Here is a 42,659-nt window from a genome sequence, read left to right on the forward strand (position 1 = left end):
GCCCCTCCCTCGCCCCGCTGGGCGATGGCGGGGAGCTTCATTTGGCCGCGTGGGCTGGGCCCGCGTGCAAACATGACGGCCGCTTGACTCCGCCATGACGCGCTGCGCGTGTCATGGCTCGCCGCATTCAGTGTTTGGTATTTGTCTTTGTTTCCCCACCCGTCGGGCTGGGCCGAGGAGCGCAGGCAAAAGCGGATCAGGGCTGGCGTTGTTTGAGCCGCAGGCGAGTTTAGCCAGACCCCGCTTTTGCTGAGCACCGGAGGTTGCCCCTGAGCGCAGCGCAGGGGACCCAGACCATCGGGTCGCCTTTTCTTTTGCTTACTTTTCTTTTGGCGACGCAAAAGAAAAGTGAGTTGCCGCCGGGCAACCCCCGGCTTGTTGGCAAACCACCATGCGAGATCAAAGAGCCTCAGCCGCCTTGTCCCAGCCCGCGCGAGTCCATAGAAAATAGCCCGTCAGCCCAATAACCACGCTCGCAAGCAGCTATCAAACAGATAGCAACTACGACCCCGTCACTCGACCCGGGTAATGCCCGTCGGCTTGAAGCCCAGGTCGGCCGCCTTGCCTTTGCGCCCGCGAGCGGCTCTGGCATTGTTCAGGCTGCGGATCTCCAGCGTTTCCTCGCGCTCCTTGCCGCCACGGCCTATGCCCTCGATCTTCACGCTGCGGGTATACGCCGCCGCGCCGGCCAGCGTATCCTTGGCATCCAGGTCAATCAGCATCAGGCCGCGGCCGCCGGCGGCCTGGGTCTTGAGCTCGCTGATCTCGAAAGTCAGGATGCGCCCACCGGTGGAGGCGCAGGCCACGTGGGTCGCCGGGCTCAGAGGTGCGGCGCCGCCCGCCACCGGCGAGGGCTTGCAGATGGTCTCGCCTTCACCGCAGCTGATGAAGGCCTTGCCGGCCTTCAGGCGCGATGTCATGTTTTCCACCGTGGCCAGGAAACCGTAGCCGCCGCTGCTGCTGAGCAGCAAGGTGGCGCTGGCCGGTGCGGCGAAATAGTGCGCCGGCTGCGTGCCGGCTTCGAGCTCGATCAGCGTGGTCACCGGCTGGCCATCGCCGCGCGCACCAGGCAACATGGCCACCGGAATCGAATACACCCGGCCCGTGCCTTTGGTGGCCGTGCCGAACACCAGCAGGGTATCGACGGTGCGGCATTCAAAGGTGCCGTACAGGCCGTCACCCGACTTGAAGGCGAAGCTGGCCGCATCGTGGCCATGGCCGCTGCGCGCGCGCACCCAGCCCTTGGCGCTGACCACCACGGTCACCGGCTCGTCCAGCACCTTGACTTCGAGCACGGCTTTTTTCTCGGCCTGGATCAGGGTGCGGCGCGGGTCGGCAAACTGCTTGGCATCGGCCTCGATTTCCTTGATCATCAGGCGGCGCAGGGCCGCCGGGCTGCCGAGGATTTCCTCCAGCTTGCCCTGCTCTTCGCGCAGGCCTTTCAGCTCCTGCTCGATCTTGATGGCTTCCAGCCTGGCCAGCTGGCGCAGGCGGATTTCAAGAATGTCTTCGGCCTGCCGCTCGCTCAGATTAAAACGCGCAATCAGCGCCGCCTTGGGCTCATCGGACTGGCGGATGATGGCGATGACTTCATCGATGTTGAGCAGCACCAGCTGCCGGCCCTCGAGGATGTGGATGCGGTCCAGCACCTTGTTCAGGCGGTGCTGCGAACGCCGCTCTATCGTGGTCTGACGAAAGGAGATCCACTCCTGCAACATTTGCCGCAGCGTTTTCTGCGTCGGCCGGCCGTCCAGCCCGATCATGGTCAGGTTGATGCTCGACGAGCTTTCCAGGCTGGTGTGCGCCAGCAAGGTGGTGATCAGTTCGGACTGCTCGATGCGGCTGGTCTTGGGTTCGAACACCAGGCGCACGGCCGCGTCCTTGCTCGACTCGTCGCGCACCACATCAAGCACGGCCAGCACGGTCTGCTTGAGCTGGACCTGGTCCAGGCTCAGCGCTTTTTTGCCGGCCTTGATTTTCGGGTTGGTGATCTCTTCGATTTCTTCCAGCACCCGCTGGGTACTGACGCCGGGCGGCAGCTCCTGCACCACCAGCTGCCACTGGCCGCGCGCCAGGTCTTCGATCTTCCAGCGCGCGCGCACCTTGAGCGAGCCGCGGCCCGTGCTGTAGGCGGCGGCGATGTCGGCCGCCGTCGAGATGATCTGGCCGCCGCCCGGGTAGTCGGGACCGGCGATCAGCGTGTACAGCTCGTCGTCGCCGAGCTTGGGGGTCTTGATCAGCGCGATGCAGGCATCGGCGATCTCGCGCAGGTTGTGGCTCGGAATCTCGGTCGCCAGGCCGACGGCAATGCCGCTGGCACCGTTGAGCAGCGTGAAAGGCAGGCGCGCCGGCAGCTGGCGCGGCTCCTCGAAAGAGCCGTCGTAGTTCGGCACGAAGTCGACCGTGCCTTCGTCGAGCTCGTCGAGCAGCAGGGTGGTGATTTTCGCCAGCCGCGCCTCGGTGTAACGCATCGCTGCCGCGCCGTCGCCGTCTCTCGAGCCGAAGTTGCCCTGGCCGTCGATCAGCGGGTAACGCTGGCTGAAGTCCTGGGCCATGCGCACCATCGCGTCGTAGGCCGCCTGGTCGCCGTGCGGGTGGTATTTGCCGAGCACGTCACCGACCACACGCGCGCTTTTGACCGGCTTGGCGCCGCCGGCGCCGGAAAAGCCCAGCCCCATGCGCGCCATGGCGAACATGATGCGCCGCTGCACCGGTTTCTGGCCGTCGCAGACATCGGGCAAGGCCCGGCCCTTGACGACGCTCAGCGCGTATTCAAGGTAGGCACGCTGGGCATAAGCGGCCAGCGATTCCTGGTCAGGGACGTCGGGCGAGGAAGGCGGGGCAGGCGTAAAAAGATCGTCCATCGGGGTTCAAACAGCAAAAAGAAAGGAAAGAGGTCAAAAGAGGTGGCCGGACCGAGGGGCCGGCTGGCTGCCGCAGGCGATTATGGCCTCACGCGAAACTGCAGTTCCACGTCAGGACTCCACATCGGGACACTAGTCGCGCTCGACCCGGAATTCCGGTGCAACCAGGCTTTGTACGACCAGGGTCGGCAGCTGGTTGCCGCGCCCGGTGGCGCCGCCAGCGGACGGGCTGGAAGAAATCTTGCTGCCGCCCATCATTTCCATCCTGACGCGGCCCGAGCGGCGTGTTTCACCCATCATGCTCGGCGGCTTGAGGTGGCTGTAGAGCTGCATCACGGTCTTGACGTAATTTTTGGTCTCGGGATAGTTCGGAATCTTGTTGCCGTAGCGCTGGACCGCACCTTCACCGGCGTTGTAGGCCGCCACTGCCAGCTCCAGCTGGCCGGGAAACAGGTCGATCAGGTAACGCAGGTAACGCGAGCCGGCCCCGATGTTGGTTCTCGGGTCGGTCAGTTTTTTCTCGATCGGGGAATTTTTGTCGGCCCGCACGCCGTAACGTTGGGCCGTGGGCGGCATCAGTTGCATCAGGCCCACCGCACCCTTGGGCGACACCGCGTGGGTGTTGAAGCCCGACTCGGTGGCAATCAGCGCCTGCAGCAGTTCGTAGTCGATGTCATTGGCCACCGACGCTTCGCGCAGCAAATGTTTGACGGCCTTGTAATTGGGTGAAACGTCGAAAAAGGCCAGCAGCTTGGGCGGTGCCCCAGGCATGCCGTTGCCGTAGGCGCCCGCCGAAGCGCGCCCGCCGCGGCTGGTGTCAAAACTCTCGCCGCCGCGGAAAAACAGCTGGTAACGCTCGTCGAGCCGCTCGGCCGAAAAATGCGCCACCCCCTGGCCGTCCACATACCCCCAGACGTCGGCACGGGCTGATGCGCCGGCCAGCAGCAGGGCGGCAGCGGCTATCAAAAATGATAGCTGCTTGCGCACTAACCACAAGGGCTGAAGCCATTTTTGACGTAAAAAATGGCTCATGCCGTGCAGATCCGCAGGTTGCGCATGGGGAGTCCTTTAAATATCGATCTCCACGGCATCGCCGTGCAGTTCCATCAGTTCGCGCCGCGCCGCGGCTTCGCCCTTGCCCATCAACTTGGTCACCAGACTTTCGGTCTGGGCAAAGTCAAAATTGCCGAGTTGCACCGGCAACAGCCGGCGCGTATCAGGATTGAGTGTGGTTTCCCACAATTGTTCCGCATTCATTTCGCCCAGGCCCTTGAAGCGGCTGATCGCCCAGGCCCCTTCACGCACGCCTTCCTTGCGCAATTTGTCGAGAATGGCCGTCAACTCGCCTTCATCAAGCGCATACGCCTTGGATGCAGGCTTCTTCCCGCGGGCCGGGGCGTCCACCCGAAAAAGCGGTGGCCGCGCCACAAAGATGTGCCCTGTGGCAATAAGTTGGGGGAAATGCCGGAAAAACAAGGTCAGCAGCAGCACCTGGATGTGGGAGCCGTCCACGTCGGCATCACTGAGGATGCAGATCTTGCCGTAACGCAGGCCGCTGAGGTCCGGGGTATCGTTGGGGCCGTGCGGGTCCACACCAATGGCCACCGCGATGTCGTGGATCTCGGTGTTGGCAAACAGCCGGTCGCGCTCGACCTCCCAGGTGTTGAGCACCTTGCCGCGCAGCGGCAGGATGGCCTGGCTCTCCTTGTCGCGCCCCATCTTGGCGCTGCCGCCGGCGGAGTCGCCCTCGACCAGAAACACCTCGTTGTGCGCCAGGTCCTTGCTTTCACAGTCGGTCAGCTTGCCCGGCAGCACGGCCACGCCCGAGCCCTTGCGTTTTTCCACCTTCTGGCCGGCCTTCTGGCGGGTTTGCGCGGCCTTGATCGCCAGTTCAGCCAGTTTTTTGCCGTAGTCGACGTGCTGGTTAAGCCACAGTTCCAGCGTCGGTCGCACAAAACTCGACACCAGGCGCACCGCATCGCGTGAATTGAGCCGCTCCTTGATCTGCCCCTGGAATTGCGGGTCCAGCACCTTGGCCGAAAGCACATAACTGGCGCGGGCAAACACGTCCTCGGGCAGCAGCTTGACGCCTTTGGGCAGCAGCGAATGCAGCTCGATGAAACTCTTGACGGCCTGGAACACGCCATCGCGCAGGCCGCTTTCATGCGTACCGCCGGCGCTGGTCGGGATCAGGTTGACATAACTCTCACGCATCGGCTGGCCGTCCTCGGTGAAGGCCAGGCACCACTGGGCGCCCTCGCCCTCGGCAAAACTGTCGTGCGCCGCATCGGCAAAACCCTCGCCCTCAAACAGCGGAATCACCGGATCGGCGTTGAGGGTCTGCATCAGGTAGTCGCGCAGACCGCCCTTGTAGACCCAGGTCTGCACCTCTTTGGTCTTCTCGACCACCAGCGTCACGGTGACGCCAGGCATCAGCACGGCCTTGCTGCGCAGCAGGTGGGTCAGCTCGGCCATGGGCAGGGCCGACGCCTCGAAATATTTGGCGTCCGGCCAGGCCCGCACGGTGGTGCCGCACTTGCGGTCGCCCTCGGCCGCCTTGCGCAGCTCCAGCGGCTCGGTGACGTCACCCGCCTCGAACACCAGCCGGGCCACCATGCCGTCGCGGTAGGAGGTAGCTTCCAGGCGCTTGGACAGCGCATTGGTCACGCTGACGCCGACGCCGTGCAGGCCACCGGAAAAGCTGTAGGCCCCGCCCTTGCCCTTGTCGAACTTCCCGCCGGCATGCAGCCGGGTGAAGACGAGTTCGATCACCGGCGCCTTTTCCTCCGGGTGCAGGCCATAGGGAATGCCGCGGCCGTCGTCTTCGATGCTGACGGAACCATCGGTGTGCAGCGTGACCTTGATCTTCTTGCCATGGCCGGCGAGCGCCTCGTCGGCCGAGTTGTCCAGCACTTCCTGGATGATGTGCAGCGGATTGTCGGTGCGCGTGTACATGCCGGGCCGCTGCTTGACGGGCTCCAGGCCCTTGAGCACTCGGATCGAGGCTTCGGAATAATCGTTGGGTAGTTTGGTCGCCATGGGGGGTGAATTGTAGTCCCGGATGATTTTAAGACTGGATAAATATACAGCTTTCATCCAACCCACTCCGAAACCCATGTCTGGCGCTCATCAATGGCCCCAAAAACTTTCAAAAGCAGAACGCAGCGCCATTGGGTACATTCTCCGGATGCAATCCTCAAGTAGAAATCTTTCCATGGCCCAGGTGCTCATCTGCGGCGCCGCCATCGTCACCCTGTCCATGGGCATACGCCACGGCTTCGGCCTGTGGCTGCAGCCGATCACCCAGGCCCAGGGCTGGACACGCGAAACCTTTGCCTTTGCCCTGGCCGTGCAAAACCTGTCCTGGGGCGTGTTCGGCATTTTTGCCGGCATGCTGGCCGACCGCTTTGGCGCCTTTCGCGTCATTGCGGGCGGCGCCGTGCTGTATGCGCTGGGGCTGGTCGGCATGGCGCTGTCGCCGACCGGCCTGCTGTTCACGCTGACGGCCGGCGTGCTGATAGGCGCGGCGCAGGCAGGCACCACCTATGCCGTGATCTATGGCGTGATCGGCCGCAACATTTCGGCCGACAAACGATCCTGGGCCATGGGTGTGGCGGCGGCGGCAGGCTCTTTCGGGCAGTTCCTGATGGTGCCGGTCGAAGGTTTCCTGATCAGCGGCCTGGGCTGGAAAGAGGCGCTGCTGGTGCTGGGCGCCGCAGTGCTGCTGATCGCCCCGCTGGCCTTTGGCCTGCGCGAGACCCGCTTCGGCCCCGGCCAGGCGCCGCCGCGTGAACAGACCATCCTGCAGGCGCTCAAGGAAGCCTTCAAGTACCCGAGCTTCCAGCTGCTGATGGCCGGTTACTTCGTCTGCGGCTTCCAGGTGGTGTTCATCGGCGTGCACATGCCCAGCTACCTCAAGGACAAGGGGCTGTCGCCACAGGTGGCCAGCTACGCGCTGGCACTGATCGGCCTGTTCAATGTGTTCGGCACTTATGCGGCGGGCGCCCTCGGCCAGCGGCTGGCCAAAAAGAACATCCTGGCCTTTATCTATCTCGCGCGGGCCGTCGTGATTGCCGTGTTCCTCGCCGCGCCGCTGAGCCCGGCCAGCGTCTACATCTTTGCCAGCCTGATGGGCCTGCTGTGGCTGTCCACCATTCCGCCGACCAATGCGGTGGTCGCGCAGATTTTCGGCATCCAGCATCTGTCCATGCTCAGCGGTTTTGTGTTTTTCAGCCACCAGATCGGCTCCTTCATGGGGGTCTGGCTGGGCGGGTACCTGTACGACCGCACCGGCAGCTACGACATCGTCTGGTACATCGCGATCGGGCTGGGCGTGTTCGCCGCTCTGGTGAATCTGCCGGTACGTGAAACCGCCATCCACCGGCCGGCGGCGGGCCGCCTGCCCCAAGGCGCCTGACATGGCACACAAGCTCGCCTTGTATCTACTGGCCATCGCGGCCACGCTGGGCGTGTTTGCGCTGTACCTGCGGCCCGATTTTTTGCTGACGCTGGCCGACCAGCTCTGGGCCTGCTTCTAGCCCCGCTTATTCCTCGTCGCGTACCCGGTACTGTCCGGCCAGTTGCTGCTGCACCGCCGGCGGCACGACCTCGTAGTGGCTGAAGGCCAGCGTGTAAGCCCCCTGCCCGCCGGTCAGCGCGTTGAGCCGCGACTGGTAGGCGGCCAGTTCGGACAGCGGCACCTGGCCCAGCACGGCCAGCGTGCCTGCCTGCAGCCCGCGCGTGCCGCTGACCTGACCGCGCCGCGCCGACAGGTCGCCGGTGATGTCGCCCATGACGGCCTCGGGCGCCGTGATCTCGACATTGACCACGGGTTCGAGCACCACCGGCGACGCGGCGCGCACGGCTTCGATCACCGCCTTGCGTCCGGCCGTCGCGAAGGCAATGTCCTTGCTGTCCACACTGTGGTGCTTGCCGTCGTACACCACCACCCGCACATCGCTGACCGGAAAACCCGCAACCACCCCGCCGTCGAGCGCCTGGCGCACGCCTTTTTCGACGGCTGGCATGTACTGGCCGGGAATCGTGCCGCCCCTGACCTGGTCGACAAACTCGATGCCGGCGCCGCGCGCCAGCGGCTCGATGCGCAGGAAGACCTCGCCGAACTGGCCGGCGCCGCCGCTTTGCTTTTTGTGGCGGTGATGGCCGGCGGCCGGCGCGGTGACCGTCTCGCGGTAGGCGATACGCGGCGGCCGCGTGTTCACCTCGCACTTGTAGACCTCGGTCAGCCGCTCGATCAGCGTGCGCAGGTGCAGCTCGCCGAGGCCGTACACCACGGTTTCATTGGTCTGCGCCACATGTTCCAGCCGCAGACAGGGATCTTCATCGACCAGCCGTTGCACCAGGTCCCACATGCGCTGCTCGTCGCCGCGGCGTCGGGGTTCGATGGCCAGCCCGTGCACCGGCACCGGAAAGTCCAGCGGCTGCAGATGGATGTGTTCGTCCTCCGCCGCATCGTGCAGCACGGCGTCGAAATGGATCTCGTCGACCTTGGCCACGGCACACAGCTCACCCGGCCCGGCGCTGGCGATTTCCATGTGGTCCTTGCCCTGCAGCCGGAACAGGTGGCCGACCTTGAAGGGGCGCCTGCCGTCGCCGATGTAGAGCTGGCTGCCCGGGGTCACCGTGCCCTGGTGCACCCGGAAGATACCCATCTTGCCGACATAGGGGTCCACGCTGACCTTGAAAACATGCGCCAGCACATGTTTGGCCGGGTCGGGCTCGGCCCGCATCGGGACGGCGCTTGCACCCTCGCCGCGCAGGAACTTCGGCGGGTTGCCCTCGGCTGGATTCGGCAGCAGTTTGACCATCACGTCCAGCAGTTCGGCCACCCCGGCACCGTTGCGTGCCGACACAAAACACACCGGAATCAAATGCCCCTCGCGCAAGGCCTGCTCCAGCGGCGCATGCAGCTCCTGGGGATCCACGTCGCCTTCGTCGAGGTAACGTTCGACAAAGGCCGGATCGACCTCGACCACCTGCTCGACCAGCGCGCGGTGCGCCAGCGCCACGCTGGAAAAATCGGATTCCCCGGCCGGATTGAAAAAGCAGTCCACCACCCGGGTGCCCCCGGCGGCGGGCAGGTTCAGCGGCAGGCATTCCTTGCCGAAGGCAGCCTGGATGGCGGCCAGCAGTCCGGGAAGGTCAGTGCCCAGCGCGTCGATCTTGTTGATGATCACCATGCGGCACAAGCCGCGGCCGGCGGCCCAGTCCATCATGCGGCCGCTCATGAGCTCCAGCCCGCTGGCGGCGCTGACGACCAGGGCGGCGGTTTCCACCGCCTCCAGCGCCGGCAGCGACTGCCCGAGAAAGTCCGGCGCACCGGGCGTGTCGATGAGGTGAATGCGCGTGTCCTGGTGCTGCAGGTGGACCAGCGCGGAATGCAGCGAATGCTGGGCGCGGCGCTCCAGCGGATCGAAATCGCTGACCGTCGTGCCGCGCTCCAGGCTGCCCGGGGCGCCGATGGCGCCCGCCTGGTGCAGCAAGGCCTCGACCAGGGTGGTTTTGCCGCTGGCCGCTGCGCCCACCAGCGCCAGCGTGCGCAGGTTGGGGACGGCCGAAGGAACCGGATGCGTGGAAGAGGACATGGCGCGCTCCTGGGTGCCGGGCGCGGCGTCTGCGCCCGATGGGTTGGCCTGAGGCATGAATCAGATGCACAGCGTAAGGGATAGCCCGCACCGGGGCAAGGGGCCGGTGCAGACGTCAAACGGTGGTAGTCTTTCGCCTCCACACTCGCAGGGGGACAGCAGGGCCATGAAAACCATCGTCATCACCGGGGCGTCCGACGGCATAGGCGCGGAAATGGCGCGTCAGCTGGCACAGCGCCATGGCGCGGCAGTGGCGTTGGTGCTGGCCGCGCGCAACGAAGCCGCGCTTGACGCCGTCGCCGTCCAGTGCCGGGCCGGCGGGGCCGCGGCGCTGGTGGTCCCCACCGATGTCTCCGAGCCGGCCCAGTGCCGCGCGCTGATCACCACGGCCGTCCAGGCCTTCGGCCAGATCGACGCCCTGATCAACAACGCCGGCATGTCGGCACAGGCGCTGTTTGAAGATGTCCAAACCGACGACCTCGGCTGGTACGAGGACCTGATGCGCATCAACCTCTGGGGCAGCGTGTGGTGCACCCATGCCGTCCTGCCCCACCTGAAACAAAGTCGCGGCAGCCTGGTGGCGGTCTCCAGCCTGGCCGGGTTGGTGGGTGTGCCCGGGCGCACCGCCTACAGCGCCAGCAAATTCGCCATGACCGGTTTTTTTGAAGCCCTGCGCACCGAACTGAAAACCGCCGGCATCAGCGTCACCACCGCTTACCCCGGCGTGGTCGCCACGCAGATCCGCCACCGGGGCTTCAACGCCGCGGGCACACCGGCCGGTGCCAGCGGCCTCAGGGAAGACAATGCCATGAGCGTCGAGACCTGCGCCCGGCTGATTCTTGACGGCATGGACCAACGCGCACGTGAAGTCGTGATGACGCCCAAAGGCAAACTCGGGCGCTGGCTCAAGCTGCTGGCACCCGGGGCCGTCGAATCCATGGCGCTGGCCGCCCTCAAGGACGAGGTCAAGCCGCATTGAAGAATATGGCCCCCACGCTTGTCACTTCGTGTACTGCGCGAGGCCTTGCAGGCCGCCGCTCGCCAGAGGCTTCGCTTCTGTCGCCTGTCCAAACCTGCTCAAGCAGGTTTGGAGCCGCAGGCTTCAGCCCCTCGGGGGCGCTGCGCCTGCGGCCCGGCGAAGCCGGTTCCGCGGCCCCGGTTGGTGAAGAGGCAGTTCCCACGCCCGTCGCGGCGCAGTCAAACTCCGATTGGGCAAGCTGATGCACGGAAGCGAAACCCCGTCGGCTTGGGTCCGGCGCTGGTCCCACCTGGTGCCGGCCCAGGGCCGCGTGCTTGACGTCGCCTGCGGCCATGGCCGGCACGCCTGGTGGTTTCACCAGAGAAATCATCCCCTGACCCTCGTGGACCGGTCGCAGGAAGCTATCGAATCCATAGCAATTCCGGCGCCCTCCTGCGAAGCCGTGGTGGCCGACATTGAAAACGCCCCCTGGCCTTTTGCGGGCCGCCAGTTCGACGCCGTCGTCGTCACCAACTACCTGTGGCGCCCCCTGCTGCCAACGCTGCTGGCCAGCCTGGCGCCGGGCGGCGTGCTGATTTACGAAACCTTTGCCCAGGGCAACCAAACCGTGGGCAAACCCTCGCGGCCCGATTTCCTGCTGCGCACCGGCGAGCTGCTCGAGGTGTGCCGTGGCCTGCGGGTGGTCGCGTTTGAGGACGGATTCCAGCAAGCCCCCGACCGCTTTACACAGCGGATTGCAGCCGTCCGGGAACTGGTGTCGCCAGGGACGGTCCCACGCTATTTGATCGACCAGCGCACTGGGTAGAATGCTGAATTGGCTTTACCGCAGCATTGGCCCCGGCCAGCGCTCCACCCCTGACACAAAGACATGAAAACCATTACCGGCAGCATCGTTGCACTGGCGACCCCCCTGCATGAAGACGGCAGCGTTGACTACCCGACCCTGCGCAAGCTGGTGGACTGGCACATTGCCGAGGGCACCGACTGCATTGGCGTGGTCGGCACCACCGGCGAGTCGCCCACCGTCAGCGTTGAAGAACACTGCGAGATCATCCGCGTCTCGGTGGAGCAAGCCAAGGGCCGGGTGCCGGTCATGGCTGGCTGCGGCGCCAACTCCACCGCCGAAGCCATCGAGCTGGCACGCTTTGCAAAAACCGTCGGTGCCGACTGCCAGTTGCAGGTCGTGCCCTACTACAACAAGCCGACGCAGGAAGGCCAGTATCGGCACTTCACCGCGATTGCCGAAGCAGTGGATCTGCCCATGGTGCTGTACAACGTCCCCGGCCGCACCGTGGCCGACATGCTGCATGCCACCGTGCTGCGGCTGGCGCAGGTGCCCGGTATCGTGGGCATCAAGGAGGCGACCGGCAACATCGAACGCGCGCAGTGGCTGATCAAGGAAGTGCCGGCCGGCTTTGCCGTCTATTCCGGCGACGACCCGACCGCCGTGGCGCTGATGCTGTGCGGCGGCCAGGGCAACATCAGTGTGACGGCCAATGTGGCACCGCGCCTGATGCACGAGCTCTGCGTCGCGGCGATCGCTGGCGACGCGCGCAGCGCGATGAACATCCAGTTCCAGTTGCTGCCGCTGCACAAACATCTGTTCGTGGAAGCCAACCCGATTCCGGTCAAATGGGCCATGGCCCGCATGGGGCTGTGCAGCGGAACCCTGCGCCTGCCCATGACACCGCTTGAAACGGCCAACGAGGCCACGGTCGAAAACGCCCTGCGTGTTTGCGGCCTGCTCTGATTTTTAAGGAAACCCCAGTGATGACATTGCACACGCCCAGCGCTTCCGGATCTGTATCTGCACCACGGCTTGCCGCTGCCCCGCTACTGGCGCTCGTCGCCGCGCTCCTCCTCTCGGGTTGCTCCTCGTTGAGCGAGTCCATGCAGGGCGACAAGGTCGATTACAAAAGCGCCGGCAAGGCGCCCTCGCTGGAGGTTCCTCCCGACCTGACGCAGCTGTCGCGCGATACACGTTACCTCGTGCCCGGCAGTTCCGTGACGGCCAGCGGCTTCCAGGTCGGCCAGACTACCCAGTCCGTGCCGACGGCGGCCTTGACGGTCGGCGACGTGCGCATCGAGCGCGCGGGCACGCAACGCTGGCTGGTGGTTAACCGCCCGGCCGACAAGCTGTGGGGTCCGGTGCGCGAGTTCTGGCAGGAAAACGGTTTTCTGATCGCCACCGAGCAGGAAAACCTGGGCATCATGGAAACCGACTACGCGGAAAACCGCGCCAAGCTTCCACAGGACTTCATCCGCGCCACCCTGGGCAAGCTGCTCGACAGCCTGTACTCCACCGGCGAACGCGACAAGTTCCGCACCCGCCTGGAGCGCACGCCGACCGGCGGCACCGAGATCTACATCAGCCACCGCGGCATGGTGGAGGTGCTGACGGGCACGGTCAGGACACCGCAGAAAAGCGATGGCACGGTGTGGCAGCCACGCCCGGCCGATCCGGAACTGGAAGCAGAATTCCTGCGCCGCCTGATGGTCAAGCTCGGTGTCAGCCAGGAGCAGTCCAAGGCGCTGATCGCCACCGGCCCGGCGCGGCAGAGCGCGCGTGTCGCCAATGTCAACAACATGCCCGTGGTTCAGATCGACGAAGGTTTTGAGCGCGCCTGGCGCCGGGTCGGCCTGGCCCTGGACCGCACCGGTTTCACCGTTGAAGACCGTGACCGTGCACAAGGCACTTATTTTGTGCGCTACGTCGAGCCTACCGGCGACAAGAAGGAACCCGGCTTCTTCAGCAAGCTCTTCAGCAGCTCCTCGGCGGGCCCGGCCCCCCTCAAATACCGGATCGCCGTGCGCAGCCAGGGCGAAGCGACCACCGTGTCCGTGCTCAACGCCCAGGGCAATCCCGAAGCATCGGCCAATGCCCAGCGCATCGTGCAGGTCATTGCCGACGACCTGAAATAAGGCGTCGCGTGGAGCCTGGCCGGTGCTGAGGTTCAAAAGCCTGGGCAGCGGCAGCACAGGCAATGCCACGCTGGTAGAGGCGGCCGGGCTGCGGCCCAGGCGGCTGCTGGTCGATTGCGGGCTGGGATTGCGGCAGCTTTCTTTGCGGCTGGCCGAGGCTGGCTTGGCCGATGGCGACATCGACGCCATCTTCATCACCCACGAACACAGCGACCACATCGGCTGCGCGCGCCAGTTCGCGCGGCGCCACCGGGTCCCGGTCTGGATGAGCCGCGGCACCCAGGAAGGCATCGGCCTGCCCGACTTCGACGGGCTGCTTCACACCGCACGCGATGGGGAGGCAATTGACCTCGGCGAACTGCAGCTCATGCCGTTCACGGTTCCGCATGACGCGCGTGAGCCCTTGCAGCTCACCTGCACGGACGGCGCGTCCAAACTGGGGCTGCTGACCGACCTCGGTCACGCCACCGCCCACCTGCTGGCCCACCTCGCACACTGCGACGCCCTGTTACTCGAGTGCAACCATGACAGTGAGTTACTGGCCCAGTCGACCTACCCGCCTTTTCTCAAGCGGCGGGTAGGCGGCATGTATGGCCACCTGTCCAATGCTGCCGCGGGCGAGATTGCCCGCTCGGTCGCGCATGGCGGCCTCAGGCAGCTGGTGGCGGCCCATTTGAGCCAGCAGAACAATCGGCCGGAGCTGGCCCGGCAAGCCATGCAGGAGGCGCTGGGAAGCGCCACGGAAATCATGGTTGCAGACGCCGGAGCGGGAACGCACTGGCTGGACGTTTGATCCGCGCCCCCTGCGCACAGGACAGGCGTAAAAAAGCCGCCCGCAGGCGGCTTTCAGGCAAGCAGCAGGAATTACTTCGCGGCGCTGGCAGGAGTCTGGGCTTCAGCAGGAACCGGTGCAGGCGTGACAGCTGCAGGTGCGGAAGCTGCCTCGGCAGGTGCGGGAGCAGGTGCTGGCGTGACAACGACAGGAGCAGGTGCAGCCGCTTCTTCTTTTTTACCGCAGGCAGCCAGAGCAACCGCAGCGACGATGGCGGCCAAAACGAGGGACTTGTTCATATCGAGATCCTTGATGAATGAGAGAGAGACAACTTATAAATCCGTCAAAAAAAAACCCAAACCTGACGATTCGAGTTTTCCGACGGGAGGGCGAGTGACGCGAGCTCAAACTGCCCTGAGAGCGAGTATATGCGGGTTTTCACCGCCGTAAAAACCCTCAATTCACAAAAAAGCAGCGAAAGACCGTAGCAAAACCGCCACTTTCGCCAGCATGGCACCCTGCGGTATCGCCCCGCGGCATCAAATCCCCAAAGTGGTCGCCGGGAAGGCCGGACTGCTGCGCAGCAGCTTTTCCGTCAGCCTTTCCCTCAGTGCCACGCGCCGCGCAGCTTCGGATCCCGCCACACCGGTGCTGCGAACCAGGTCCAGCCGCTCGAACACCCAGCCCGGGCTCCAGAAGGCACTGGGCAGGTCGCTGGCCGCCACCTGACCGCTGCCGCGACATTCAACAATGTGCGACCAGGTTCGGCGCCAGGTCACAAACCGCGCGTGCCGGCGCGTCACTTCGTCATAGTTCTGGGCCAGCATGGTCAGTGTCCGGCCCGATGTTGACCACTCGTTGAGGGATTGCGCGACACTGCGCTCGCCCAGCGGCCAGTCCTCAAACGTGGCGTCGCAAAGAATGATTTCACGCCAGCCCTGCGCGGCCGCTGTTGCGAAGGCTTGCCGGACCAGCTCGGCGAATGCCGAGCGGCCCTCGAAGCGACCCTGCAGCAGTGCGGGCGAAGAAGTTGCGGGCGAAGGATGGGGATCGTTCATCATCGGCTCCTTGAAGGCATGAAACTGCAGGTCTGGCGCGTGGTTCAGCAACCTTCCGGATGAGCCAGCCAGCCGGCCGCATGCCAGTCTGCCAGCAAGTCCAGCGCCGAAGGTCCCGCGCGGCGAAGGTCGACGGCAGAGAGCCGGCGCTGGTCGGCCAGGCGCCGCATCAGGGTCGCGTCGGCCCCCCTGGCGCGGTAGCTTTCTCCATTGATGAACACATGCTGCGCGTCGTACATCATGCGGGTGCGCGGATCCAGGCAGAGACCCTCGGCGCAGCGCGGGTCCCACCGTCCCGACGGGTCGTCAAACCAGACCGAGGCCTTGGGCTCCGTCAGGCATTCACCGAGCGCACAGGCCAGCGCCAGCGGGTCTTCCAAGGCGTCATGCACCGCCTTTTGCGCAAACGCGAGCAGGCCTTCTGGCACAGCCGCGGGCGTTGGCGTTGCGGCCTGCGATGGATCGCGGTACAGGCCCTGGCTGAGGGCACCATCGTCCTCATCATCATCGGCAAAGTCCGCCAGGCGCTGCAGCAGTTCACTCGCCAGCTCGGCGCGTTTGGGCGCTCGAAAACCAATGGAATACGTCATGCAGTCCTGCGCCTTGCCGTCCTCGTCCTGCGACGGCTCTGCCAGCCCGTCATGGGCATAACGTGGCGGCAGGTAAAGCATGTCGCCGGCCTCCAGCACAAACTCCTGCTCGGGCTCGAAGTTCTGCAGGATCTTCAGCGGCACACCTTCCTGCAGCGTCAGGTCTTTCTGCCGGCCTATCTTCCAGCGTCGGCGGCCGCTGGCCTGGAGCAGGAAAACGTCGTAACTGTCAAAGTGCGGGCCCACGCCGCCGCCCGGCGTGGCAAATGAAATCATCAGGTCATCGAGCCGGGCGTCGGGCACAAAGCGAAAGTGCTGCAGCAACTCATGGGCCCGGCGATCGTGCAGGTCCACGCCCTGCAACAGCAGGGTCCACTGCGGCCGGCTCAGGGCCGGCAGGCTGCGCGGCCCGAACGGGCCCTGCTTCATGCGCCAGCCGGTGGGCTGTTGCACCACGAGGCGCGACTCCACCTGTTTCTGCGCCGCGAGGTCGAACAGCGCCCTGCGGCTCAGCAAGGGCTTGAAACCGGGCATGGCCTGGCGCACCAGCAGGGGCTTTTTCTGCCAGTGGCGGCGCATGAATTGGGCCGGGGTCAGACCGGCGAGAAGGGCAAGGGGTTGATTGACATCCATGGGACAATTGTCCGATGAAAATCACCCCGCAATGCGTCGTTGCCCTGACTTGGACGCTGAAAGATACCCTGGGCGAAATACTGGACGAGCTCGACGAGCCGGTGGAGTTTCTGCTGGGCGGCGATGACCTGCTCGCCAAAATCGAGGAAAGCCTGCAGAGCCATGAGGCGGGCGCCAGGATCGACCTGCATCTGGAGCCTGAAAACGCATTTGGCGACTACGACGAAAACCTGGTTTTTCTGGAAGCCCGCAAGCTGTTTCCGGCCGAACTCGAGGAAGGCCTGACCTTTGACGGCGCCGCCCTGCCCGCGGGCGTCAACCCCGACACGCCGCCGGATCGCATTTACACGGTGACGGAAATTTATCCCGAGCATGTCGTGCTCGATGGCAACCACCCGCTGGCCGGCATCGCGATCCGCCTGAGCCTGAAGATCGAGTCCGTGCGCGAGGCCTCTGAGGCGGAAATCGGCCAGGGCTCCATGGGGACCGGTTTTTTCAAGCTTGAATCACAAGCTCCCGGCAACAACACGCTGCATTAGAGCCGCCAAATAAAAAAGCCGGCCTGCTCCGAAGAGCAGGCCGGCCTGAACTGAGGCCGCCGTGGCTTAACGCATGCGGTACAGCTGGTTGTTTTCAATCTTGACGCGGTCGCCGATGCGCAGCTCGCCGTAAGACGGCACGTCATAAGCACGTGTACCACCGTTGTCCAGCTGGACAGAAACGCGGTAGGTTTCATTCACGGGCTGGGTGTTGCGATTCTTCTCGACGGCATTGCCGGCGACAGCACCGCCAACAGCGCCGAGCACGGTGGCTGCCGTGCGTCCGCTACCGCCGCCGATCTGGCTGCCCACGGCTGCACCGGCCACGCCGCCGATCACGGCACCCAGACCAGAGGTCGTGGCCGGTTGTTGCGTACGCAGGACTTCTACATTGCTGACACGACCGTATTCAATGTAATTGCCCTGCGGGTTCTGTGCAGGGTAAGTCGATGCAGGATAGGTGGCAGCGGGGTAGGTGGAGGCCGGTGCTGGCTGGCTCATGGGCGCAGCGCAGGCGGCAAGCCCGGCGACAACCACCACGGATGAAACGACTGAAATGAAACGGGAAGCTTGGCGCATGGAAATCTCCTGTGTGTGAACATTCAGAGGGCCCACCGCACCTGCCTTTGAAGGACAAGTTGCCTGAGGACCCTGCTGCATTGATTACACCCATGCCGCGCCGGTGGACGGGTGGGGTCCCAGGCTGTCCGGGCGTGGGAGCCCACTGCCGGCAGGTGTAGGAAAAGCCTGACGCTGCGGCTTCTCTGCTCAGGCCTTGCCGGTCGAGCCGTAGCCGCCTTCACCGCGCTGACTGGCTGCCGCGAAATCATCGACGACGTTGAACTCGGCCTGCACCACAGGCACGATCACCAGTTGGGCGATACGCTCCATGGGCGCGATCGTGAAGGCCACATCGCTGCGGTTCCAGGCGCTGACCATGAGCTGGCCTTGGTAATCGCTGTCGATCAATCCGACCAGGTTGCCGAGGACGATGCCGTGTTTGTGCCCCAGCCCCGAACGCGGCAGGATCATGGCCGCGTAAGCGGGGTTGTGCAGATGGATCGCCAGGCCGGTGGGCACCAGCTGCCAGGCGTTGGGCTGCAGCGTCAGCGGCGCGTCCAGGCAGGCGCGCAGGTCCAGCCCGGCGCTGCCAGGCGTGGCGTAGGCGGGCAGGTTGCCGCGCAGGCGCTCGTCGATGATCTTGACGTCGATTTTCATGTCACTTGCCTTGTTTGAATTCTTTGGCGGCCTGTTCGCCCAGCGCACGCAAGCGCGCCTTGAGCAGCTCCGGCGAGTATTTTTTAAAGCGGTAAAACGCCCATGCGGCAAAAGCGATCAGCAGCGGCAGGGCCAGCATGCCGGCGCGCGGAATCACTGCGGAGACCAGCTGCAACACCATCCAGCCGACCAGCACCCATTTACCCACCGTCCACAAGGACGGTCCGGCGGTCCGGCTCGACGCAGCGCCCCTGGCGGCTTCCTGGCGTGCCGGCGTGGCGGCCCCAGGCATCAGGCCGGCGCCCGGCTGCGCGTCGGCCTTCGCCTGCCTGGCAAGGACAGCTGCCGCCGCGGTGGCACTCAGCGTTTCCACATACCGGGCAAAGTCGCCATCGGGCGGGGTGTCGGAAGGCAGTTGCATGCGGCCTCACCCTGCCCGCTTGATCCGGCTGGCGATCTCTGCCACCAGTTGCCGCGCCAGCGACAGCTTGGAGGCACGCGCCAGCTCCCGGCTGCCCTGCGCATCGACCAGCAGCAGGGCGTTGTCATCCCGGCCAAAAGTGGCCGGACCGATGTTGCCGACCAGCAGCGGCACGCCCTTGCGCTGGCGCTTGGCCTGCGCGTTGTCCGCGAGGTCGTGGCTCTCGGCGGCAAAACCAACGCAGAACAGCGCACCCGACACGCCACGCGGCGATTGCGCCAGCGTCGCCAGGATGTCAGGGTTCTCGGTAAAAGCCAGCTGGGGCGCCTGACCCGAGCCGTCTTTCTTGATCTTGCGCTCCGCGCTGCTCGCCGGCCGCCAGTCGGCCACCGCCGCAGTCGCTATGAAAACAGTAGCTGTTGGCACTTGCTGCATAACGGCTTCAAGCATGTTTTGTGCTGATTTGACGTCGATGCGCGTGACACCGCGTGGCGTGCTCAAGCTGACCGGCCCGGCCACCAGCGTGACCTGCGCGCCGGCCTCGCGCGCGGCGCGCGCCACGGCAAAACCCATCTTGCCGCTCGACAGGTTGGTGATGCCGCGCACAGGATCGATGGCCTCGTAAGTCGGGCCCGCCGTCACCAGCACGTGCTGGCCGGCCAGCACCCTGGGCGTGAAAAAGGCAATAATGTCTTCGAGCAGCTCGGGCGGCTCCAGCATGCGTCCGTCGCCGGTTTCGCCGCAGGCCTGGAATCCGCTGCCCACGCCGAGGATGGTCGCGCCATCGGCAGACAGCTGCGCCATGTTGCGCTGGGTCGCGGGATGGGCCCACATTTCACGGTTCATCGCCGGCGCGATCAGCAGCGGCACCGTGGCGATGGGCCGGGCCAGGCACATCAGACTGAGCAGGTCGTCGGCACGGCCATGCAGGAGCTTGGCCATGAAGTCGGCGCTACAGGGCGCGATCAGGATGGCGTCGGCTTCGCGGCTCAGGTTGATGTGCGCCATGTTGTTGGCCTCACGGCTGTCCCACTGGCTGGTGTAGACCGGCCGGCCGCTGAGCGCCTGCAGCGTCACCGCCGTGATGAACTGCTCGGCGGCTTCGGTCATCACCACCTGCACGGTCGCGCCCTGCTTGATCATCGCGCGGCACAACTCCGCCGCCTTGTAGCAGGCAATGCCGCCCGACAGGCCCAGCACGATGTGCCGGCCGGCCAGATCGCCGCCTGCTTCGATGGCTTCTTCATTTGCTTGCTTCGTCATGCCCCGCAATGTATCCCAGTTTGTCCGAGCCCTTGACGGCGCGAACCGGGGCGGACGCGGACTCACCCGTATAATCCCCGTTTACCACCTAAGCGAACTTGCGGTTCGTACCTGACATGACCAAATTTGTCTTCGTCACCGGCGGTGTGGTGTCTTCCCTGGGCAAGGGAATCGCCTCAGCCTCCTTAGCAGCGATCCTTGAATCGCGAGGCCTCAAAGTCACTTTGATCAAGCTGGACCCTTACCTCAACGTCGATCCCGGCACGATGTCGCCGTTCCAGCACGGCGAGGTGTTTGTCACCGACGACGGCGCGGAAACCGACCTGGACCTGGGCCACTACGAGCGTTTTGTCGAAACGCGCATGCGCAAGGCCAACAATTTCACGACCGGCCAGATCTACAAAAGCGTGCTTGAAAAGGAACGCCGCGGCGACTACCTCGGCAAGACCGTGCAGGTCATTCCGCACGTCACCAACGAAATCCAGGAATTCATCAAGCGCGGCGCCGGTTACGACACGCCGCAGGCGGTCGATGTCGCGATTGTCGAAATCGGCGGCACGGTGGGCGACATCGAGTCGCTGCCCTTCCTCGAGGCGGTGCGCCAGATGAGCCTGCGCCTGGGCGCCAACAACACGGCCTTTGTGCACCTCAGCTATGTGCCCTGGATCGCTGCCGCGGGCGAGCTCAAGACCAAGCCGACCCAGCACACCGCCAAACAGCTTCGCGAAATCGGCATCCAGGCCGATGTGCTGCTGTGCCGCGCCGACCGCCCCATCCCCAGCGAAGAGCGTGAAAAGATTTCGCTGTTCTCCAACGTCCCCGAGTGGGGCGTGATTTCCATGTGGGACGTGGACACGATTTACAAGGTGCCGCGCATGCTGCACGAGCAGGGCCTGGACGGGCTGATCTGCGACAAGCTGCGCCTGAACACGCCACCGGCCAACCTCAAGCGCTGGGACGAACTGGTTTACGAAACTGCGCATCCGGCCAATGAAGTGCACATTGCCATGGTCGGCAAGTACGTGGACCTGTCGGACAGCTACAAGTCACTCAACGAAGCGATTCGCCACGCCGGCATGAAAAACCATGCCAAGGTCGTCATCGAGTATGTCGATTCGGAAACCCTGACGCCGGACAACGTCTCGCGCCTGGCCAAGTTCGACGGCATCCTGGTGCCCGGCGGCTTCGGCATACGCGGCGTGGAGGGCAAGATCTGCGCGGCGCGTTTTGCGCGCGAAAACAAGGTGCCCTACCTCGGCATCTGCCTGGGCATGCAGGTCGCCACCATCGAGTTTGCACGCCATGTGGCGGGCCTGAAGGACGCCAACAGCACCGAGTTCGCGCCGGGCACACCTCACCCGGTCATCGCGCTGATCACCGAGTGGAAAGACGAAGACGGCACCATCAAGACGCGCAACGAGCAGTCCGACCTCGGCGGCACCATGCGCCTGGGTGCGCAAAGCTCCGACGTCGCAAAAGACACCCTGGCCCACAAGATCTACGGCGACGTGGTCACCGAGCGGCACCGCCACCGCTACGAGGCCAACGTCCACTACCTCGACAGGCTGCGTGAAGCCGGCCTGGTGATCTCGGCACTGACCCAGCGCGAACACCTGACCGAAATTGTCGAGCTGCCGCAAAACGTACACCCCTGGTTCATCGGCGTGCAGTTCCACCCTGAATTCAAGTCCACCCCCTGGGCCGGCCACCCGCTGTTCAACGCCTACGTGAAAGCCGCACTGGACCACCAGGCGGCCGGAAAAACACTGAAAGTGGTGGCGTGATGAAGCTCTGTGGATTCGATATGACGGCCGCAGGGCTGGAGAGGGGCCCCGGCTCCGCCGGGGATCGCAACCCGAAGGCCGTCGCGCCCACGTCGCAAGAGGTGTCGGCATGAAATTATGTGGCTTCGACGTGGGTCTTGATCAACCGTTTTTCCTGATCGCCGGCCCCTGTGTCGTCGAGTCCGAGCAACTGCAGATGGACACGGCGGGCACGCTCAAGGAGATCACGGCTGCACTGGGCATTCCCTTCATCTTCAAGTCCAGCTACGACAAGGCGAACCGCTCCAGCGGCACCAGCTTTCGCGGTCCCGGCATGGAAAAAGGCCTGGAGATCCTGGCCAAGGTCAAACGCGAGTTGAACCTGCCCATCCTGACCGATGTGCATTCGGAGGCCGAGATTGCCGCCGTGGCGGCCGTGGTGGACGTGTTGCAGACGCCGGCCTTCCTGTGTCGGCAGACCGACTTCATCCACGCGGTGGCGCAGTCGGGCAAACCGGTCAACATCAAGAAGGGCCAGTTTCTCGCGCCCGGCGACATGAAAAACGTCATCGACAAGGCCCGCGCGGCAGCACGCGAAAAAGGCCTGAACGAAGACAACTTCATGGCCTGCGAACGCGGTGCCAGTTTCGGCTACAACAACCTGGTGAGCGACATGCGCAGCCTGGCCATCATGCGCGAGACCGGCGCCCCCGTGGTGTTTGACGCCACCCATTCCGTGCAGTTGCCCGGCGGCCAGGGCACCACCAGCGGCGGCCAGCGCGAAATGGTGCCGGTGCTGGCCCGCGCCGCCGTCGCGGTCGGCATTGCGGGCATCTTCATGGAGACCCACCCGGACCCGTCCAAGGCCATGAGTGACGGCCCCAACGCCGTGCCGCTCAAACACATGAAGGCCCTGCTGGAGACGCTGCTCGAGCTCGACCGCGTCACCAAGAAAAACGGTTTTCTCGAAAACAATTTCGAAGCCTGATCATGACCAGTGCCTACATCATTGCCAACGTGACGGTCACCAACCCGGTGCAGTACGAGGAATACAAGAAGTGGTCCAGCGCCGCCATGCAGGCGCATGGTGCCGAGGTCTGCGTGCGCGGTGGCAAGGTCGAGGTGCTCGAAGGCGACTGGGCGCCCGAACGCCTCGTCATCCTGAAATTTCCGACGTTTGGAGCGGCGCAGGCCTTTGACGCCTCCCCCGAATACGGCAAAGCCAGGGCCGCGCGGCAAGGCGCGGCCATCATGCGGATGATCATCGTCGAAGGTGTCTGACCCTTCGTCTGCCAGTTTTTAATTTTGATTTGAAAGACCTCCATGAGTGCAATTGTTGATATCGTTGGCCGCGAAATCCTGGACAGCCGGGGCAACCCCACCGTCGAATGCGACGTGTTGCTCGAATCCGGCGTCATGGGCCGGGCCGCCGTGCCTTCGGGCGCATCCACCGGTTCGCGCGAAGCCATCGAGCTGCGCGACGGCGACACCTCGCGTTACCTCGGCAAGGGCGTGCTCAAGGCGGTCGAGTACATCAACACCGAAATCTCCGAAGCCGTGCTGGGCCTGGACGCCAGCGAACAGGCCTTCCTGGACCGCACGCTGATCGACCTGGACGGCACCGAGAACAAAGCGCGCCTGGGCGCCAACGCGATGCTGGCCGTCAGCATGGCCGTGGCACGCGCCGCTGCCGAGGAAGCCGGCCTGCCGCTGTACCGTTACTTCGGCGGCATGGGCGCGATGCAGATGCCCGTTCCCATGATGAACGTGATCAACGGCGGCGCCCACGCCAACAACAGCCTGGACCTGCAGGAGTTCATGATCGTGCCGGTGGGCGCGCCCAGCTTCCGCGAAGCCCTGCGCTGGGGCGCCGAAGTGTTCCACGCGCTCAAGAAAATCCTGCACGACCGGGGCATCAGCACCGCCGTGGGCGACGAAGGCGGCTTTGCGCCCAGCGTTGAAAACCATGAAGCGGCGATTGCGCTGATTCTGGAAGCCATCGACAAGGCCGGCTACACCGCCGGCGACCAGATCGCCCTGGCGCTGGACTGCGCCGCCAGCGAGTTCTACAAGGACGGCCTGTATGTGCTCGAAGGCGAAGGCGGCCTGCAACTCAATGCCCAGCAGTGGACCGACATGCTGGCCACCTGGTGCGACAAGTACCCCATCATCAGCATCGAAGACGGCATGCACGAAGGCGACTGGGACGGCTGGAAAATCCTGACCGAACGTTTGGGCAAGAAGGTGCAGCTGGTCGGCGACGACCTGTTTGTCACCAACACCAAGATCCTCAAGGAAGGCATCGACAAGCACATTGCCAACTCCATCCTGATCAAGATCAACCAGATCGGCACACTGACCGAGACCTTTGCCGCGATTGAAATGGCCAAACGCGCCGGCTACACCGCCGTGATTTCGCACCGCTCCGGCGAGACCGAAGACAGCACGATTGCCGACATCGCGGTCGGCACCAACGCCGGCCAGATCAAGACCGGCTCGCTGAGCCGCTCCGACCGCATGGCCAAGTACAACCAGCTGCTGCGCATCGAAGAAGACCTGGGCGACATCGCGATCTACCCCGGCCGCGATGCCTTCTACAACTTAAGGTAATGGCCCCCACGTTCGCGCACTTCGTGTCGTTCGCGAGGCCTTGCAGGCCGCCGCTAGCCGGAGGCTTCGCTTCTGTCGCCTGTCCAAACCTGCTCAAGCAGGTTCGGAGCCGCAGGCTCCAGCCCCTCGGGGGCCGCGTTTCGCCTTGGGGCGGCCCGGCGGCGAAACATTTTCCTCAAGCATAGGTATGGGTTCACGCGTCGTCCCCGCCCTCCTGATTGCGCTGCTGGTCATCGTGCATGCGCAGCTCTGGATTGGCCGGGGCAGCCTTCCCAGCGTCAACGAGATGCAGCGCAGGCTCAGCGAGCAGACCGTCAGGAACACCCAGGCGCACGCCGACAACGAACGGCTGGCCGCCGAGGTCAAGGACCTGCGCGAAGGCCTGGAGATGGTGGAAGAAAAGGCGCGCCAGGAGCTGGGCATGGTCAAACCCAATGAAATTTTTGTACAAATCACGCCCTGACCGCGGCCATCGCGCGCTTCTCTTGCTCTGCTTTTGATAGCTTCCGGCGCTTTACCTGCAAGGGCTGGAACCTGATTTGACTCATGATTTGACCGCCCGACCTGAACCCGGGCCCGCTCCGCGCCACATCGCGCTGCTGGGCGCAGCGGGTACCGGCAAGACCCGGCTGGCTCGCGAACTCCTGGCGGCGCTGGACAATCGCCCCACCCCACACCCGACATTCCTGGTCGCCGACAACCCGCCACTGGCGGCTGTGCTGGGTGCAAGCGCCGACGGCCTGTCCGGCCAGCACGGCTTCGATCGGGTCCTGCTCATGGGTCTGGATCTGCCGGCACCCGCCGGCCTCGCGGCGGCACAGGAAGCGGTCGACCAGCAGCTGCGCCTGACGCTTGCCAACGCGGAGGTACCCTACACCGTGGTTTACGGCCAGGGACCGCAGCGCCTGGCCCATGCACTGGACGCGCTGCAGGGGCTGCGGGACGGCAGCCAGGCCGGTGTGCAGGCGCGCAACCCCTGGGTCTGGGCCTGCGACACCTGCAGCGACCCGGGCTGCGAACGCCGCCTGCTCAGCGACCTGCTGGCCCGCCGGCCGCGCTGAGGGCAGCACCCCCTGTAACTATTGCAACTACTGCACGGTAGGCGCGGGCGGCAACTGGCTTTCCTGGCGGGTGAAAATCTGCGCCGCATCGACCGGATCGAAACCATACTGCGCGCCGCAAAACTCGCAACCCACGTCGATGCGCCCCTGCTCGGCGATGATGCTTTCCACCTCGGCCGTGCCCAGGCTGCGCAACATGCCGCTGACACGCTCCTGCGAGCAGCTGCAGGCAAAGGTCGGCGTGCTGGGCACAAAACGCGTGACTTTTTCTTCCCAGAACAGGCGGTGCAGGATGGTGTCGGCGTCCAGGCCCAGCAACTCCTCCCGCTTGAGCGTGCCGGCCAGCATGGCGATGCGTTTGTAGTCTTCGTTGCGGCCGATTTCGTCTTCGTCGGCGCGTTGCCCGCCCTGCAGGTTGCCCTGGCCCTGCACCGGCAGGCGCTGGATCAGCAGGCCGGCAGCGACCTGGCCGTCGGCCGCCAGAATCAGCCGGGTGTCGAGCTGCTCGCTTTGCAGCATGTAGTGCTCCAGCACTTCGCCGAGGTTTTCGAGCTTTTCATGCTGGTCGCCAAACAGCGGCACCACGCCCTGATAGGGCTGCTGGCCCGGCAGACGGTCTTTCGGGTCCAGCGTGATCGCGCAGCGGCCCTGGTTGTTGACGTTGACGAGCCGGCTCAGGCTGTCGCCCGGCACCACCTCACCGGTCACGGTGGCGGTGGCGCGCAGGCTCAGGTCGGGCTGCACTTCGGCCACGGCCAGTTTGACCGGGCCGTCCCCGAAGATCTGCAGGACCAGCGCCCCGTTGAACTTGATGTTGCCTTGCATCAGCGCCCCGGCGGCCGTCATCTCACCGAGCAGTTGCATGACTTCGGGCGGGTAGCCGCCGCCGGCCTCGCGGCGTTTGAGGATTTCCTGCCAGGCGTCCGTCAGGCGCACCAGCATGCCGCGCACCGGCAGGCCGTCGAAAATGAATTTATGCAGTTCGGACATGAAGCCCCCACGGTCGCTCACTGCGTGTAGCTCCCTGCCCCCCGAGGGGGCCGCTGCGCCTGCGGGCCGGCAAAGCCGGACCCGCGGCCCCGGCTGAAATAAAAGCCGGCGCGCAGGCTCTCAGTGTGGAAGTAATGGGTTTGGTCATGGTGACGATAAGGTTCAGGCGATCTTCTTGAGCCCGGTCTTGTAGCGCCGGGCATTGTCTACATAGTGCTGCGCGCTCATTTTTAAACCCTCGATCTGCTCGGGGGTCAGTTGCCGCACGGCCTTGGCCGGGCTGCCGAGAATCATGGAGCCGTCGGGAAACTCCTTGCCTTCGGTCACCAGTGAGCCGGCGCCCACCAGGCAGTTCTTGCCGATTTTTGCGCCATTGAGCACCACGGCCTGGATGCCGATCAGCGAACCGTCGCCAATGGTGCAGCCGTGCAGCATGACCTGGTGGCCCACGGTGACGTTGTCGCCGATGGAAAGCGGCATGCCCATGTCGGCATGCAGGACGCTGTTGTCCTGGATGTTGGAGCCCTTGCCCACGCGGATGGTTTCGGTGTCGCCGCGAATCACCACGCCGAACCAGACGCTGCTGTCCTCGGCCAGTGACACATTGCCCATGACCTGTGCGTTGTCGGCGACCCAGGCGGATTCATGAACGGCAGGGGTCAGGTCGTCGAGTTGGTAGAGGGCCATGGGTCTTTGTGAAGTCGGGAAAAGGGGCCGCCTGGCGCAGCGGGGCGCGGCGGGAAGAGCCCCAATTGTAGGCAGGCGCCTGCCCCCTGTCTTTGCCGGGCGCTGCCCGCATGCTGCGCGCTATCGTCGACAATCCAGCCATGACGGCGACACCCGCACCCCCCGAACTGCGCCAGCAGGCCCTGCGCGCACTGATGGAACCCGATCCACAGCAAAAAGTGCTTCTGGCCCAATCCCTGTGGGCGCAGGCAGCTACTCTTTCGATAGCATTCCAAAACCATTTTGAGGCGCCCGCCGGCCTGCCCGGCTGTCCGGCGCGGCCCGAGTTGCGCTCGCACCTCGATGTACCCAAACGTTCACCCTTCACCCCGCAGGGCCTGGCCGCCCTGCTACACGCGGTGACACACATCGAATTCAACGCGATCAACCTGGCGCTCGACGCCGCCTGGCGCTTTGACGGGATGCCGCAGGCCTATTACCTCGACTGGCTCAAAGTGGCCGCCGAGGAGGCGCAACACTTCAGCCTGCTGCGCGAGCACCTGCAGACCCTGGGTCATGACTACGGCGACTTTCCCGCCCACACCGGCCTGTGGGACATGACCGAAAAAACCGCCGGCGACGTGCTCGCGCGCATGGCGCTGGTGCCGCGCACGCTGGAAGCCCGGGGGCTGGACGCCACCCCCGCGATGCAGGCCAAACTGCGCCGGGTCGGCAGCCCCGCCGCCCTGCGCGCGGTGGCGATTCTGGACATCCTCCTGCGCGACGAAATCGGCCATGTCGCCATCGGCAACCACTGGTACCGCCACCTGTGCAGCGAGCGCGGGCTGGACCCGGTCGCCACCTACGCCGAGCTGGCGGCCCGGTATGAAGCGCCCGCACTGCGAGGCCCGTTCAACCTGGCCGCCCGGCGCGCCGCCGGGTTCGACGAGGCCGAACTGGCCCGGCTGGGAACCTGAACCTGAACCGGGAAACGGCAGCGGCCCGTATGCCCGTATGCCCGCATGCCCGCCGGCTTGATACATGTCAATGCGCCGGGGTCTGGGGCGGCTGACACTGAATCGGGAATTTTCCCTACGGCGCGAGTGCACGGAACACCGGCAAGCTGGCGCAGGATTGAGTAATATTTCTGCTTCAGACCGTCAGGTCTCAGAGGAGGGTTTGCAATGATCCGGCATCTCGTTCCCCAGATTGAGTCGCAAATCGTGCGCCTGCCGTCGCCGGTGGCCGTGCAGCTGCCCGCGGGCCAGGTGCTTGGCCCGCCCGGCGCCCCGGTCAAGATGTTGTTTTCCCACTGGTCCAGCCTGACCCGGCTGCGCGCCGGCCAGATCGGCGCGCTGGCCGAGGAGTTTGTCGAGGGCAAGCTGCATCTGGAAGGCCGCATGCGCGACGTGATGGCCGTGGCAGTCAGCCTGCTGCCGGCCAACCCGGTCCACATCGACGCCGGCTGGTGGACGACCCTGCAGCGCCAGATCCGGGCGCTCAGGGCGCATACGCCGGAAAAAGACGCTGAGCAAATCCAGTTTCACTACGATGTGTCGGACGACTTCTATGCCCTGTGGCTGGACCCGCGCCGCGTTTATTCCTGCGCCTACTACCGGGACGACAGCATGACGCTGGCCCAGGCCCAGGAAGCCAAGCTCGACCACATCTGCCGCAAGCTCATGCTGCAGCCCGGCGAGCGTTTCCTGGACATTGGCGCGGGCTGGGGCGGCCTGCTGCTGTGGGCCGCCGAACATTACGGTGTACAGGCTACCGGCATCACGCTGTCGAAAAACCAGCACGCCCATGTGCAGCGCCTGATCGCGGACAAGGGCCTGCAGGGCCGGGTCCGGATGGAGCTGTGCGACTACCGCCAGCTCGATGAAAGCCAGCCCTTCGACAAAATTTCGTCAGTGGGCATGTTCGAACATGTGGGCCGACCCAACATGACGGCGTACTTCAGCAAGATCCGGCGCCTGCTGGCACTGGGCGGGCTGGTCATGAACCACGGCATCACCGCCGGCGGGCCGGACAACGACCAGCTCGGCGCGGGCATGGGCGACTTCATCGAGAAATACATTTTTCCCGGCGGGCAATTGCTGCATGTCAGCAACGTGCTCAACCACATGGCGCGCGGCGGGCTGGAGATGGTCGATACGGAAAACCTGCGGCCCCACTATGCGCGCACGTTGTGGGACTGGTCCGATGCGCTGGAAGCCCGGCTGGAGGCCGCGCAGCAGGTGCTGGCCACGGGCAGCGGCGGCAGCGAGCGCGGCGAAAAAATCCTGCGCGCCTACCGCCTCTACCTGGCCGGCAGCGCCATGGGTTTCGAGCAGGGCTGGCTCTCGCTGCACCAGATGCTGGCCACCCGGCCCGCCGAGGGCGCGTCCGGCAACGCCGGCAATACCGGCAAGGGTGCGCAAAGCCGTTACCCGTTCAGGCGCGACTACATGTATGCGCCGCCGGCCGGCGCGGGCAGTACGCCGGACTGAACCGGTCGCCTCTCCCGGCAATCATCAATAAAATCGCCCTCCAGCCCTTATGCAACGGGCGCAAACAGCTATTGAATTCATAGCATGCTGCGCCCCGCGTGTCAGTCGCCCTTGATCTGCGCCGCCTTGATGATGCGGGCGTTGTTGTCCGACTCCTGCGCAATCTGCCGCCCGAACTCGGCGGCGCTGCCGCCCGTCGGCACGTTGTCGGCGCCCAGCAGGCGCTTGCGCAACTCGGGCGTCTTCAGGGCCAGATTGATTTCGGTGTTCAGGCGCGCCAGCACGGCCTCGGGTGTTTTTCCGGGTGCAAACACGCCGAACAGCGAGCTCAGGTTGGCCGGCGCAAAACCGAGCTCGGCAAAGGTCGGCACCTGCGGCAGGGCCTCCACCCGCGCCGGTGCACCCAGCGCCAGCGGACGCAGCTTGCCCGACTGGATGTGCGGCATCACCGCGCCGCTGAGGTTGGTGGTGATCACTTCAAACTGTCCGCTCAGGGCGTCGGTCAGTTGCTGGCCGCCGCCTTTGTAGGGGATATGGGTGATCTCCACTTTGGCACCGTTCTGGACCTGCTCGAGCACGATGTGGCCCACCGTGGCAAGCCCCGAGGTGGACCAGCGGATGCTGCCGGGTCTGGCTTTCGCCGCCGCCAGCAGGTCCTTGAAGTCCTTGCCTTCAAAAGCAGAGGTGGCCAGCAGCACCACCGGCGAATACATCACGCTGGCCACCGGGGCAATGTCCCGGGCCGGGTCATAGGGCAGCTTGCCCAGATGCGGGTTCAGCGCCAGCGGGCTGATCGAGGAAAAGCCGATGGTGTAGCCGTCCGGCGCGGCCTTGGCCACGACGTCCATGCCGATGCTGCCACCCGCACCGGCCCGGTTTTCCACCACCACCGGTGTGCCCAGCTGCACGGCCAGCTTGTCGGCCAGCGCCCGCGCGATGTTGTCGCTCAGGCCGCCCGGCGGATAAGCCACCACGATGCGGATGGGGCGCGCCGGCCAGGCGGCCTGGGCGATTGAAAACGAAGGCAGCGCGGCGGCGCACAGCGCAAGCACAGGCAGGGCCAGCAGTCGGCGGCGCGGTGAGGTCAATGACATGAATTTTCCTGAGGTGAACGTTGCCGTATTTTGCGACAGACTCAGGATGATTGGTTCGTAGCCACCGACGTGGGCTCTCTTTACCAGCAGGGCCGCGGAACCGGCTTCGCCGGGCCGCAGGCGCAGCGGCCCCTTTCTCCATGCATGGGGCAGGGAGTTGCCGCAGGCTCGCAGTGAGCGACCGTGGGGGCCTATCCTCGGGGGTGGTGGTGCGCGTGCAGCGCCTTCAGCCGTTCGCGCGCCACATGGGTGTAGATGGTGGTGGTGGAGATGTCGGCGTGGCCCAGCAGCATCTGCACCGCACGCAGGTCAGCGCCGTGGTTGAGCAGGTGGGTGGCAAAGGCATGGCGCAAGGTGTGCGGCGACAGCGGTGAGGTGATGCCCGCCCGCAGCGCATGTTTCTTGACCAGCATCCAGAACATCACGCGGCTCATGCCGCTGCCGCGGCCGGTGACAAACAGGTCGTCGGTCTGCTGCCCGCCCAGGATCGCGGGGCGCGCTTCGGCAAGGTAGTGCTCGATCGCCTGCCGCGCAACCTGGCCGAAGGGCACCAGGCGCTCCTTGCTGCCCTTGCCCATGACGCGCAGCACGCCCTCGTTCATGCCGACATGGAAGGTCTTGAGTCCCACCAGCTCGCTCACCCGCAGGCCGCTGGCGTACATCAGCTCCAGCATGGCGCGGTCGCGCAGGCCCAGCGGCGTGTCGCTGTCGGGCGCGGCCAGCAGCAACTCGACCTGGGCTTCCGACATGAGTTTGGGCACACGCAGGGCCTGTTTGGCCGACTGCAGTTTGAGGGTGGGGTCGGCGTTGATCAGACGCTCGCGCAGAGCCCAGCGGAAGTAGCGCTTGAACACCGTCAGCCGCCGGTTCGCGGAGGTCGCCCGGGTGCTGGCGTGCCTGGCCGAAAAATAGGCGTTCAGGTCGCTCTCGGCGCTGTCGTCGAGCTTGCGCCCGCCCTGCTCTTTCGCCCCCAGCCACAGCGCGTACAGCGACAGGTCGCGCCGATAGGCGGCCAGCGTGTTTTTGGACAAGCCGTCTTCCAGCCACATGGCGTCGACAAAGGCATCAATGCTGGACTGGCTCTGGGGATTCATAAGCGCAACGATAACAAACTGACCAGACAGCCCCCTGCAAAAAAAAGAGCCCCGCAAGCTCGGGGCCGGCGGGGCTGACAGGAAACGTGGACAAGGCGGTCAAACCGCCTGGCCGGCACTTAGTCGAGCGACAGCTTGGAGGTGGTCACCACTTTTTTGTAGACCTCGTACTCGGCCTTGATCTGGGCCGTGAACTGCTCCGGCGTGTTGCCGACGATGATGGAGCCGGTGTCCTCGATGCGCTTGCGCACCGCCGGGTCCTGCAGGGCCTTGAGCGTGGCGGCGCTGACCTTGTCGACCACCTCTTTCGGCAGGCCTTTGGGGCCGAGAATGCCGTAATACGCCATTCGGTTGACCGGCTCGAGGCCGACTTCCTTGAAGGTCGGCACATCCGGCAGGACCGCCAGACGCTGCGGCGCGGCCACCACGATCGGGATCAGGCGTTTTTGCTGGATGAAGGGCAGTGCCGAGGGGATGTTGTCGAAAATGATCTGCACCTGGCCGGCCACCGTGTCGTTCAGGGCCGGGCCCGCGCCGCGGTAGGGAATGTGCGTGATGAAGGCACCGCTCAGGCTTTTGAACAGCTCGGTCTGCAGGTGGCCGATGCCGCCGGTGCCGGACGAGGCGTAGGAGTACTTGCCGGGGTTCTTCTTGATCTCGGCAATGAACTCCTTGTAGTTGCGCGCCGGAAAGCTCGGGTGCACCGCGATGATGTTGGGCGTGGCCGCAATGTTGATGATGGGCGTGAAGTCCGTCAGCGGGTTGTACGGAATCTTGGTGTTGATGGCCGGGTTGGCCGCCGTGGTGGACACCGTCGCCATGCCCAGCGAATAGCCGTCCGGCACGGAACGCACGGTTTCCAGGGCGCCGACCACGCCGCCGCCACCGGCCTTGTTCTCGACGATCACGCTTTGCCCCAGGGCCTTGCCCAGCGGCTCGGCGATCACGCGCGCGACGATGTCGGTGGTGCCGCCCGGTGCAAAAGGCACCTGCAGCTTGACGACCTTGTTCGGGTAGGACTGGGCCAGGGCAGAACCTGCCGCGGCCGTGGCCAGCGTCAGTGCAGAAAGGGTGAGCAGATAGCGACGTTGCATAACGATTTTCCTTGCGATAGAAAGTGAACAACCTCTATCGTAAACGCAAGCACCGTGCCACCTTGTTGTGGAATACGCATAAGGGCAATCCCTAGGCTTTGCGCCTATTGCGGTTATTCTTGCCGGGGTGAATTACGCCCAACTTCTGTTCCCGGACTTCTCCCTGATTCTCTGCGGCTACCTGGTGTGCCGTTACACCGCCCTCAACCGCACGGTGTGGCAGCAGGTGGAAAGCCTGGTGTATTACTTCCTGTTTCCGGTCCTGCTGTTCCAGTCCATCGTCAAAAGCCCGCTGGACCTGGGCGCGGCCTCCAGCCTGATTGCGGCCGGCCTCAGCATGGGGGTGCTCGGCATTGCGCTGGCTTACTCGCTGCCGCACCTGCCCTGGCTGGGGTCGCACATTGACCGGCGGGAGCACGCGGCCAGCGCGCAGGTGGCTTTCCGCTTCAACTCCTTCATCGGGCTGGCGCTGGCCGAACGGCTGGCCGGTGCCGAAGGCCTGCTCCTGATTGCCGTGCTGATCGGCGTCTGCGTGCCGCTGTTCAATGTCGGCGCGGTCTGGCCGATGGCGCGCCACGCCAACAGCGGTTTCCTCGGTGCGCTGGTGCGCAACCCGCTGATCATCGCCACCGCCACCGGCCTGGCCGCCAACCTCGCGGGTTTCCAGATCCCGGTCTGGCTGGAGCCCACCGTGACCCGCATTGGTGCGGCCTCGCTGGCGCTGGGCCTGATGGCTGCCGGCGCCGGCATGCAGTTCGGCCAGCTGGCCAAAGCCAAAACCCTGGCGGTGGCGCTGCTGGCCATCCGCCACCTGCTGATTCCGCTGCTTGCGCTGGGTCTGTCCTGGGTGTTTCGCCTGTCGCCGGTGCAGACCACCGTGCTGCTGGCGTTTTCGGCCCTGCCCACCGCCTCGAGTTGTTACGTGCTGGCGGCGCGCATGGGCTACGACGGCGCCTACGTGGCGGGCCTGGTCACCTTGTCGACCCTGCTCGGCATGTTCAGCCTGCCGTTTGCGCTGGGCGTGCTCCGCTGAAATAGGGCCCCCACGTTCGCTCACTGCGTGTAGCTCTCTGCCCCCCGGGGGGGGCGCTGCGCCTGCGGCCCGGCTAAGCCGGTTCCGCGGCCCCTGCTTGAATGGGAAATTCTTCGAGACGCACACTTCTGATCCGATCGTCCTGAGCCTGTCGAAGGATGCCCCCGAGGAGGCCGCTGCGCCTGCGGCCCGGCAAAGCCGGTTCCGCGGCCCCTGCTTGAAGGGGAGAGTCCGGCATCGCCTCCCGACGTCCGCTTACTGGCGCGCGGCGTTTGGAAAGAACAGCTGCTCCCCGCCTATCTTGTAGCTGGCAATCGCCGCCTGGCCGGCCGGCGAAATCACCCAGTCCACGAATTTCTGCGCCTCGGCCACCTTGACTTTCGGGTGTTTGGCGGGGTTGACCACCATCACGCCGTACTGGTTGAACAGGCGTGTATCACCTTCCACCAGCACCGCCAGATCCGCGCGGTTCTTGAACGCCAGCCAGGTGCCGCGGTCCGCCATCACGTAGGCGCCCGCGCTGGCGGCGATGTTCAGCGCCGGGCCCATCCCGCAGCCGCAGGCCTTGTAGCCGGCAAACTGCGGGTTGTCGACGCCGGCATTTTTCCAGTAACGCAACTCGGCGGCATGGGTGCCGCTCTTGTCACCGCGCGAGACGAAACTCGCGTTGGTCGCGCTGATTTTTTTCAGGGCTTCGACAATGTCCTTGCCCCTGGTTTTTGCCGGGTCGGCGGCCGGGCCGATCAGCACGAAGTCGTTGTACATCACCGGGTAGCGTTTGATCGCATAACCCTCGGCAACAACTTTTTCCTCGGCCGCCTGGTCGTGCACAAACAGCACGTCGGCATCGCCGCGGCGGCCCATGTCGATGGCCTGGCCGGTGCCCAGGGCCACCACCTTGACGTCGATGCCGCTGGCCTGCTTGAAAGCCGGCAGCAGCGTGCCGAACAGGCCCGACTGCTCGGTCGAGGTCGTCGAGGCCATCACGATGGTGTTTTGCTGCGCTATGGAAACAGTAGCTGCCAGCGCAATAGAGACAAAGGCCACGGCCCGAAAACACTTGAACATCCGGGACAGGGCGGGGGTGGGATTCATACAAGTTCTCCTTTGACAAACATCTCGGCTTCCAGCGGCAAGGGACCGTTGAAAAAATCATGGGTGGGCCGGTCGGCCAGCAGGCGACCGTGCTCGAGGTAGATCACGCGGCTGGCCAGGCGTTTGACCTGACCCAGGTTGTGGCTGCTGAACACCAGCGTCATGCCGGCATCGGAAAACTCGGTCATCAGCGCCTCCACGTCGCGTTTGGCGCCAGGGTCCAGGCTGGCGGTGGGCTCGTCGAGCAGCAGGACCTGGGGCTGCAAGGCCCAGGCGCGCGCCAGCGCCAGTCGCTGCTGCTGCCCGCCTGACAGGGCCTTGGCATTGCGGTGGGCAACGCCCGCCAGCCCGACACGCGCGAGCGCCTGCAGCGCCTGGGTCTGGGCGTTTTTCCAGGGCACGGCCTTGAGCCACAGGCCCAGCGCCACGTTGTTCAGGGCACTGGCACGCAGCATGTAGGGCCGCTGGAACAACATGGCCTGGCGCGCCGATGCGTCTGAAGACAGCGTGCCGCGCGTCGGCCGGACCAGTCCATGCAGGGTTCTGAGCAGCGTGCTTTTGCCGCTGCCGTTGGCACCCACCAGGGCCACCCGTTCACCGGCGTGAATGCTGAGCGCGCACCCGGCCAGCGCGCGGGTCTGGCCGAAGTGCACGTCCACCGCTTTGAGTTCGAACAGCGCGCTCATGATTTGACGGCGCCGGTCTCGGGCACCAGCAGCTGGGCCGTCTCGGGCAGGCCGTCATCGAGGCGCTCGCGCCAGCGCCGCAGCAGCGCGATCAGCACGTTGAGCAGCAGCACCACGGCCAGCAGCAGCAGGCCCAGCGCCAGGGCCAGCGGCAGGTCGCCCTTGCTGGTCTCCAGCGCAATCGCGGTGGTCATGACGCGCGTGAAGCCGTCGATGTTGCCGCCCACCACCATCACCGCGCCGACCTCCGAGATGGCGCGGCCGAAGGAGGCAATCAGCACGGTCAGCAGCGCATAACGCTCGTCCCACAGCAGCAGCAGGCTGCGCATGCCCTTGCCCGCGCCTAGCGACTCGAACTGCTCGCCATGCAGGCGGTCGGCATCTTCGATGGTCTGGCGCACCAGCGCCGTCACCACCGGCAGCACCAGCACGGCCTGCGCCAGCACCATGGCCTGAAACGAAAACAGCCAGCCGAGAAAGCCCAGCGGGCCGGACCGCGACAGCAGCAGGTACACCACCAGCCCGACCACCACCGACGGCAGGGCCAGCAACGTGTTGAGCACGGTCAGGACGATGCCGCGGCCGCGAAAACGCGCGACGCCCAGCCAAGCGCCGAGCAGCAGCCCGGCGCTGCAGGCGATCGCACAGGCACAGGCGCTGACAGCCAGCGACCGGAGCACGATGCTCGCCAGCAGGGGATCCAGGGAAACGATGAGCGAGAACGCCGTGCCGACGCTGTCCGAGAAAGTGTTCATGCAAAAGAAAAGTTGTGACCTTATCGTAGAAGCGATGGCCGCGGGTCACCATCGGGAATCACGAGCTATGAAGCCGATTGCATAAGGAAGACGCGCCCGGCCTTGCGCCCATAATCAGCACACCTTCCTGCCACCCCATGCACAAAGTCGAACTTTCCTACCTGCTGACGCCCGAGCGCAGCAAGGGCACGCTGATCCGCAATCCGCTGATGGACCTGCTGCATGCCGTGCGTGAACAGGGCTCCATTTCGAACGCCGCGCGCGCCCTCGATCTGTCCTACCGCCATGTCTGGGGGGCGCTGAAGAAGTGGGAGCTGACATTGGAGCGGCCGCTGATCGTCTGGGACAAGGGTCAACGCGCCCAGCTCACCGAGTTTGGTGAAAAGCTGCTGTGGGCCGAGCGCCAGGCCCAGGCCAGGCTGGCGCCGCAGATCGAAGCGCTGCGCGGCGACATCGAACGGGCCTTCTCCACCGCCTTTGATGATGAGGCCCACGTGCTCACGCTGTATGCCAGCCACGACACCGCACTGAGCGCACTGCGCGAACAGACCAGTGCGCGCGGCCTGCACCTGGACATCCGTTTCATGGGCAGCGTGGACGCGATTGCGGCGCTCAACGCCGGTCGTTGCATGATGGCCGGCTTTCACACCCTGGAGCAGCCAGACAGCAAGTCGGTGGCGGCGCTGACTTACCGCAGCCTGCTCAAGCCCGGCCAGCACAAGCTGATCGGTTTCGCGCATCGCCAGCAGGGCCTGATGGTGGCGAAGAACAACCCACTGGCCATCAACGGCATCGCCGATTTGAAACGGCCGGGCATCCGTTATGTCAACCGCGCAGTGGGTACCGGCACGCGGGTGCTGCTCGACGAGCTGCTGGCGCAGGCCGGCCTGAACGCGGACGGCATTGAAGGCTACAACACGCAGGAGCCCTCCCACGGCGCGGTCGCGCAGGCCATCGCCAGCGGCGCCGCCGATGCCGGCCTGGGCATCGAGGCCGCAGCGCGCGAAAAAGACCTCGGTTTTGTGCCGCTGGTCCAGGAGCGTTACCACCTGGTCTGCCTGAAGTCCGAACTGCCGCAGCCACAGGTACAGGCCCTGCTCAGGGAGTTGCAGAGCAGCGACTGGCAGACGACGCTGGCCGGACTGCCCGGCTACAGCGGCGACCATGCGCAGAGCGGCAAGGTGCTGTCGCTGCGGGCGATGTTGCCTTGGTGGAATTACCGGAAAGCCAAGACTTCCCACTCTTGAGGGTGATTTTTGGCTCCATCCCTTGATGGTCGGGCTTAGAATGCTATTTAATTCATAGCAATCACTGAGGCACCTCCAACGTGGAGGGACGCCAACAAGCCGGGTCTCGCCCCGGCGGGCGACTTACTTTTCTTTGCTTCGCCAAAGAAACCTAAGGAAAAGAAAGGCGACCCGATGGTCTGGGACCCTTCGCTTCGCTACGGGCACCCTGCGGTGCTCGACAAAAGCGGGGTCTCGCTCGAACTCGGCTTCGCCTCAGACAATCGCGATCCCTGATCCGCTTTTGCCTGCGCTCCTCGGCCCAGCCCGACGGGTGGAGGAAGAGAAATCCAATGCGGATGCGGGGAGACCTGACGCGCGAAGCGCGTCAGGTCGGACTCAACAGACTGTCATTCATGCACGCGGACGCAGCACACACGGCCAAATGAAGTCCCCCTCCATCGCCCAGCGGGGCGAGGGAGGGGTTAGGGGTGGGAGTGGGAGTGGGGAGTCGCTCCTACTGCCAGTAGCAAGCCACAAGCGCAGCGTGATGCCGGATTCAACAAGAAATACGCCTCCAGCCCTTACCCAGAAAGCGCCGACAGCTATCAAACATATAGCACTACAAGGCGCAGGACCGAAACCCACAGAAGATATCGTCCCGCTCGGGCCGGTAGAAGTTACGGTACTTCGGGGATTTCATGCGGGCGCGGGTCGCAAAAGAACCGCCGCGCAGCACCTTGTGCGTGCCGAACCAGGGCTGCGAATAATCGGCATAGGGGCCGGGCACAAAACCCGGGTAGGGCCGGAAGGTGCTGCCCATCCACTCCCACACATCACCCCAGCGAAACCCGCGCCGCGCGGCCGTGTGCGCCGCCACTTCCCATTCGACCTCGGCCGGCAGGCGGCGCCCGGCCCAGCGGCACCAGGCGTCGGCTTCCCACCAGCTCATGTGCATGGCCGGCTGGTTGGCCAGCATGCGCATCGGCTTGCCAAAGCGGGTCTGCATCACCGCGCCGCTGGCCACACCGATCTGCTCGACATAACGCGGGCCGCGCCGTCCTTCACGGGTCGCCGTGGCCTGCAGCCAGTCCCAGCCTTCGCTCTGCCAGAACTCGGGCTGGTCGTAGCCGCCGTCATCGACAAATTCGACGAACTGCGCCCAACTCACCGGCTGGGCGTCGATCTCGAACTCGGGCACGCTGACCGTGTGCTGGGCCAGCTCGTTGTCGAACACGAATCCCGGCGCCGCGGCGCTGCCGAGCGTCCAGACGGTGGCCGGCACCAGCAAGGGCTCGCGCAGGGTCATGGTGAGTGGCATGAAGGCCTGCAGCAGCGCCTTGTCCAGGCCCAGGCTCAATGTCTGCGCGGTGTAGCTCAGGGCTTCGCCATGCATGTCCTCGTGGAACAGGCAGAGGCGGAAAAAATAGAGCGCATCATCGTCCTCCCCGGTTTTCTCCAGCAGCTCCAGCGTGCTTTCCAGCGTGTCGAGCAAATAGGCACGGCAACTCGCGACCGGGGGAAGATCCAGTGTCCAGCGCTGGTGGTGCGGCACGTTGGCCGAGTCCCACCAGCGGTCGGCGCCCGGTTCGATGGAGGCCAGCCGCGCATGCGCGGGCTCGCAGCGGTCACCCCGGGCGCGCTGCATGTTGCGCCCGATCCACCACTCCTGAAACCAGCCGATATGCCCGAGCTCCCACAGCGGAGGATTGAGGACCGTCAACTCGGGCACCGCAAAATTGACGGACTCCAGCGCCTGCTGGTACTGGCCAAACAGGTGCAAGGTATGGTTGCGCGCATCCATCAGGGCCAGCGACAGGGCATCCCGTCCGGCGCTGCGCATCAAGGGCGAGTCAATCAGGCCGGCTGCGTGGGCAGCAGACAAATGGGGTGATGAAGGGGGTAGCGGATCTGAAGCCAAAACCGTCGTCCTGGTAAGCCGGCTGCAGCATGCCAACCCTGGCAAGCGGCGCACCGCGCATGGGGGAACCCAGAATAGCAGACCTGCGACTGCCCGGGACAGCGGCGAGCGGCCTGCGCCGCCGGTGAAAATCCGGCCGGAGAGGCCCTGGCCTCCACCAGTCAAGCGCTTTTTCCGACCGGTCGTCACCCCGCCCATCACCGGTTCGGCACAGTCGGGATAGACTTCGATGGTTTTTCTATCAAGGCAAGGCCGCTTGCCGGGTTCCTCCTTTGCCTTCGCGTGTGAATCAGATCCATCAACCGGTCCGCCATTTATGCCATCCAACGAGCTGAATGCCTCCCCCGAAGATCTCGACCTGAGCATCGTGGACATGAGTCCACTGGCCTGGGTCCTGGACGAACTCGGAAAATCACTGGACAGTTCGAGCAAGGCGCTGAAACGTTTTGTACGGGAAGCCGAAGTGGCGCAGGACGCTGAGCTTGCCGCGCTTGATGCAAGCCAGTTGCGCATCGCCCGCCAGCAGCTGCATCAGGCGGTGGGCGCGCTGGAGATGGTCGGCTTGAGTGCGCCGGCACTGGTGCTGCGGGCGATGGAGGCCGCGGTGCAGAAGTTTGTCCAGACACCCGGTCAATGCACCCCGGAGGCCGTCAACAAGGTCGAACTGGCCGGTTTTGCCCTGACCGCTTACCTCGAGGATGTGTTGGCGGGCAAACCAGCTTCGGCCGTGTCGCTGTTCCCCCAATACCGGGATGTCCAGGGCCTGATCGGCGCGGACCGCATCCATCCGGCCGACCTCTGGGCCTTTGAGTGGCACTGGATTGAGGCGGAGCTGGCGTCCGGCGCCCATCCCCTGGCCTACGGCGACGCCAGCCGGGAACTGCTGGACCGGTCGACACTGAAACTCGTCCGGAGCAGCCATCCCGAGGCGGCCCAACACCTGTGCGACATGTGCCTGGGCTTCGCGCAGGCGGAAACGGACAGTGAACCCAGGGCCTTCTGGAAACTGGCTGCCGGCTTTTTTGAAGCCCTCGCACAAGGCCTGCTGAAAGTGGATGTGTATGCCAAAAGGGCCATTTTGCGCATCCTGCTGCAGTATGCGGCCCTGGCGCGGGGCAACGCCCGTGCGTCGGAAAGGTTGGCGCAGGATTTGCTCTTTCTCTGCACCCAGGCGGTGCCCAAGAACACCACGGATGCCCCGGTGCTGTCGGCGGTCCGTGCAAGTTATGGCCTGGACCGCTTCCAGCCCATCGACTACGAGGCCATCCAGTTCGGGCGCTTCGCCCCGGCGCTGATCGCCCAGGCCCGCAAGCGGATCAGTTCGGCCAAGGACACCTGGTCATGGGTGAGCTCGGGCGACCTCACCCGGTTCAAGACCATGAACGACCAGTTCAGCCTGGTCACGGACTCCCTGGTCAAGATGCACCCGCCCAGCGAGCCGCTGGCGCGCGTGCTGGCGCGGGTGATCGAGACGACCGCACGCTCGGGCCAGGTGCCCGGCCCCGAACTGGCGCTGGAAGTGGCGACGGCCGTGTTGTACCTCGAAGTCGCTTTTGACGATCTCGACCCCAGTGACCCCCAACTGACCGCCCGCACCGCCCGGCTCGCCGAACGGCTAGCCGCGGCCCAGGCCGGTGGGCCGTCACAACTGCTGGAGCCCTGGATGGAAGAGCTTTACCGGCGGGTCAGCGACAAACAAACCATGGCGACCCTGGTGGTTGAACTGCGGGTGACGCTCGGTGATCTGGAAAAATCGCTGGACAATTTTTCCCGTGCGCCCCAGGACAAGACGGTGTTGAGCGCGGTGCCCGGGCAACTGGGGCAGATGCGCGGCGTGTTGGCCCTGCTGGGGCTGGACCAGGCCGCGCTGGCGGTGGTGCACATGCGCGAACTCGTCGACCAGATGCTGCACGCCGATGTCGACGGACAGCAGCTTCTCGCGGCCGGGACGTTTGACTGCCTCGGCAACAACCTCGGCGCCCTGAGCTTCTTGATCGACATGCTCAACTACCAGCCTGCGCTTGCCAGGAAACAGTTTGTCTACGACGCAAAGAAGGGCGAACTCACGGCGGACAGGGATGCCGAAGGCGGGCCGGCCTGAGGCCTGTTAACCTTGCTGCGAGAGGAGCTCTCCGGCTCGCGAAACAAGGTGGTCCATGGGCAACGTGTCCGAAACAAAAACCGTGGTGCTGGTCAGCCCGGCCCTGGCCGATGCCAACAACGGCAACTGGCACACCACCCGGCGCTGGGCGCAATGCCTGGCGGGCCACTGTGCCACCCTCCTGCGGGCGCAGTGGCCGGAACCGCCCCCTTCGGCGGAGGCCGAGGCCGATGCCCTGATCGCGCTGCATGCACGCCGCTCTGCGCCTTCCATCGCAGCCTGGGCGCGGCAGTGCCCCGGCAAACCGCTGATTCTCATTTTGACGGGCACCGACCTGTACCGCGACATCCTTGCGAACACCAGCGCGCAGCAATCGCTGGCGCTGGCCACACATCTGGTGGTGCTGCAGGAGGCCGGCCTGCAGGCGCTGCCCGCCGCCATGCGCCACAAGGCCCGCGTGATTTACCAGTCGGCCCGCGCCTTGAAGCCTGCCGTCAAACCGGTGCGGCACTTTCGCGCCCTGATGGTCGGCCACCTGCGGGAGGAAAAAGACCCGCTGACCTGGATACGGGCGGCAGCGCGGCTGGCCCCGGGAACCGCAAGCCCGCCGGTACGCCTGCTGTTTGACCATATCGGGGACGCACTCACACCGGATCTCGCGCTGGCCGTGCAGACAGCGCAGACATCCATCCCCGGCTACCGCTGGCTGGGCGGCCTGCCCCAGGCAACAACCCGCCAGCACATCAAACAGGCGCACGTGCTGGTCAACAGCTCGCGCATGGAAGGCGGCGCCCAGGTCATCTTGCAGGCCGTCCAGTCCGGCACCCCCGTGCTGGCGTCAAAAATCAACGGCAACATCGGCATGCTGGGCGCCGGTTATGCGGGCTATTTTCCCGTCGGTGACGACGCTGCGCTGGCAGTGCTCCTGCTGCGCTGCGCCACCGATGCAGGTTTTCTGGCCCTGCTCGAAAAACAATGCAGCGAGCGCGCCCACCTGTTCGACCCCGAAGCGGAAAAGCGCCTTGTCTTAAACTTGATGCTCAGCGCATTGTCTGCCGCACCGCCCAGGAAACCCTCCCCATGAACGCACCCGACCCACTCACACCCGCCGCCC

At 65.1% G+C, this 42,659-nt stretch carries 39 protein-coding genes; 19 read left to right on the plus strand and 20 right to left on the minus strand.

What is annotated here, in order from left to right; genetic code table 11:
* Positions 1-512: 512 nt before the first annotated feature.
* From parC to B7G52_RS17975, 3 genes are all read right to left on the minus strand, one after another.
* Entirely contained in the window at positions 513-2,864 is a 2,352-nt protein-coding gene (gene parC, locus B7G52_RS17965; protein WP_096698898.1) for a DNA topoisomerase IV subunit A, read from the minus strand.
* Between the two features lie 132 nt (positions 2,865-2,996).
* Positions 2,997-3,860 carry a lytic transglycosylase domain-containing protein gene (locus B7G52_RS17970; protein ID WP_371329039.1) on the minus strand — a complete coding sequence of 288 codons (864 nt, stop codon included), beginning with the start codon at positions 3,858-3,860 and terminating at the stop codon, positions 2,997-2,999.
* A 72-nt stretch (positions 3,861-3,932) separates the two neighbouring features.
* A complete protein-coding gene (locus B7G52_RS17975) occupies positions 3,933-5,903 on the minus strand; it encodes a DNA topoisomerase IV subunit B (protein WP_096698900.1) in 1,971 nt (656 codons plus the stop codon).
* A 148-nt stretch (positions 5,904-6,051) separates the two neighbouring features.
* Between B7G52_RS17975 and B7G52_RS17980 the strand changes: the two genes are divergently transcribed.
* The gene (locus tag B7G52_RS17980; RefSeq protein WP_096698901.1) at positions 6,052-7,281 is read left to right on the plus strand and encodes an MFS transporter; all 1,230 of its coding nucleotides are present in this window, start codon (positions 6,052-6,054) and stop codon (positions 7,279-7,281) included.
* Between the two features lie 127 nt (positions 7,282-7,408).
* Here the strand turns inward: B7G52_RS17980 and fusA are convergent, their stop codons facing one another.
* Complete coding sequence (gene fusA / locus B7G52_RS17985; RefSeq protein ID WP_096698933.1) at positions 7,409-9,469, minus strand: elongation factor G; 2,061 nt, start codon at positions 9,467-9,469, stop codon at positions 7,409-7,411.
* A 166-nt stretch (positions 9,470-9,635) separates the two neighbouring features.
* On the opposite strand from fusA, the gene B7G52_RS17990 reads away from it, so the two are divergent.
* From B7G52_RS17990 to B7G52_RS18015, 5 genes are all read left to right on the plus strand, one after another.
* Positions 9,636-10,448 carry an SDR family oxidoreductase gene (locus B7G52_RS17990; RefSeq protein ID WP_096698902.1) on the plus strand — a complete coding sequence of 271 codons (813 nt, stop codon included), beginning with the start codon at positions 9,636-9,638 and terminating at the stop codon, positions 10,446-10,448.
* A 241-nt stretch (positions 10,449-10,689) separates the two neighbouring features.
* On the plus strand, positions 10,690-11,253 hold the full coding sequence (locus B7G52_RS18000) for a bifunctional 2-polyprenyl-6-hydroxyphenol methylase/3-demethylubiquinol 3-O-methyltransferase UbiG (protein WP_096698904.1): 564 nt from the start codon (positions 10,690-10,692) through the stop codon (positions 11,251-11,253).
* A gap of 63 nt (positions 11,254-11,316) precedes the next feature.
* The gene (gene dapA, locus B7G52_RS18005; RefSeq protein WP_096698905.1) at positions 11,317-12,198 is read left to right on the plus strand and encodes a 4-hydroxy-tetrahydrodipicolinate synthase; all 882 of its coding nucleotides are present in this window, start codon (positions 11,317-11,319) and stop codon (positions 12,196-12,198) included.
* A gap of 20 nt (positions 12,199-12,218) precedes the next feature.
* Complete coding sequence (gene bamC / locus B7G52_RS18010) at positions 12,219-13,370, plus strand: outer membrane protein assembly factor BamC (RefSeq protein WP_096698906.1); 1,152 nt, start codon at positions 12,219-12,221, stop codon at positions 13,368-13,370.
* A 22-nt stretch (positions 13,371-13,392) separates the two neighbouring features.
* Entirely contained in the window at positions 13,393-14,163 is a 771-nt protein-coding gene (locus tag B7G52_RS18015; RefSeq protein WP_096698907.1) for an MBL fold metallo-hydrolase, read from the plus strand.
* A gap of 71 nt (positions 14,164-14,234) precedes the next feature.
* Here B7G52_RS18015 and B7G52_RS24180 read toward each other — a convergent pair whose 3' ends face one another.
* The 3 genes from B7G52_RS24180 to B7G52_RS18030 form a co-directional block, all read right to left on the minus strand.
* On the minus strand, positions 14,235-14,441 hold the full coding sequence (locus B7G52_RS24180; RefSeq protein ID WP_096698908.1) for a hypothetical protein: 207 nt from the start codon (positions 14,439-14,441) through the stop codon (positions 14,235-14,237).
* A gap of 240 nt (positions 14,442-14,681) precedes the next feature.
* Positions 14,682-15,203 carry a hypothetical protein gene (locus B7G52_RS18025; RefSeq protein WP_096698934.1) on the minus strand — a complete coding sequence of 174 codons (522 nt, stop codon included), beginning with the start codon at positions 15,201-15,203 and terminating at the stop codon, positions 14,682-14,684.
* A gap of 41 nt (positions 15,204-15,244) precedes the next feature.
* Positions 15,245-16,423: a JmjC domain-containing protein gene (locus tag B7G52_RS18030; protein ID WP_096698909.1), complete on the minus strand. Its 1,179-nt coding sequence runs from the start codon at positions 16,421-16,423 to the stop codon at positions 15,245-15,247.
* Positions 16,424-16,437: 14 nt separating this feature from the next.
* Between B7G52_RS18030 and B7G52_RS18035 the strand changes: the two genes are divergently transcribed.
* Positions 16,438-16,962 carry a peptidylprolyl isomerase gene (locus tag B7G52_RS18035; protein WP_096698910.1) on the plus strand — a complete coding sequence of 175 codons (525 nt, stop codon included), beginning with the start codon at positions 16,438-16,440 and terminating at the stop codon, positions 16,960-16,962.
* A gap of 66 nt (positions 16,963-17,028) precedes the next feature.
* On the opposite strand, the gene B7G52_RS18040 is transcribed toward B7G52_RS18035, so the two are convergent.
* The 4 genes from B7G52_RS18040 to coaBC form a co-directional block, all read right to left on the minus strand.
* Complete coding sequence (locus B7G52_RS18040) at positions 17,029-17,541, minus strand: glycine zipper 2TM domain-containing protein (protein ID WP_096698911.1); 513 nt, start codon at positions 17,539-17,541, stop codon at positions 17,029-17,031.
* Between the two features lie 189 nt (positions 17,542-17,730).
* Positions 17,731-18,180 carry a dUTP diphosphatase gene (gene dut / locus B7G52_RS18045; RefSeq protein ID WP_096698912.1) on the minus strand — a complete coding sequence of 150 codons (450 nt, stop codon included), beginning with the start codon at positions 18,178-18,180 and terminating at the stop codon, positions 17,731-17,733.
* A 1-nt stretch (position 18,181) separates the two neighbouring features.
* Positions 18,182-18,601, minus strand: coding sequence for a hypothetical protein (locus B7G52_RS18050; protein WP_096698913.1), 420 nt, complete (start codon positions 18,599-18,601; stop codon positions 18,182-18,184).
* Between the two features lie 6 nt (positions 18,602-18,607).
* A complete protein-coding gene (gene coaBC / locus B7G52_RS18055) occupies positions 18,608-19,864 on the minus strand; it encodes a bifunctional phosphopantothenoylcysteine decarboxylase/phosphopantothenate--cysteine ligase CoaBC (protein ID WP_096698914.1) in 1,257 nt (418 codons plus the stop codon).
* Positions 19,865-19,980: 116 nt separating this feature from the next.
* On the opposite strand from coaBC, the gene B7G52_RS18060 reads away from it, so the two are divergent.
* From B7G52_RS18060 to B7G52_RS18085, 6 genes are all read left to right on the plus strand, one after another.
* A complete protein-coding gene (locus tag B7G52_RS18060; protein WP_096698915.1) occupies positions 19,981-21,648 on the plus strand; it encodes a CTP synthase in 1,668 nt (555 codons plus the stop codon).
* Between the two features lie 109 nt (positions 21,649-21,757).
* Positions 21,758-22,615 (plus strand): 3-deoxy-8-phosphooctulonate synthase, encoded by an 858-nt coding sequence (gene kdsA / locus B7G52_RS18065; RefSeq protein ID WP_096698916.1) that lies wholly within the window; start codon positions 21,758-21,760, stop codon positions 22,613-22,615.
* A 2-nt stretch (positions 22,616-22,617) separates the two neighbouring features.
* Complete coding sequence (locus B7G52_RS18070; protein ID WP_096698917.1) at positions 22,618-22,908, plus strand: DUF1330 domain-containing protein; 291 nt, start codon at positions 22,618-22,620, stop codon at positions 22,906-22,908.
* A gap of 42 nt (positions 22,909-22,950) precedes the next feature.
* Positions 22,951-24,237, plus strand: a complete 1,287-nt coding sequence (gene eno, locus B7G52_RS18075) for a phosphopyruvate hydratase (protein ID WP_096698918.1) — start codon at positions 22,951-22,953, stop codon at positions 24,235-24,237.
* Between the two features lie 187 nt (positions 24,238-24,424).
* Positions 24,425-24,700, plus strand: a complete 276-nt coding sequence (locus tag B7G52_RS18080) for a septum formation initiator family protein (protein WP_096698919.1) — start codon at positions 24,425-24,427, stop codon at positions 24,698-24,700.
* A gap of 88 nt (positions 24,701-24,788) precedes the next feature.
* Positions 24,789-25,298, plus strand: a complete 510-nt coding sequence (locus tag B7G52_RS18085) for a hypothetical protein (protein WP_096698920.1) — start codon at positions 24,789-24,791, stop codon at positions 25,296-25,298.
* A gap of 27 nt (positions 25,299-25,325) precedes the next feature.
* On the opposite strand, the gene B7G52_RS18090 is transcribed toward B7G52_RS18085, so the two are convergent.
* Positions 25,326-26,288, minus strand: coding sequence for an Hsp33 family molecular chaperone HslO (locus tag B7G52_RS18090; RefSeq protein WP_096698921.1), 963 nt, complete (start codon positions 26,286-26,288; stop codon positions 25,326-25,328).
* 162 nt (positions 26,289-26,450) lie between these two features.
* The gene (locus tag B7G52_RS18095; RefSeq protein ID WP_096698922.1) at positions 26,451-26,975 is read right to left on the minus strand and encodes a gamma carbonic anhydrase family protein; all 525 of its coding nucleotides are present in this window, start codon (positions 26,973-26,975) and stop codon (positions 26,451-26,453) included.
* Between the two features lie 140 nt (positions 26,976-27,115).
* Between B7G52_RS18095 and B7G52_RS18100 the strand changes: the two genes are divergently transcribed.
* Positions 27,116-27,931 carry a ferritin-like domain-containing protein gene (locus B7G52_RS18100; protein WP_096698935.1) on the plus strand — a complete coding sequence of 272 codons (816 nt, stop codon included), beginning with the start codon at positions 27,116-27,118 and terminating at the stop codon, positions 27,929-27,931.
* A 207-nt stretch (positions 27,932-28,138) separates the two neighbouring features.
* A complete protein-coding gene (locus tag B7G52_RS18105) occupies positions 28,139-29,446 on the plus strand; it encodes a class I SAM-dependent methyltransferase (protein ID WP_096698923.1) in 1,308 nt (435 codons plus the stop codon).
* A gap of 101 nt (positions 29,447-29,547) precedes the next feature.
* On the opposite strand, the gene B7G52_RS18110 is transcribed toward B7G52_RS18105, so the two are convergent.
* The 3 genes from B7G52_RS18110 to B7G52_RS18120 all read right to left on the minus strand — a co-directional run bounded on the left by B7G52_RS18110 (position 29,548) and on the right by B7G52_RS18120 (position 32,728).
* A complete protein-coding gene (locus tag B7G52_RS18110; RefSeq protein WP_096698924.1) occupies positions 29,548-30,540 on the minus strand; it encodes a tripartite tricarboxylate transporter substrate binding protein in 993 nt (330 codons plus the stop codon).
* 191 nt (positions 30,541-30,731) lie between these two features.
* The gene (gene xerD, locus B7G52_RS18115) at positions 30,732-31,634 is read right to left on the minus strand and encodes a site-specific tyrosine recombinase XerD (protein ID WP_096698925.1); all 903 of its coding nucleotides are present in this window, start codon (positions 31,632-31,634) and stop codon (positions 30,732-30,734) included.
* A gap of 119 nt (positions 31,635-31,753) precedes the next feature.
* Positions 31,754-32,728 (minus strand): tripartite tricarboxylate transporter substrate binding protein BugE, encoded by a 975-nt coding sequence (locus B7G52_RS18120; RefSeq protein WP_096698926.1) that lies wholly within the window; start codon positions 32,726-32,728, stop codon positions 31,754-31,756.
* Between the two features lie 127 nt (positions 32,729-32,855).
* Here B7G52_RS18120 and B7G52_RS18125 point away from each other — a divergent pair, with 127 nt between their 5' ends.
* Positions 32,856-33,761, plus strand: coding sequence for an AEC family transporter (locus B7G52_RS18125; RefSeq protein WP_096698927.1), 906 nt, complete (start codon positions 32,856-32,858; stop codon positions 33,759-33,761).
* A gap of 255 nt (positions 33,762-34,016) precedes the next feature.
* Here the strand turns inward: B7G52_RS18125 and B7G52_RS18130 are convergent, their stop codons facing one another.
* From B7G52_RS18130 to B7G52_RS18140, 3 genes are read right to left on the minus strand one after another with little or no spacing between them, the layout of a single operon-like run.
* Positions 34,017-34,829 carry an extracellular solute-binding protein gene (locus B7G52_RS18130; protein WP_205853084.1) on the minus strand — a complete coding sequence of 271 codons (813 nt, stop codon included), beginning with the start codon at positions 34,827-34,829 and terminating at the stop codon, positions 34,017-34,019.
* Positions 34,830-34,852: 23 nt separating this feature from the next.
* Entirely contained in the window at positions 34,853-35,542 is a 690-nt protein-coding gene (locus B7G52_RS18135; protein WP_096698929.1) for a phosphate ABC transporter ATP-binding protein, read from the minus strand.
* On the minus strand, positions 35,539-36,297 hold the full coding sequence (locus B7G52_RS18140) for an ABC transporter permease (RefSeq protein WP_096698930.1): 759 nt from the start codon (positions 36,295-36,297) through the stop codon (positions 35,539-35,541). The genes B7G52_RS18135 and B7G52_RS18140 overlap by 4 nt, the downstream gene beginning before the upstream one ends.
* Positions 36,298-36,434: 137 nt before the next feature.
* Between B7G52_RS18140 and B7G52_RS18145 the strand changes: the two genes are divergently transcribed.
* Positions 36,435-37,544 carry a substrate-binding domain-containing protein gene (locus tag B7G52_RS18145; protein WP_096698931.1) on the plus strand — a complete coding sequence of 370 codons (1,110 nt, stop codon included), beginning with the start codon at positions 36,435-36,437 and terminating at the stop codon, positions 37,542-37,544.
* 601 nt (positions 37,545-38,145) lie between these two features.
* Here the strand turns inward: B7G52_RS18145 and senA are convergent.
* Complete coding sequence (senA, locus tag B7G52_RS18150; protein WP_096698936.1) at positions 38,146-39,366, minus strand: selenoneine synthase SenA; 1,221 nt, start codon at positions 39,364-39,366, stop codon at positions 38,146-38,148.
* Between the two features lie 394 nt (positions 39,367-39,760).
* Here senA and B7G52_RS18155 point away from each other — a divergent pair, with 394 nt between their 5' ends.
* Together B7G52_RS18155 and senB are read left to right on the plus strand one after the other, a co-directional pair.
* Complete coding sequence (locus B7G52_RS18155; protein ID WP_096698932.1) at positions 39,761-41,545, plus strand: hypothetical protein; 1,785 nt, start codon at positions 39,761-39,763, stop codon at positions 41,543-41,545.
* A gap of 55 nt (positions 41,546-41,600) precedes the next feature.
* Positions 41,601-42,629: a selenoneine biosynthesis selenosugar synthase SenB gene (gene senB, locus B7G52_RS18160; RefSeq protein ID WP_170954800.1), complete on the plus strand. Its 1,029-nt coding sequence runs from the start codon at positions 41,601-41,603 to the stop codon at positions 42,627-42,629.
* The last annotated feature ends 30 nt before the right edge of the window (positions 42,630-42,659 follow it).

Origin of the sequence: Polaromonas sp. AER18D-145, assembly GCF_002379095.1 — a bacterium.
GTDB lineage: Bacteria > Pseudomonadota > Gammaproteobacteria > Burkholderiales > Burkholderiaceae_C > Polaromonas.

What these genes read in the sequence shown, in the direction of transcription:
- B7G52_RS17990 (WP_096698902.1), top strand. Translation starts at nt 9,636, where the DNA reads ATGAAAACCATCGTCATCACCGGGGCGTCCGACGGCATAGGCGCGGAA.
- B7G52_RS18000 (WP_096698904.1), top strand. Translation starts at nt 10,690, where the DNA reads ATGCACGGAAGCGAAACCCCGTCGGCTTGGGTCCGGCGCTGGTCCCAC.
- B7G52_RS18120 (WP_096698926.1), bottom strand. Translation starts at nt 32,728, where the DNA reads ATGCAACGTCGCTATCTGCTCACCCTTTCTGCACTGACGCTGGCCACG.
- B7G52_RS18140 (WP_096698930.1), bottom strand. Translation starts at nt 36,297, where the DNA reads ATGAACACTTTCTCGGACAGCGTCGGCACGGCGTTCTCGCTCATCGTT.
- B7G52_RS18090 (WP_096698921.1), bottom strand. Translation starts at nt 26,288, where the DNA reads ATGTCCGAACTGCATAAATTCATTTTCGACGGCCTGCCGGTGCGCGGC.
- B7G52_RS18095 (WP_096698922.1), bottom strand. Translation starts at nt 26,975, where the DNA reads ATGGCCCTCTACCAACTCGACGACCTGACCCCTGCCGTTCATGAATCC.
- B7G52_RS18100 (WP_096698935.1), top strand. Translation starts at nt 27,116, where the DNA reads ATGACGGCGACACCCGCACCCCCCGAACTGCGCCAGCAGGCCCTGCGC.
- senA (WP_096698936.1), bottom strand. Translation starts at nt 39,366, where the DNA reads ATGCGCAGCGCCGGACGGGATGCCCTGTCGCTGGCCCTGATGGATGCG.
- B7G52_RS17980 (WP_096698901.1), top strand. Translation starts at nt 6,052, where the DNA reads ATGCAATCCTCAAGTAGAAATCTTTCCATGGCCCAGGTGCTCATCTGC.
- B7G52_RS18110 (WP_096698924.1), bottom strand. Translation starts at nt 30,540, where the DNA reads ATGTCATTGACCTCACCGCGCCGCCGACTGCTGGCCCTGCCTGTGCTT.
- B7G52_RS18035 (WP_096698910.1), top strand. Translation starts at nt 16,438, where the DNA reads ATGAAAATCACCCCGCAATGCGTCGTTGCCCTGACTTGGACGCTGAAA.
- B7G52_RS18080 (WP_096698919.1), top strand. Translation starts at nt 24,425, where the DNA reads ATGGGTTCACGCGTCGTCCCCGCCCTCCTGATTGCGCTGCTGGTCATC.
- dut (WP_096698912.1), bottom strand. Translation starts at nt 18,180, where the DNA reads ATGAAAATCGACGTCAAGATCATCGACGAGCGCCTGCGCGGCAACCTG.
- B7G52_RS18025 (WP_096698934.1), bottom strand. Translation starts at nt 15,203, where the DNA reads ATGATGAACGATCCCCATCCTTCGCCCGCAACTTCTTCGCCCGCACTG.
- B7G52_RS18070 (WP_096698917.1), top strand. Translation starts at nt 22,618, where the DNA reads ATGACCAGTGCCTACATCATTGCCAACGTGACGGTCACCAACCCGGTG.
- B7G52_RS18105 (WP_096698923.1), top strand. Translation starts at nt 28,139, where the DNA reads ATGATCCGGCATCTCGTTCCCCAGATTGAGTCGCAAATCGTGCGCCTG.
- B7G52_RS18155 (WP_096698932.1), top strand. Translation starts at nt 39,761, where the DNA reads ATGCCATCCAACGAGCTGAATGCCTCCCCCGAAGATCTCGACCTGAGC.
- B7G52_RS18040 (WP_096698911.1), bottom strand. Translation starts at nt 17,541, where the DNA reads ATGCGCCAAGCTTCCCGTTTCATTTCAGTCGTTTCATCCGTGGTGGTT.
- dapA (WP_096698905.1), top strand. Translation starts at nt 11,317, where the DNA reads ATGAAAACCATTACCGGCAGCATCGTTGCACTGGCGACCCCCCTGCAT.
- fusA (WP_096698933.1), bottom strand. Translation starts at nt 9,469, where the DNA reads ATGTCCTCTTCCACGCATCCGGTTCCTTCGGCCGTCCCCAACCTGCGC.
- B7G52_RS18050 (WP_096698913.1), bottom strand. Translation starts at nt 18,601, where the DNA reads ATGCAACTGCCTTCCGACACCCCGCCCGATGGCGACTTTGCCCGGTAT.
- xerD (WP_096698925.1), bottom strand. Translation starts at nt 31,634, where the DNA reads ATGAATCCCCAGAGCCAGTCCAGCATTGATGCCTTTGTCGACGCCATG.
- parC (WP_096698898.1), bottom strand. Translation starts at nt 2,864, where the DNA reads ATGGACGATCTTTTTACGCCTGCCCCGCCTTCCTCGCCCGACGTCCCT.
- B7G52_RS18145 (WP_096698931.1), top strand. Translation starts at nt 36,435, where the DNA reads ATGCACAAAGTCGAACTTTCCTACCTGCTGACGCCCGAGCGCAGCAAG.
- senB (WP_170954800.1), top strand. Translation starts at nt 41,601, where the DNA reads ATGGGCAACGTGTCCGAAACAAAAACCGTGGTGCTGGTCAGCCCGGCC.
- bamC (WP_096698906.1), top strand. Translation starts at nt 12,219, where the DNA reads ATGACATTGCACACGCCCAGCGCTTCCGGATCTGTATCTGCACCACGG.
- B7G52_RS18030 (WP_096698909.1), bottom strand. Translation starts at nt 16,423, where the DNA reads ATGGATGTCAATCAACCCCTTGCCCTTCTCGCCGGTCTGACCCCGGCC.
- eno (WP_096698918.1), top strand. Translation starts at nt 22,951, where the DNA reads ATGAGTGCAATTGTTGATATCGTTGGCCGCGAAATCCTGGACAGCCGG.
- B7G52_RS18135 (WP_096698929.1), bottom strand. Translation starts at nt 35,542, where the DNA reads ATGAGCGCGCTGTTCGAACTCAAAGCGGTGGACGTGCACTTCGGCCAG.
- B7G52_RS18130 (WP_205853084.1), bottom strand. Translation starts at nt 34,829, where the DNA reads ATGTTCAAGTGTTTTCGGGCCGTGGCCTTTGTCTCTATTGCGCTGGCA.
- kdsA (WP_096698916.1), top strand. Translation starts at nt 21,758, where the DNA reads ATGAAATTATGTGGCTTCGACGTGGGTCTTGATCAACCGTTTTTCCTG.
- B7G52_RS18060 (WP_096698915.1), top strand. Translation starts at nt 19,981, where the DNA reads ATGACCAAATTTGTCTTCGTCACCGGCGGTGTGGTGTCTTCCCTGGGC.
- B7G52_RS24180 (WP_096698908.1), bottom strand. Translation starts at nt 14,441, where the DNA reads ATGAACAAGTCCCTCGTTTTGGCCGCCATCGTCGCTGCGGTTGCTCTG.
- B7G52_RS17975 (WP_096698900.1), bottom strand. Translation starts at nt 5,903, where the DNA reads ATGGCGACCAAACTACCCAACGATTATTCCGAAGCCTCGATCCGAGTG.
- coaBC (WP_096698914.1), bottom strand. Translation starts at nt 19,864, where the DNA reads ATGACGAAGCAAGCAAATGAAGAAGCCATCGAAGCAGGCGGCGATCTG.